Source organism: Curtobacterium phyllosphaerae (assembly GCF_049341865.1).
In the GTDB taxonomy this organism is placed as follows: domain Bacteria; phylum Actinomycetota; class Actinomycetes; order Actinomycetales; family Microbacteriaceae; genus Curtobacterium; species Curtobacterium phyllosphaerae.
Genome location: NZ_JBMPIU010000010.1, coordinates 1 through 50,874, shown reverse-complemented (window position 1 = coordinate 50,874; position 50,874 = coordinate 1). Strand labels below are relative to the sequence as shown.

Here is a 50,874-nt window from a genome sequence, read left to right as displayed (position 1 = left end):
TCACATTCCGAACCCGGAAGCTAAGCCTCACAGCGCCGATGGTACTGCAAGGGGGACCTTGTGGGAGAGTAGGACACTGCCGGACTTCACGTCGAACCGCATGGTTCCAGAAAGCCCCCGAACAGGACGAGAGTCCGGTTCGGGGGCTTTTTGTCGTTCCCGGGTGTCGCCGGGTCGCACGGACGGGGTGCGGAGCTGCCCGTCGGGTGGGGGAGCTGACCGTTGGGGGGAGCTGCCCGTCGGGTGGGGACAATCCGGGGGACAAGTGCCGTCAACTGGGGCCAAGGATGCCCCGATGGGGGGCGTGTTGCCCGGGGCGGCGCATGGTTAGCGTGGAGCCGTTCGGGGTACTGATCCCGACACCGCCGTGCCATGGAAGGCCGGCGCCCACCCAGCTCTGGAGTGCTCGAATGCCGTATCGCCGCCTCGCTGTCGTCGTCGCCGCCACTGCATCCGTGGCAGCGGGAGCGCTCGGACTGTCCGGTGTCTCGTTGGCCGCCACCACCGCCTCCAGTCCGGCGAGCAGTTCCGCCACCGGGGGAGCCGCAAGCGTCCAGGCCGGCCCCGGCGAACTCGCGCTGACCGTCGTGCTGAACCCCTCTGATCGCGCCACCCTGCGCGGCCTGGTCGAACGAGCACCGCAGCTCACCGACGACCAGCGTCAGGACGCCCTGGCAGCGGTGGCCCCATCCATCGCGACGCGGGCGCGCGTCGCCGGCGTCCTCCGCGCCGCGGGGTTCGCCATCACGAACACCTCATCGTGGCAGATCGACCTCATCGGGACCCCTGCGGAGGCGGAGTCGTTCTTCGGCGTCGACCTGGTCGGTGGCGGCGACGACATGCACCCCGCCGCGGCGCCGGTCATCCCGTCGTCCATCGCGAGCTCGGTCACGACCGTCCTGGGTCTCGACCGGCGACCGGTCCTCTCGAGCCGGGTGCTCCCGGCCGGTGGGAAGTCGTCAGCCGACCTCGCGAGTGCGTACGGGGTCGCCGGCACCGGCGGCGACGGCAGCGGGACGACCGTGGCGACGGTGCAGTTCTCCGGCTGGCACCGGAACGACCTGTCGACCTACGCCTCAGCCGCGGGGATCGCGATGCCGTCGGTGACGGAGATCCCCGTGGGTGGCGCATCGGCGACGTCGATCGACGGCAACGGTGACGTCGAGGTCGCCCTCGACCAGGAGCTCGTCCTGGCCGCAGCACCGAAGGCCGCCCAGCGCATCTACTTCGCGACCAACGACGCGCAGGGAATGTACTCCGTGTGGTCGCAAGTCGCGGCGGACGTCAAGCCCGCCGGGATCACCGCGGTCAGCACGTCGTGGGGACTCTGCGAGAGCTCGACGCCGTCATCGGTCCGGAGCGCCGTCCAGGATGCGATCGCCCGAGCGGTCGTCGCCGGCGGAACCGTCTTCGCTGCCTCCGGCGACTACGGCGCCTACGACTGCGCGGACTCGGTGCACCCGGAACGCGCCACGCCGGCGGACGTCTCGTTCCCGGCGTCGTTGCCCTCCGTGGTCGGTGTCGGTGGGACGTCGCTGACCAAGAGCGGATCGGGGTGGTCCGAGACCGCCTGGAGCGACCAGTCCCGGTACCGCGGGAGCGGCGGCGGACTCTCCCAGACCACCCCCCGTCCCTCGTACCAGAACGGGATCGGCATCTCGGGGTCGACCCGGGCGGTGCCGGACATCAGCGCCACCGCGGACCCGACCCAGGGCGTGACGTTCTACACGCAGAGCGCGAAGAGCCCGACGTCGTCCGGTTTCGTCCTCGGCGGTGGCACGAGTGCCGCGGCGCCGATCATGGCGGGCCAGCTCGCGGCGACGCTCTCGAGCTTCGGGTGCGTCTCCGGCGTCGGTGACATCCACGCGACCCTCTACGGGAACCCCAAGGACTTCCGCGACGTGACGTCGGGCAACAACCTGCTGTACAACGCCGGTTCCGGCTACGACCTCGCGACGGGGCTCGGGTCGCCGAACTGGTCGGCGCTCGTCAACGACCTCCGGCCGTCGTGCACGCGGGTCGCGACACGCATCAGCGGCAGTGACCGGTTCACGGTGGCCGCGATGGCGAGCCAGTCGTTCCCGACCTCGACGGACACCGTCTTCGTGGCGAGTGGCACGAACTTCCCCGACGCCCTCGCGGCAGGTCCGGCGGCAGCGGCGCTGAAGGCCCCGCTCCTGCTCGTCACCTCGACCTCGGTGCCGGACGTCACGCGGGCGGCGATCCAGCGGCTCGCGCCGGAACGCATCGTGGTCGTCGGCGGCCCGGTCGCCGTCGGCGACTCCGTCGCGGCGCAGCTCGCCGGCATCGGCGGCGCGACCGTCACGCGCATCGGTGGCGCGGACCGGTACGCGGTGTCCCGCGCCATCGCGCAGCAGGTGTTCCTCGACCCGACGTCACCCCTCTATGCGGGCATCACGCCGACGGGGGTGTACGTGGCGAGCGGACGGGGCTACGCGGACGCGCTGTCCGCGGGTGGCGCAGCGGCGAAGGCCGGCGATCCGCTCCTCATCGTGGACGGGCTCGCCGCGGGCGCGGACGACCAGACGAAGGCGCTCGTCACGTCGATGGGCGGCTCGACCAAGGTGTTCGGTGTCGGCGGGCCGGTGGTGCTCGCCCCGCAGATCCTGAACGACCTCGGCGGGCCGTCGGCGGTCCAGTACGCGGGGACCGACCGGTTCGACACGTCGCACCTGGTGAACGCGGGGGCGTTCACGTCCGCCGGCACGGCCTACCTCTCCGTGGGGACGAACTTCCCGGACGCCCTGAGCGGTTCCCCCCTCGCCGCGAAGTCTGGCGCCCCGCTCTACATCACCCCCGGGACCTGCGTCGCGAAGTCCGTCCGAGCCGACCTCGACACGCTCGGCGTCACGACCGTCACCCTGCTCGGCGGCACGTCCGCGTTGTCGATGGACGTGCAGGGGCTGCGGACCTGCAGCTGACGGTCCGGCCTGGAGGCCCGGGGCACCTCCGTCACGCGGCCTCAGTTCTGCACGGTGCAGGTCGGGGTGTTCCCGTCGGAACTGCTCATCGACTACGCTGCCGCCACACGGTGCCGACCCGCACGGAGCGCACCACCGACGATCGGAGTTGACATGGCTGGCAAGTTCGAACTGTACGCGGACGGCAGGGGCGAGTACCGCTTCCGGCTCAAGGCGGGCAACGGCGAGACCATCGCGGTGTCGGAGGGCTACTCCTCGAAGGCGAGCGCACGGAAGGGGATCGAGTCCGTCCGGAAGAACGCCGGCGACGCCGACCTCGTCGAGATCTGAGCGGGGGGCCGGTTCAGCCGGCCAACAGCGTGAGGAGCCGGGCGGTCTCCGCCTCGATGGCCGCCCGGCCCGCACCGACGTACTTCCGCGGATCCACGACGTCCGGCTGTGCGTCGAGCAGTTCCCGCACCGACCGGGTGAAGAGGCCGTTCAGGTGCGTCGAGATGTTGATCTTCGTCATGCCGCTGCGGACCGCTGCGCGGAGTTCATCGTCGTCGAGCCCCGATGACCCGTGCAGCACCAGCGGCACCGGCACCGTGTCGCGGAGGCGTTCGATGAGGGCGCGGTCGACCGCGCCGTCGCGGGACTGCATCGCGTGCGACGTCCCGACCGCGACGGCCAGGGCGTCGACCCCGGTCGCACCGAAAAACGCGGCCGCCTCCTGCGGGTCGGTGCGGACGCCGGGAGCGTGCACGCCGTCCTTGCCGCCGACCTCGCCGAGCTCCGCCTCGATCGCGATGCCGGCCTCGTGGCAGCGAGTCGCGAGGCGTCGCGTGGCCTCGACGTTCGCGGCGTAGTCGAGGTGCGAGCCGTCGTACATCACGCTGTCCACGCCGAGGGCGATGCCGTCGAGCACCAGCGACTCGTCCTCGATGTGGTCGAGGTGCACGAGGACCTCGACACCGGCGTGCCGGGCGATCTCGAGCGTCGCGAGGGTGATCGGCGCGAGGCTGCCGTGGTACCGGACGCAGTTCTCGCTGATCTGGAGGATCACCGGCAGCGCCGCGAGTTCGGCGCCCCGGACGATCGCCTCGGCGTGTTCGAGCAGGACGACGTTGAACGCGCCGACGGCACGGCCTGCGGTCCGCGCGGTGTCGAGGAGGCCCGGCAGGGCGAGGTCGTTGGTCATGGTGCGTCTCCGAACGGGGTCGAGGGGGTGGCGTGCGAGAGGTCGTCCCGGAACCGGTGGAACGCCGCGAGGTCGATCTCGCCCGCGACGGGACGCAGGACCGCGGCGGCGCCGGCGGCCGCGGCCTGCCGCAGGGCGACGTCGAGCGACACCCGGTCGAGCGGTGCCCCCTCGGGCCGCGGTGCGGCGCGGAGGGCGCTCACGAGTCCGGCGGTGGCGGCGTCACCCGCTCCCGTCGGGTTGCCGTGCACCCCCGGGACGGCTGCGACCCGGACGATCGGGTCGCCGTCGCGGTACGCGACGATGCCCTCGGCGCCACGGGACACGACGACGGTGCCCGCACCGCGGCGGAGCAGGTCGGCCGCTCCCGCCGCCTCGGTCGGCGCACCGGTCGCCTCGAGGAGTTCGTCGCGGTTCGGCTTCACGACGTCCGCGCCGGCGTCGGCCGCGGCGAGCAGTGCAGCGCCGGACACGTCGACGACGGTCGGCACGCCGTGGCTGCGGGCGAGGTCCACCCACCGTCCGACGAGGGCTGGATCCGCCCCGGCGGGGAGCGATCCCGCCACGACGAGTCCGTCGGCACCGGGGAGCACGTCCGCGAGTTCGCCGTCGAACCGGGTCCACTCCGCCGCGGTGAGCACGGGACCGGGTTCGCCGAACATGGTGGGGTGCGCCCGGTCGTCGACGACCGTGACCGTGGTGCGCGTCGGGCCGCCGATCGGGACGGCTCGGTGGGTGATGCCGAGGGCGTCGAGCTCCTCGCCGACCCATCGACCGGCCGACCCGCCGAGTGGTGCGACCGAGATCGCCGGGGCGCCGAGCGCCTCGAGCACGCGGACGACGTTGATGCCCTTGCCACCCGGCCGACGGATGACCTCGAGCACGCGCTGGGTCTCGCCGATGCGCTGTTCGGCGACGCGGTAGGTGACGTCGACGGCGGGGTTCGGCGTGATCACGACGACGGGAGCCATCGGCCGCCCTTCATGACGGTGCCGCTCGGGCACAGGTGGGAGTCGAGGACGACGGCGTCCGCGGGCGACCCGACCGACAGGCCGGTGCGGAGGCCGAGCGCGCGTGCGGCGGTGGCCGAGGATGCGGCGACGAGTTCGTCGGGCATCGCGTCTGTGGCGAGGCGCTGCACGGCGTCGGCGATCGTGATGGTGCTGCCGGCGAGGGACGACCCGTCCGCGAGCATCGCCACGCCGTCGGCGACGACGACGTCCGAGCCCGCGATCTCGTACGCACCGTCCGCGCAGCCCGTCGCCGCCATGGCATCCGACACGAGCGCGAACCGGCCCGGGGCCGCGGCACGCACGAGGTCGACGACGGTCGGGTCGAGGTGGTGGCCGTCGACGATGAGCTCGACGGTGACCCGGGGGTCTGCGAGCACCACCCCGACGGGCCCGGGGTGTCGGTGGTGGAGGGGCGGCATCCCGTTGAAGAGGTGCGTCGCGACCGTCGCGCCGGCGTCGATCGCCCGCATCGTCGTCGTCGTGTCGGCGTCGGTGTGACCGATCGCCACCGTGACCCCCTCGGCCACGAGGTGCTCGACGACGGCGATCGCTCCGGGGAGCTCCGGGGCGATCGTCACCATGCGGACGGCTCCGGGATGCCCGGCCGCGAGCATGCGCCGGACCTCGTCGACGTCCGGCGTGCGGAGGAGCTCGGGCGCATGCGCACCACGGCGCGCGGGTGACAGGTACGGGCCCTCGAGGTGCAGTCCCGCGAGCGTGCCGTCCGCCACCAGCGGTGCGAGCTGTCCGATGGCGGCGAGTGTGGCGGCGAGGGTGCCGGTGGCGATGCTCGCGACGAGGGTCGTCGTGCCGTTGGCGCGGTGGTGTCCGACGGCGCGGCGGGCGTCCTCGGTGGAGCACCGGGCGAAGTCGACGCCGAGTGCGCCGTGCGCGTGGACGTCGACGAAACCGGGGACGAGGGTGCCCGCGACGTGCTGGACGGGCAGCGCCGCGAACTCCGACGGCACCGACCCGGTACCGCGTCGGTCGACCGTCCCGTCCACCACGACGAGCCATGCGCCGGCCCGGTCGTCGGGGGCTGCCGCTGCCCGTCCGTCGACGATGCGGTCCGCGGTGACGACGTGCGCGTCGGTCGGTCCGGTCACGACGACACGTCCGTCGGTGCGTCGCGGGGGCGGAGCAGGAGGTCCGCGGCCATCGCCGCCGCGCCGATCGCTGCGGCACCGTCGCCGTGCACGGCGACCACGACCTCCGGGACGCGGACGCCCGGGAGGCGCTGCTCGAGCCCCGCCGCGAGCGGTCCGGTGAGCAGGTCGTCGGCACCGGCCAGCCCACCGCCGACCACGATGGTGGCGCACCCACCGACCACGGTCGTCCAGGCGAGCGCGTCGGCGAGGACGTCGACGCACTCGTCCCACACCGCGCGTGCCTCGGCGTCGCCGGCACGCACGCGGTCGGCGACGGCTCGTGCGTCGGGCGCACCGGCTCGACGGGCGACGGCGGACGCGGAGGCGATCTCCTCGACGCGGCGACCGGCGTGCGGACCGACGGTGAGGACGACCTGTCCGATCTCGCCGGCCCACGCGTGGGCACCGACGACACGGCGGTCGGTGACGAGCGCCGCGGCGAGTCCGGTGCCCACGGCGACGAACGCCACGGTCCCCCCGTGGTCCGCGGCGGCCCCGGAGCGCGCCTCGGCGAGCGCGCCCGCGCGGACGTCCTGACCGAACGCGATCGGCACGCCGATGCCGACCGCCGCGAGTCGCGCCGCCACGACGTCGCGGACCGGGACGTCGCGCCATCCGAGGTTCACGGCGAGCAGGACGGTGCCGGACGGGTCGTCGACGACGCCCGGGACGACGAATCCGATCGCACCGAGGTCGGTGCCGGAGGCCCTTCCGCGGGCGATCGCGTCGACGGCGATCGTCGCCACGACCTCGGCGAGGACGGACGCGGCGTGGTCGTCCTGCGGTGTCGGTTCGCGCCACGATGCGAGCACGACGCCGTCGGGCCCGACGAGGCGGGCCTTGACGGTCGTGCCGCCCACGTCGATGCCGAGCACGCCGGCGTCAGCACCATCGGTCATGAGGGCGCCGCTCAGGTGAGGATGACCGAGCGGGTGAGCGACCTCGGGTTGTCCGGGTCGAGGCCCCTGCGCTCGGCGAGTGCGACCGCGAACCGGTGCACCACGACGAGTCCGGCGAGCGGGTCGAGGTCGTGGTCGACGAAGACGGCTCCGGTCCGGTCGACCTCGTCTCGCAGCCCCTCGGGCACCGGCCCCAGCGTCCAGACGAGCCGGCCGGGCTGCGCGATCGCGATCGGCCCGTGCCGGTAGTCCATCGCCGGGTAGGACTCGGCCCAGAACTGGGCCGCCTCGCGGGTCTTCAGTGCCGCCTCGGAGGTCAGGCCGATCGCGGCGCCGAGGCCGATGAACGTCACCTGGTCGGCGTCGAGCAGGTCGTCGATCGGGATCGTCAGCGCCCGCTCGGCCTGCACGGCGAGGGCGTCGACGTCGTCGCCGAGGGAGGCTCGGAGGAGCGCCAATGTCGTCGTGGCGAACCGCGTCTGGACCACGGACTGCTCGTCGGCGAACGGCATGGACACCAGGTGGTCGGCCTCGGCGGCCGCCGGGCTCCCCGGGACCGCCGTGATCAGGACCGTCGGCGCGGCGACGCCGCCGAGCAGGTCGACGATCTCGGTCGTGGTGCCGGAGCGGGAGATGGTGACCACGCGGTCGTACTCGCGGCCGCTCGGGTACTCGGACCCGGCGAACGCATCCGTCAGGCCGTGTCCGGCGCGCTCACGTGCGACCGCGTAGCTCATGGCGATGAACCAACTCGTCCCGCACCCGACCACCGCGACGCGCTCGCCGCGCTGCGGGAGGACGTCGGCGAACGCGGGGAGGAGTGCGGCCGCGGCACGCCAGGTGTCGGGCTGGGACGCCAGCTCGGCGGCGACGAAGGGTTCGGACATGGGCGCCTTCCGTGAAGATCGATCCCCGTGATCGATGGTGGGAACTATAGCGATTGTCGGTGATCGATGCGAACGCAAAGCGTCAACATCGATCATCGATTCATGCCGCTCAGACCCTAGGATGGGTCGCGACACCCGGAGATCCGCGGAACGACAGGAGCATCGGCCGCCCATGACCCCGCAACAACGTCTCAACGCGCTGCTCGAACTCGTGAGCGATCGCGGCAACGTGACGATCGCCGAGATCAGCGCGGAGCTCGACATCTCGGCGGCGACCGCCCGGCGTGACCTGACGTCGCTCGCGGAGCAGCGTCTGGTGACCCGGACCCACGGCGGGGCCGCCGCGCTCGGCGCCGGCTACGAGCTCCCGCTGCAGTACAAGATCGCCCGGCAGGCCGACGCCAAGGTCGCGATCGCCCGCGCCACCGTCCAGCTCGTCCGCCCCGGCGACACCGTCGGCGTCAACGGTGGCACGACCACCACCGAGGTCGCCCGCGAGCTCGGCAAGAGCGAGCGGTTCATCCGGACCGACGGCGAGTTCGGCATCACCATCGTCACGAACGCGCTCAACATCGGCTACGAGCTGTCGGTGCGGTCGAACGTCAAGATCGTCGTCACGGGTGGTGTGGCGCGCCGACAGTCCTACGAGCTGGTCGGCGCGCTCGTCTCCAACGCCCTGTCCGAGTTCGCCCTCGACGTCGTGATCCTCGGGGTCGACGGCCTGAGCGGGCAGTACGGAGCGACGACCCTGCACGAGGGCGAGGCCGAGGTCAGCCGGCACTTCGCCTCGGTCGGGCGGCGGGTCATCGTCGTCGCCGACCAGACGAAGCTCGAGCAGAGCACGTTCGCGCGCATCTGCCCGCTGGACCGGATCGACGTCCTGGTCACGGACCAGCCCGTCGGGGAGTCGTTCGCAGCGGAACTCGCCGCTGCCGGCGTCCAGGTCGTCGTCGCGAACTGACCGACCGCCGGGTCCGGACGTTTCCATCGTGTAAAACCCTCGCATCTCGCGCCGTGATCGAAGTTCGCGTCGCTTATTGTGCATTCATGATCGATTGGGCAGGATGTAGGTCAAGATCACGCAAGGGAGCGAGATGAACGACGTCAGCACAGCGACCGCCACGAGCGGGGCACCGCGCACCAGTGACCGGACCCTCCGCATCGCGGTGATCGGGATGGGACAGCGTGCCTACATCGCGCACCACGTCGCGGACTCGGGCGTCGACGCCGCCGTGGTCGCGATCGCCGAACCGACCGAGGCCGGCCGTGCACGCGCGCTCGCCGAGTACCCCGACGCCCTCGTCGTCCCGAGCCACCAGGACCTCGTCGCCCTCGCGGGGACGGGTGACGCCCTCGACGCGGCGATCGTCACCACGCCGGACTGGACCCACGCCGCGATCGCGATCGACCTGCTCCGGGCCGGCATCGCGGTCTACCTGGAGAAGCCGCTCGCGATCACCGTCGAGGACGCCGACGCCGTGCTCGACGTCGCTGCCGAGACCGGCACGCCCCTCTACGTCGGCCACAACTTCCGGTCCGCGGCCGTGGTCCGGCTCATGCACGACGTCATCGCCCGCGGTGAGATCGGCGAGGTGAAGGCGGTCTGGTGCCGGCACTTCGTCGGCAACGGCGGGGACTACTACTTCAAGGACTGGCACGCCGACCGCACCCGTGTGAACTCGCTGCTGCTCCAGAAGGCCAGCCACGACCTCGACGTGATCCACATGCTCGCCGGTGCGTTCACGAGCCGTGTCGTCGGGATGGGGACGCTCGCCGTGTACGGCGACGTCGAGGACCGCCGCGACCGCAGCGCCGCCGGCGAGATGATGGGCGACTGGTTCTCGTTCGACAACTGGCCGCCCCTCGCCGCCGAGGGTCTCAACCCCGTGGTGGACGTCGAGGATGTCTCGATGGTGATGATGACCCTCGAGAACGGCGTCATGGCCAGCTACGAGCAGTGCCACTTCACCCCGGACTACTGGCGGAACTACACGGTCATCGGCACCGAGGGCCGCCTCGAGAACATCGGCGACACCGGTGGCGGGGTCGTCAAGGTGTGGAACCACCGGCGCGGGTGGGACGTCGACGGAGACCGCGAGTACCCGATCGACGGCGTCGAGGACGGGCACGCCGACGCCGACCTGCTCACCATGACCGAGTTCGTCCGGTACATCGCCCTCGGTGAGCGCACCTCGCTCTCGCCGATCGCCGCCCGCCAGGCCGTCGCCGCGGGTGCGCTCGCGACCCGCTCACTCCGGAACGGTTCGGTGCCGATCGACATCCCGCCGCTCCGCGCGGAGACCGTCGCGCACTTCGCCGAGATGACCATTCCCGCAACCGCAACTGCAACCGCACCTGCCGCCGCATCCACCCCCACCCCGACCGACACCGCCCGGTGACGGCCACCCGAAAGGACCGCGTCATGCCCGCTTCCCCCCGCCTGCACACGCCGTCGCGCGCCGCCCGACGGATCGCGGCCGGCATCGCCGGTGCCGCCGTCGGCGCCCTCCTCCTCGCCGGGTGCAGCTCCAGCTCCGGTGCGTCGTCGTCCTCGTCGTCGTACAGCAAGCCGGACAAGGACGTCTCCGCGAACCTGACGTACGCCGTCTGGGACCAGAACCAGGTCAAGGCGATCAAGGCCAACCTCGACGGCTTCAACAAGCTGTACCCGAACATCAAGGTCAACGTCGACGTCACCCCGTACGCGACGTACTTCACGAAGCTCCAGACCGAGGCGTCGTCGAGCACGCTGCCGGACCTGTTCTGGATGAACGGCCCGAACTTCCAGCTCTACGCGGCGAACGGCAAGATCGCGCCGATCACGGGCGAGGTGAAGGCGGGCGCGATCGACCCGTCGAACTACTCGAAGTCGCTCGACCAGCTGTACACGTACGACGGCACCCAGTACGGCGTCCCGAAGGACTTCGACACGATCGGCGTCTGGATGAACAAGGCGCTGTTCGACCAGGCCGGTGTCGCGATGCCCTCGAAGGACTGGACCTGGGACGACTTCCAGAAGACCGGTGCCGAGCTGTCCGAGAAGCTCAAGGCGCAGGGCGCCTACGGCGCCGCCGCCGGCATGGACGGCCAGACCACCTACTACGACACGATCTTCCAGGCCGGCGGCAGCGTGATCAACGCCGACGGGACGAAGTCGGAGTACAACACCCCCGCGGCCCAGCAGGGCATCGAGTTCTGGACGGACCTCATCAAGTCGGGTGCCTCCCCGACCATCAAGCAGCTCACCGACACCACCGCCGACCAGTTCTTCACCTCGGGCAAGCTCGCGATGTACCAGGGCGGCAGCTGGTTCCGCGCGGCGCTCGAGGGCACCGACCTGGAGAAGGACGTCGTCGTGTACCCGCTGCCGAAGGGCAAGGAGCGGGCGACCGTGATCCACGGCGTCTCGAACGTCGTCGCCGCGAACAGCAAGCACATGCAGGCCGCGCAGGCGCTCCAGGTGTACCTCGCCGGCAAGACCGCGCAGCAGCAGCAGGGCGACATGGGCGCGGTGATCCCCGCGTACGAGGGCACGCAGTCCGCCTTCACGAAGTCGATGCCGGACGCGGACCTGCAGGTGTTCCTGGACAGCGTCGCCTACGCCAAGCCGCTGCCCGTGTCGAAGAACACGGCCGCGTGGAACACACTCGAGACGAACCTGCTCCCGTCGGCGTTCGACGGATCCGAGCCGGTCGCCGACGTGACGAAGCAGCTCGCGTCCCAGATGGACGCCGCCCTCGCCAAGAAGTGAGCCCCGCATGACGATCGACACCTCTCGGGAGGCGACCCCCGGTTCCTCCCCGGCCGCGCGCCCGGTCCGGTCCGGACGTGGCGCCGGGCCGGGTCGGGGTGACCCCGGCGCCGCCCCGCCTGCGCGCAGGCGGACGGACGGCTTCTGGCCGTGGCTCTTCGTGCTCCCGCTCCTGATCGGCGTCGGCACCTTCTACATCTGGCCGATCCTGCAGACCTTCTGGTTCTCGTTCACCACCTGGGGGGTGTTCGGCGGGGCGACGTTCACCGGCCTCGCGAACTACGCGCAGCTCCTCACGGACCCGCAGTTCTACCAGTCCCTCGTCAACACGCTCATCTACACCGCGATCGTGCTGCTCGGGATCCCGCTCGCGGTGTGGCTCGCGAGCCTCCTGAACACGCCCGGCCTCCGGTTCGCGCAGTTCTACCGCGTGCTGTTCTTCCTGCCGTACGTCGCGATGCCTGCCGCGATCGCCCTGGTCTGGCGGATCATCTACAACGGTGACTTCGGGATCCTCAACTGGGTCCTCGGCCGGTTCGGCATCACCGGCCCGTACTGGATCTCCACCCCGGGCTTCGCGCTCGTCGCGGTGGCGATCGTCGGGCTCTGGTCCTCCCTGGGCTTCTCGATGATCATCCTCGGCGCAGGTCTCAAGGACATCCCGCCGGAGCTGTACGAGGCGTCGGAGCTCGACGGCGCGAGTCGAACCCGCCAGTTCCGGTCCATCACGGTCCCGATGCTGACCCCGAGCATCTTCTTCGTGGTCATCATCACGACGATCTCGAGCTTCCAGCTGTTCGACCTGCTCTACGCGCTGCTCGGCAGCACGAACCCGGTCATCCCGAAGACGATGTCCCTCGTCTTCTACTTCTACAGCGCGGGGTTCATCAACAACGACAAGGGATTCGCCGCAGCGATCGCGATGGCCATCTTCGTGCTCATCGGCATCGTCACGCTCGTCCAGTTCCGAGTACAGCGACGGTGGGTGCAGGCATGACCGGCATCATCCAGGCCCGGGGCAAGGGCATCGCGGTCGCCACCACGGCGACGCGCCGGACCACCAGGACGGCGTCGACCCGTCGGGGTCGGCGGGGCGGATCCCATGTCTGGATCCACGTGGTCCTCGGCGTCGGTGGGTTCCTCATGGCGTTGCCGTTCCTGTGGCAGATCATCATGTCGCTGTCGACGAACGCGCAGGTGCAGTCCGTCACGCCGACCTTCTGGCCCGGCACACTGCAGTGGGACAACTACGTCCAGGTGTTCCAGCGCCTGCCGTTCCTCAGCCAGCTCTGGACGTCGGTGGTCATCACGATCATCCGGACGGCCGCGCAGATCGTCCTGTGCACGCTCGCCGGGTACGCGTTCGCGCGGATGCGGTTCAAGGGCCGGATGATCCTGCTCGGGATCGTGTTGTCGATCCTGCTCGTGCCGAGCCAGGTGTACCTCATCTCGCAGTACCAGATCGTGCAGGGCCTCGGGTGGCTCGACACCATCATGGGGATCGTCGCGCCCGGCCTCTTCTCGGCCTTCGGGACGTTCCTGATGCGGACGGCGTTCCTCAACATGCCCGTCGAGCTCGAGGAGGCCGCCCGGGTCGACGGCGCGAACCCGTTCCAGACGTTCTGGCGGATCATGCTGCCGCTCGCCCGCCCGTCGATCAGCGTGTTGGCGATCACGACCGTGCTGTTCTCGTGGAACGAGCTGCTCTGGCCGCTCGTCGTGTCGACCCGTGCCGAGGACATGCCGCTCGCGGCCGGCCTGGCGACGCTGTCCGGCGACCGGACGATCGACTACCCGGTGCTCATGGCGGCGAGCCTGATGGCGATGGCGCCGGTGCTCATCATGTTCGTCGTGCTCCAGCGACGCGTGATCGACGGGCTCGCATCGTCCGGGTTGAAGTGACGCCGACGCCGACGCCGGTGTCGGCCGTGCTCGACCGTCTGCAGGCGGTCGAGCCACGGTCGGATGCGGTCCTCCGCCCGCTGGTCGAGGGAGCGCTGGTCGAGCGAGCGCTGGTCCCGGGTGCGCTCGCTGGAGCGGACGCGACCGGCCGGGAGGAACGGCGCCGGTTGGTCGCGTCCCTCACGGCCGCCGTCGGTGCGGGTCCGGAGGCCGGGTCCGCGCTGCAGACGTCCGGTGCGGAGGAGTCCGGTGCGATGGTGGTCGCCGCGCTGGTGGAGGCGATGCCGACGACCGTTGCCTGGCTCGTGGACCGTGGGGTGCCCGAGGCCGACGCATGGCGGTCGATGGCGGACGTGCCACGGAAGATCGCCGCGTACGGCGTGGCCGGGACGGGTGCGGACTGGTTGGCGGCCGTGGCGACGGGGTCCGTCGTGACGGTCGGGCGCCTGCAGTTCGAACGTCCGGGCCAGGCTCCCGGACGTCCGGACGGGGAGCAGGCCTGGGGCGTGCACATCCCGGAGCTCGGGCCGCTCGACCCCAGCCGTTGCGACGAGGCCTTCGCCGCCGCGCCGACGGTCCTCGAACGGCTCTGGGGTGTCCGCGCCGGGTGGTGGAGCTGCGACTCGTGGGTGCTCGACCCGCGGCTGCCGGCGATCCTCGGCGCGGAGTCGAACCTCGTCCGCTTCGCGGCACGGTTCGCGGTCCAGCCGGAGCCGGACCGCGGGGCGTCGACGGGTGCGGCCGGGGAGCGGCCCGCCACGGGGGACGCGTCGATCGCGAAGTTTGTCTTCGGCTCGAGTGTCGACGCCATGCGCACGGCGGTGCCGAACGGGCGGCTGCAGGTCGGGCTCCGTGCGGTCCTCGACGGGGGTGACCACTGGACGGAGCGCGTCGGCGTCGCCGAGGTCCGTCGTTGACCGGGTCTGCCGCCGCGTCTGCCGCCGCGGGTGCGCCGTGCCCGGTCGTGCATCAGTCGGCCGGTGGTTCGCTGGACGCATGACACCCACCACAGACCGCTCGACCGCACTCGTCGTCGGGGCCACCGGCATCGCCGGGGGAGCGATCGTCGACCGTCTCCTCGCGGACGGCTGGTCCGTCACCGCCCTGTCCCGTCGACTCGGTGCGGAGCGCGACGGCCTCCGCCAGGTGTCGGCGGACCTGACGAGTCCGTCATCGGTCGCCGAGGCTCTCGCGGACGAGCACCCGACGCACGTGTTCTTCACCGCGTGGGCCCGACAGGACACCGAGGCGGAGAACATCCGCGTCAACGGCGGCATGGTCCGCGATCTGCTCGCCGCCCTCGCGCACGCGCCCGTCGAGCATGCCGCGCTGATGACCGGGCTGAAGCACTACCTCGGGCCCTTCGAGGCCTACGGGCAGGGGCCGGTGCCGGACACCCCGTTCCACGAGGACGAACCGCGCCTCGACGTCGACAACTTCTACTACGCGCAGGAGGACGAGCTCGTCGCGGCGGCTGCGCGTCAGGGGTTCACGTGGTCCGTGCACCGTTCCCACACCGTCCTCGGGTACGCCGTCGGCAACGCGATGAACATGGGGCTGACGCTCGCGGTCCAGGCGGCGATCTGCAGGCACCGCGGGCAGCCGTTCGTGTTCCCCGGGAGCGAGACGCAGTGGAACGGACTCGTCGACGTGACGGACGCCACCCTGCTCGCGGAGCAGATGATCTGGGCGTCGACGGACCCCGCGGGCGCGGACGAGGCGTTCAACACCGCGAACGGCGACGTCTTCCGGTGGCGCTGGATGTGGCCGCGCATCGCCCGGCAGCTCGGCGTCGAGCCGGAGGGGTTCGACACGGTGCCGCGCCCCCTCGAGGAGCAGATGGTCGACGCGGCCACGGTCTGGGCCGAGATCGTCGCCCAACACGGCCTCGTCGAGCCGGACCTGGCGCGCGTCGCGTCCTGGTGGCACACGGACGCCGACCTCGGCCGCGACATGGAGGTCCTCACCGACATGTCCAAGAGCCGTCTCGCGGGGTTCACCGAGCACCACCGCACGATCGACTCGTTCACGGCCCTGTTCGACCGGTACCGCGCGGAGCGGCTGATCCCCTAGATCGCGACGACCATCTTGCCGGTGTTCGCACCGCGCATGAGGTCGAGGAACGCGTCGACCGTGCCGTTGATGCCGTGCCGGACGGTCTCGTCGAACACCACGTCGCCGTTCGCGAGCCACGGGCCCATCGCAGCCGCGAACTCCGGGAGACGGTCGAGGTACCCGCCCACGGTGAAGCCGCGGAGCGTCAGGGCCCGCGTGATGAGGTTGCCCATGTTGTCCGGGCCCGGTGCGCGACCGGTCTCGTTGTAGGCCGAGATCGCGCCGCAGATCGCGCCGCGGCCACCGTCGTTGAAGACCTCGAGTGCGGCCTCGAGGTGGTCCCCGCCGACGTTGTCGAAGTACACGTCGATGCCCTCGCCGTCGGTCGTGCCGGTCGCGGCGACGAGCTGCTCGCGGATCGGCCCGGCCTTGTAGTCGATGCCGACGTCGTACCCGTACCGGTCGGTCAGGAGCGCCGCCTTCTCGGGGCCGCCCGCGGACCCGATGGTGCGGCTCGCTCCGAGGAGCTTCGCGATCTGCCCGACCGCGGAACCCACGGCCCCGGCGGCCCCGGACACGAACACGACGTCACCGGACCGGAGCGAGGCCATCTCGGTGAGCCCGAGCCAGGCGGTGAAGCCGGTCACTCCGAGGACGCCGAGGTACGCCGACGACGGCACCCCGGGGATGTCCTCGACGACGCGGAACCCGGCGGCCGGACCCTGGGCGACGTCCCGCCATGCCTGCTGGGAGGTCACGAGGGCACCGACGGGGTGGGCGTCCGAGGTCGACGCGACGACCCGGCCGACCGCGGCGCCGGTCATCGTCTCGCCGAGCGCGTACGGCGCGACGTAGCTGCGGGTGTCGTTCATCCGACCGCGCATGTACGGATCGACGGAGATGAACTCGTTCTGCACGCGGACCTCGTCGGGCCCGAGGTCGGGGAGCTCGACCGTGACGGTCCGGAAGTCCTCGTGGGTCGGCCATCCCTCGGGGCGGGCGGCGAGCTGGATCTGGGTGCTGCTGGTGGTGGGCATCGGACCAGCCTAGGAGGGTCGACCTGGGCGGGGCGGCGGTACGCTCGAGCATGCCCTCCCGCGTGTCCTCGATGCGATCCGTCCCCGACGCACTCGACGCCGACGTCGTGTCGGCGATCGACCGGCGGCTCGATGGCGTCGAACGCGACCACGACGTCGTCATCCCGTGGGCGATCGAGAGCGGGAGCCGGGCGTGGGGGTTTCCCTCACCGGACAGCGACTACGACTGCCGCTTCTTCTTCCTGCGCCGACCGTCCGACTACACGGCACTCTGGCCGCCGCGAGACGTGATCGAGACGCCGCTCGACGCGGTGTTCGACGTCAACGGGTGGGATCTCGCGAAGACGCTCCGCCTGCTCGTCGGCGGCAACGCGACCGTCGTCGAGTGGCTCCGGTCGCCGATCGTGTACCGCGGCGATCCGACCTTCCGGGTCGATCTCCTGGCGCTCGCGGACGTGGTCGCCGACCCGGCGAAGATCGGTCGGCACTACCTCCACGTCGCGCATGCGCAACGCCTGCGGGCTGCTCCGGATGCGCCGCTGAAGCGCTTCTTCTACGTCCTCCGACCCGCGGCGGCACTCCGCTGGATGCGCGTCCACGAGGGGTCGGGAGCTCCGCCGATGGACCTCGCGACCCTGCTCCGCGAGGGGGACGCCGACGATCGGACCATCACGGCCGCTGACGAGCTCGTCGCCAGGAAGGCCGTCACGCGTGAGCTCGGGACAGGGGACCGTCCGGCGGTGCTCGAGGACTTCGTCCGCGACGAGCTCACCCTGGCCGAGGCCCGGCTCGAGGGTCTGGAGCCGGCCCCGACGGCAGCGGCACGAGATGCGGCGGAGGCGTTCTTCCGGCGGAGCATCGGTCTCTGAGCAGGCCCCGCGGCCGGGGTCTGCTCCGTCGCGACCGGACACCGGACTGGAGGCTCGGGGCGGGCTCGACCCGCGCCTCCCGGCCGACACGTGGCGGCGCTCGGACGCCGTCAGGCGGTCCAGGCCTCCGGCGCGACGGTCACCGTGGTGCCGGACGCCGCGGACTCCGCGAAGGCGAGCGCGATCGCGGTGTCCTGGAGTCCCTCCCGGAGTGGGTACGGGCCGTCGGCGAGCCCGCGGGCCCAGCGGCCGGTCTCGTGCAGGAGCGTCGCGGTGGCGATCTCGTCGTCCATGAACCGCGCGCCGACCCAGGGGTTCCGCCAGACGACCCGGCCCTCGAACTGGATGTGGTCGAGGTCGGCCCCGTCGAGGTCGAGGTCGACACCGATCTGCCGCCGGACGAGCTCGGAGTCGACCACCGTCCGCGGGTCGACGAGGTGCACTGCCCGGTCGTCGCTGATCTCGCCGAGGCTGCCCCGGACGACGACTCGGCGGTGCCGCAGCGGGTTGTGCCACTGGTTGTCGGTGAAGTCGTGGAGGCCGGTACGTCCGTCGCCGAGGTCGAGGTGCACGCGGAGCTGTCCGATCGGCACCGGCTCGGCGTGGCCGGTCCCGCCGCCGCGGTCCTGCGGGTCGGCGAGCTCGAAGGCGCTCCGGTGCGCGGTCACGGCGACCGGGCCGGCACCCCGCGCCGGGCTCCCGAGCAGCGAGCGGATCAGGGCGACCGCGTGGTAGTCGTGCGTCGACGAGACCTGGACGTCATGCGGCGTGCCGATCACGCCCTGCTCGACGATCGCGCGTCGTGCCGCGTGGCCGGGGTAGGACGGGTACTGCTCGGCGACCTGGACGAGGTCGTCGGCGCCGACCGTGTCCCAGAGCGCTCGGAGTCCGTCGAGGTCCGCGGCCGGGGGCGTCTCGGTGAGGACCGGCACCCCGAGGCGGACGCACTCGCGGATGACCCCCGGCGCGACGGCGCGCGGGACGCTGACGATCACGAAGTCCGGGCGGCCTGCGTCGATGGCCTGCTCGAGGCCGGACACCACCGGGACGTGCTCGCCGACCGTGGTGCGGTCGAATGCGTCGGGGTCCCGGGTCACGACCGAGGCGACGACGTGCGTGTCGGGCAGCGCCCGGGCGATGCGGAGGAAGAACTGCGACCGCCAACCGGTGCCGACCACCGTGTACCGGATCGGTCCGTCGGTGTTCATGCCCGTCCGGGGGCGGGGCTGGTCGTCGTCGTCCATGCGTCCGACGCTAGCCGGGTTCTGGTCGCGCCGGTCAGTCGGCGTCGCGCGGCCAGGTCGGCGGGTGGATCGGCTCGCTCGTCGTCGCGGCCCCGACGGCGTCGAGCGCGGCCGTCGCCCGGTCGTCGAGGTGCACGTCGGCGATCGCCATGTTCTCCTCGAGGTGGCCGATGCTGCCGGTGCCCGGGATGAGCAGGGTGTTCGCGGTGTGGCCGAGGAGCCACGCGAGACCGACCTGCGACGGCGTCACGCCGATGCGCTCCGCGGCCTCGATCACGGACGGGTCGTCGGTGACCTTCGGCATGCGAGGGAACGCTGAGCCGAGCGGGAAGAACGGCACCCAGGCGATGTCCTCCTGCACGCAGAGGTCGAGCATGTCCTCGAACCGGCGGTCGAGCAGGTTGTACGGGTTCTGCACGCAGGCGACGCCGACGGGCAGCGCGTGGCGGAGCGTCTCGACGGTCACGGCGCTCAGGCCGATCGCACCGATGAGACCCTCGTCGCGCATGGCGACCATCTCGGCGAGCTGGTCGTCGACGTCGACGACCTGGTCGCCCTGCGCCGCGAGACCCGGGCCGATCTCGAGACGACGGAGGTTCACCACCGGGATCCTGTCGAGTCCGAGACCGCGGAGGTCCTCGTGGACGGCGGCGCGGAGCTCCTCGGGGCGCTGCGCCGGCTTCAGCGGGAACGCGCCGCCCGGGTCCGGCGTCGCCCCGACCTTCGACACGATCGTGACACCGGCGTCCACGGGGACCGCCCGGCGGATGAGGTCGTTGACGAAGCCGTCGCCGTAGAAGTGGGCGGTGTCGATGTGGTCGATGCCGAGTTCGAGCGCGTGCTGCAGGACGGCGACACCGGCATCGGGGGTGTCGTGGTGCCGCTCGAGCTGCATCGCGCCGAACCCGATGCGGGCGACGGTGTGGCCGGCGAGCGATGCGGAGGTGGTCGTTGTCGACATCGATGACTCCTGTCATGGTGTACTTGTCCGGACGAAACGGAGGCACCTCCGCTTCACCGGTACCGTACACCTGAAACGGAGGGTCCTCCACTTTGTCGCCCCGAGCCGATGCCACACGCAACCGGACGATGCTGCTCGAGACCGCTCGTGACGCATTCGCGGCGGGCGAGGGCGACGTGACCTTCGACGCCATCGCGAAGCGTGCCGGAGTCGGCGTCGGGACGCTCTACCGGAACTTCCCGACCCGGCAGGACCTCGTCGAGGCGGTGTACCGCTCCGAGCTCGACGAGGTGGCCCGGAGCGCGGACACGCTCCTCGGGTCCGGGCCCGCCGACGTGGCGCTCCGGCGGTGGATCGATCGGTACGCCACGTTCTTCGCGGCGAAGCACGGCATGGCCGACGCGTTCCGGCAGGCGGTCTCCGCCGGTGCCGTCGCGCCGGAGGAGACCCGCGGGCGCATCCGCGGCGTGGTCGGGATGTTCCTCGCGGCGGGTGTCGCGGACGGCACGCTCCGGGCTGACGTCCTGGCGGACGACGTCACGAGTGCGATCCTCGGGACGTTCCTCGTGACGGCGGGGTCGACGGACGCCGGGCAGCGCGAGCGGATGCTCGACCTCGTGGTCGACGGGTTGCGCATCCGCTGAACCGGTCGGGCCGGAGCTCTCACGGCACCAGGACGACCTTGCCGCGGATCGTCCCCGACTCGGCGAGCTCCACCGCCGTGGCGATCTCCTCGAGCGGGAACCGTGCAGCGACCGCCGGGGTGATGACACCCTGGGCGAGGAGGTCGAGGACGGCGGACAGGTCCTCGTGCTGGCGTCGTCGGAACATCGTCGGCCGGACGCGCTTGCCACCCCAGAAGTCGTAGAACGAGGCGCGCCGTCCGTTCGGCACGACGTTCCACAGCACGATGCGGCCGATCATCCCGACGAACACCTGCAGGATGCTCTTCGACGAGTCGAGGTCGAGCGCCGTCCCGTAGACGACGAGGGCGCCACCCCGCGCGAGGAGGGTCCACGACCGCCGCGCGCTCTCCTCGCCGAGGTGGTCGAACACGGCGTCGACCCCATCCGGTGCGAGTGCTCGCACGGCGCCGACGAGGTCCGGAGTGGCGTAGTCGACCGGTTCGACGCCGAGTGCCCGGAGCGCGTCGTGGTTGCGCGGGGCCGCCGTGCCGATCACCCGGATGCCGGCGTGGACCGCGAGCTGCACGAGCACCGTCCCGACGCCGCCGCTCGCGCCGTGCACCAGGATCGTCCCGCCGCGCCGGACCCGTGCGCTCCGGTGCAGCATCTGCCAGGCGGTGATGCCGTTGACGATCACCGTCTCCGCGTCGGCCGCGGCGACACCGTCGGGGACCGCCACGAGGTCGTCCGTGTCGACGACGGCGTGCGTCGCCCACCCGCCGGTCTTCGTGGCGACGGCGACCCGCTGCCCGACCCATCGCTGGTCCGCAGGCGAGCCGACCTCGAGCACGGTCCCGACGAGGTCGTACCCGGGGACGAACGGGAACGGGGGCTGGCCCGGGTACCGGCCGCGACGCATCGAGCGCTCCGCGAAGGAGACGCCGGACGCCTCGATGCGGACGAGTGCCTGCCCGGCTGTCGGCGCGGGACGCGTCCCGACCGTGACGTGCAGGTCGGCGGGGGAGCTGAGACCGCGGAGGACGACCTCGCGGGCGGTGGTGTCGGTCATGGGGGTTCCCTTCTGAGGTTGAGTGTTTGGTCACTCACTTCTCGTGACACGCGTGCCGACAGCACGCGGGAGGAGGCCGGCGCAGGACCGCGTCGGCGAGAGGTCAGGGGTGGCGGATGCCCGCGGTGAGGATGCCGACCCAGGGCGCGGCGTCCGTCGGTGCGGCGTCGAGATCGGTCGTCACGATGAGGTGGCAGAGCTGTCCGTACGCGATGAACCGCTGGACGGCTTCGTCGCTGCCGCCGGAACGCTCCTTCGCGAACGAGGTGACGCGTGCCAGTCCGCGCCGGAGCGCGTCCCCGATCTCGGGGACGTCGGCCGCGGACTGCGCGTGCACCTGGAGCATGAGCAGCGAGCGGTCCGCGATGAGCTCGGCGTAGGCCCCACCCATGGCGGAGAGGACGAGGTCGCCGTGCGCGCCGGGGGCCGTGGACGACGCACCGACCTCGAGCGCGTCGACGATCCGGTCGAAGCAGCGGTCGAGGGCGGCGACGAACAGCTCCTCTTTCCGGGGGAACAGCTTGAACACGTACGCAGGGGAGATGCCGGCGGCCGTGGCGACCCGGGTCACCGGGGTCCCGAGGTAGCCGGTCCGCGCGAACTCGACGATCGCGCCGTCGACCGCGGTACGTCGCCGGGCATCGGCGGTGGAGAGGCTGATCGACATGTGAGTGACTGTACACTCACTCTCTGGCCGGACGCAAGCCCCGGTACCCGATCGCCGAGGTCGGCTGCATGCGGGAGGATCGATCCGTGCACATCGTCCTGGACCGCGTCGACGGCGGCAGCGGTGCCGGGACCGTCCTCGTCCGGCGGACGACGGACGCCGGGGAGCCGGACGGCGAGCCGATGCGGACGACCCTGGCGAGCCTCCCCTCCGTCGTCGCGGAACTGGAGGGTCCCGGGGTCCGCTGGGTGTGGGACGACACGAACCGCTGGTACCCCCCGGTGCTCGCCGCGGGCGGACGCGTCGCGCGGTGCTTCGACCTGCGGCTGAACCACCGGATCCTCCGGACCGCACTCGCCGCGGCCCGCTCCGCACTCGCGACCGCGCCGGACGGACCATGGGACGAGACCGCCGCCCCCGCGGCCGCGCCCCGGCCGGACGCGCTGTTCGACGAGTCCCTCTTCGACGACCCCGTCCCGTCCGGTGCGGCGCCGGACGATCGGACGGGAGGCACGGCTGACGACCGCGCGCTCGTCGAGTTCCGCTCCCAGCTCGACGCCGTCGCCGGCTCGGACGACCCCGGGGCGCTCCGGCTCCTGCTCGCCGCCGAGTCCGCGGGGGCGCTCATCGCCGCCGAGATGCGGTTCGCCGGGCTGCCCTGGCGGGCGGACGTGCACGAGGCGCTCCTCGAGGACGCGCTCGGACCCCGCGTGCCGTACGGCGTCCGGCCGCGGCGGCTCGAAGCGCTGGTCGGCGTCCTCCGGACCGAGCTCGACGACCCGCAGCTGAACCCGGACTCGCCGACCGACGTCCTGCGGTCCCTGCGGCGGGCGGGGCTCGTCGTCGAGTCGACGCGGAAGTGGGAGCTCGCCGAGCTCCAGCACCCCGCGATCGAGCCGCTGCTCGAGTACAAGCGGCTGTACCGACTGCTGACCGCGAACGGGTGGACCTGGCTCGACGAGTGGATCGCCGACGGTCGGTTCCACCCGGACTACGTCGTCGGCGGGGTCGTCTCCGGGCGGTGGGCGACGAGCGGTGGTGGCGCGCTGCAGCTGCCGAAGCAGATCCGGTCCGCGGTGATCGCCGACCCCGGGTGGAAGCTCGTCGTCGCCGACGCCGCCCAGCTCGAACCGAGGGTCCTCGCCGCGCTGTCGGGCGACCTCCGGATGGCCGAGGCCGGTCGCGGACGGGACCTGTACGACGGCATCGTGGCTTCCGGGGCGGTCGAGACGCGGCAGCAGGCGAAGGGCGCGATGCTCGGGGCGATGTACGGCGCGACCCAGGGCGAGGGCGGCCGGCTCGTCCCCCGGCTGGCCCGGCAGTACCCCCGCGCGCTCGCCCTCGTCGAGTCCGCGGCGCGGATGGGCGAACGGGGGGAGCTGGTCCGGTCGCGGCTCGGGCGGACCTCGCCGTCGCCGGGCCGGGACTGGCTCGACGCGCAGGCGCTGGCCCACTCGGCGGACGGCTCCCCGGCGCTCGAGCGGGCGGCACGGTCCCGAGGACGGAGCTGGGGGCGGTTCACCCGGAACTTCGTCGTGCAGGCGAGCGCGTCCGAGTGGGCGCTGTCCTGGATGGCCGGGCTCCGGACCCGGCTCGCGGCGCGCTTCCCCGGCCCCGTGACGGACAGCGCGCACCTGGTGTTCTTCCTGCACGACGAGATCATGGTGCACACGCCGGAGGCCGACGCCGACTGGGTGGTGTCGCAGGTCGAGGCCGCCGCCGCGGATGCGGGGCGCCTGCTGTTCGGGTCGTTCCCGGTGGACTTCCCGCTGAGCGTCGCGGTGGTCGACGACTACGGGTCCGCGAAGTAGCCCGTCAGGGCCGTCTGGTTGGGTGGTCCGATGACGGAGCCGAGCGAACCTGCCACACGCGCCCCAGGCCTCCCGTCCGATGCGCGGGACCCCCGGCCGACCGCGGAACGCGACCGGAGGATCGGCACGGTCGACCTGACCGTGTGGCGGACACCCGTCGGGCGTTCCGTGGCGGTCGCGGCACACCGACTCGGCGACCGCTTCGGCGCGTGGCCGGTGCTCGGCCTGACCCTCGCGATCGGCATGGTGCTCGCGAGCGTGTTCGCCTGGCTCGCGTCGGAGGTCTACGAGGCGGTCCTCGAACGCGGTGACGTCGCGGTCCTCGACCGACCGGTGCTCGAGGCCGTGCTGCCGCTCCGCTCGCCGGCGCTCGACGCGGCCGTGACCGGGTGGACGGACGTCGGCGGGACGATCGGGATGCCGATCGTCGCGGTCGTGTTCCTGGTGGTGCTGACCGTCCGCCGCCGGTCATGGACGCCGATCGTGCTGCTCGTCCCGGCCGCTGCGGGGTCGCTCCTGATGACGGTGGCCGGCAAGCAGCTCGTCGGCCGGACCAGGCCGCCGCACGCCGACGCGGTCCCGCCGTACGAGCACTCACCGTCGTTCCCGAGCGGCCACACGCTGAACGCGACGGTCATCGCCGGCACGCTCGTCTACCTGCTGCTGCTCCGGCAGTCGACCGTCGTGGCGCGCGTCCTGACGATCGCGGGCGGGACGGTGTTCATCGTGTCGATCGGCCTGAGCCGGGTGTTCCTCGGGCACCACTGGCTCACCGACGTGCTCGCCGCGTGGGTGCTCGGCCTGGCGTGGCTGTCGCTCGTGGTCACGGCGCACCGCCTGTTCCTGACGGTGGTCCGGCACCGGCACGCGGGCGGGGACGTCGACGGGCAACGACCGGCGACGTCCGGTTGACTCGACCCATGCCTGATGCTCCGCTCGCCTGGGTCGACCACGTCATGTGGTGGCACGTCTACCCGCTCGGGTTCGTCGACGCCCCGATCCGGCCGTCGTCCTCGTCCGAGCGGGCGCTGACCCACCGCCTCGGCCGCGTCGAAGCGTGGCTCGACCACGTGGTCGAACTCGGGTTGAACGGGCTCCAGCTCGGGCCGGTATTCGACTCGGCGACGCACGGGTACGACACGATCGACCACTTCCGCATCGACCCGCGACTCGGCGACCAGACCGACTTCGACCGCCTGCTCCGCGCGGCGCACGACCGGGGGATCCGCGTGATCCTCGACGGCGTGTTCAACCACGTCAGCCGGGAGCACCCGGCGTTCGCGGCGCTCACCGGCGGACCGTCCGCGCCCACCGCCGGACTGTTCCGGGTCCGGTGGGACGACTGGCAGCCCGGGGACCCGATCGACGCGGACGTCTTCGAGGGGCACGAGTCGCTCCCGGCGCTCGACCACTCGTCCCCCGCCGTGGTCGACCTGGTCGTCGAGGTGATGAACACCTGGCTCGACCGCGGGATCGACGGCTGGCGGCTCGACGTCGCGCACGCCGTGCCGGCCGCGTTCTGGGCGGCAGTGCTCCCGCGGGTCCGCGAGCGGCACCCAGGAGCCTGGATCACCGGCGAGGTCATCCACGGCGACGCGGTCGCGATCGTCCGCGAGTCGACGATGGACTCGGTGACGCAGTACGCGCTGTGGCAGGGGATCTGGCACGGGATCGCCGACCGGAACCTCTTCGAGACGGCGCATGCGATCGAACAGCACGACGGTCTCCTCACGACGTTCGTGCCGAGCACGTTCGTCGGCAACCACGACACGACGCGGATCGCCACGGCGGTCGGCGATCCCCGACACCTGCCGCACGCGCTCGCCGTGCTCTTCACGGTCGCCGGGACACCCGGGGTCTACGCGGGGGACGAGTACGGGATGACCGGCGTCAAGGAGGACCGGCTCGGCGGCGACGACGTCGTGCGGCCGGCGTTCCCCGACGCCCCGTCGGCGGTGTCCGACCTCGACGACACGGCCCGGACGGCGTACCGGGCGCACCAGGCGCTCATCGGCGTCCGACGGCAGTTCCCGTGGCTGCACTCCGCGCACACGGACGTGGTCCACCTGACGAACACCGCGATGGTGCTCCGGACCGCGACCGGGTCCGGCGCCGTGCTGACGGCGCTCAACCTCGCGGACGAGCCGGTGTCGGTCCCCGCGGCGGACGCGACGCGCGTCGTGGCGGGCGGCGGCGAACTGCGGGACGGGACCGTGGGCCTCCCGTCCCACGGGTGGGCGGTCCTGGCGGCCTGACGGCGGGCGGCCTGACGGCGTGTGGCCGGACGGCGTGTGCGCGCGGATCAGACCGGGCGCGGGGCGGTCGACTCGCGGACGACGAGCTCCACCGGCACGACGACCGGTTCGCCCGGGGTACCGCCGCCCTCGATCTCGTCGAGCAGCATCGCCGCCGCGAACGAGCCCTTCGCACCGACGTCCTGCCGCACGGTCGTCAGCTTCGGCGTGACGTAGTGCGCCAGGTCGATGTCGTCGAACCCGACCACCGACACGTCGTCCGGCACGCTCCGACCTGCCGCCCGGACACCCTCCATGACGCCGGCGGCCAGGATGTCCGCGGTCGCGAACACCGCGGTCACCGCCGGGTGGTCCACGGCCAGCGCGAGTCCGGCGCGGACGCCGAGCTCCCACGTCGGGTCGGCCTCGACCAGGTCGGCCGGGTCCCACGGCACCCCGGCGTCGGCGTGCGCCTGCAGGAACCCCTCGAACCGCTGCCGGACGAGACCGACGTCCGAGAACGTCGGGCTCGCGAACGCGATCCGGCGGTGCCCGAGCGCCAGGAGGTGGGCCGCTGCGAGTCGGCCGCCTTCGCGGTCGTCGGAGCGGACGCCGGTCGCGCGGGCGTTCGGCGAGTAGCTGTCGAGCGCCAGGATGGGCGTGTCCTCGGTGGGCACGAACCCGTCGACCTCCTCGTCGAGGAACCCGAGGACGACGGCGCCGTCGAGGTTCCACGACCGGAGTGCGACGTCGACCTCGGCGGTCGCGGTCACACCGCGGAACAGCAGGTGGTAGCCGCGGTCGCGCAGGCGTCGCTCGAGGAACCCGAACACGGCGACGTTGTGCGGACTGAGGACGAGGACGTCGTCGTCCGCCGACGGCACCAGCAGGCCGATCAGCCGTGAGGACTTGGCGGCCAGGCTCCGGGCCGACGCGTTCGTGACGTAGCCACGGCGGTCGACGATGGCCTGTACCCGGTCGATGGTCCCGACGGACACCTTGTCGTGGTTGCCGTTGACGACGTTGGAGACCGTCATGAGGCTCACCCCGGCCTCGGCGGCGATGTCCTTGAGGGTCACGGGCATGGATGGTCGTCCTCGGTCGGTGGTGGACGTCGACTGCCGGGGCGGGAGTTGACATCGGGGAGCGGAGCACCATATTGTCACTCCAGCGCCGAGTATAGCGCTAAACCAAACGTCGCCGCGGCGGTGTCGCCCCGGCCCCGGAAGGACCGAACCATGACGCTCAGCCCCGCCCGCGAGACCGCGGACCACCTCGGCCTGGAGGCGCGACCCACCCCCGGCGCGTCGGCCGACGGCCCGCAGGCGTGGTGGCGCACCGCAGCGATCTACCAGGTGTACGTCCGGAGCTTCGCGGACGGCAACGGGGACGGGATCGGTGACCTCGCCGGGGTGCGCGCCCACCTCGGGTACCTCGCCGGCCTCGGCGTCGACGCGATCTGGTTCACCCCCTGGTACCGCTCGCCGCTCGCCGACGGTGGGTACGACGTCGAGGACTACCGGGCCATCCACCCGGACTTCGGCGACATCGCCGAGGCCGAGACGCTCATCGCCGAGGCCGCGGCGCTCGGGATCCGGACCATCGTCGACGTCGTCCCGAACCACGTCTCGAACCAGCACGCCTGGTTCCGCGAGGCGCTCGCGAGCGGACCCGGCAGCGATGCACGCGCCCGGTTCTGGTTCCGCGACGGCCGCGGCCCGAACGGCGACCTGCCCCCCGGGAACTGGCCGTCGAGCTTCTCCGGGAGCACGTGGACGCGGACGACCGACCCGGACGGCACGCCCGGCCAGTGGTACCTGCACCTGTTCACCCCGGAGCAGCCGGACCTGAACTGGGGCCACCCGGACGTCCGCCGCGAGCACGAGGACGTCCTCCGCTTCTGGTTCGACCGCGGGGTCGCCGGGGTCCGGATCGACTCCGCGGCGCTCGTCGCGAAGGACCCGGCACTCCCCGAGATCACCGGGACGTACGCGCCCGGTCAGCACCCGAACCTGGACCGCGACGACCTGCACGACATCTACCGCAGCTGGCGGGCCGTCGCCGACTCCTACACCGAGCGTGCGGCGTCCGACCCCGACGACCACCTCGGGGACCGGGTGCTCGTCGGGGAGATCTGGCTCGCCGACCTCGACCGGTTCGCGCTGTACCTGCGGCCCGACGAGATCCATGCCGCGTTCAACTTCGACTTCATGGCGCGGCCCTGGGGTGCGGACGGGTTCCGGGCCGCCATCGAGGAGACCCTCGCCGTCCACGGACCCGTCGGGGCGCCGGCCACCTGGGTGCTCTCGAACCACGACGTCACCCGGCCGGTCACCCGGTTCGGACGCGCGGACAGCGCCTTCTCGTTCGACACGAAGCGGTTCGGCACCCCGACCGACCTCGTCGTCGGCGCCCGTCGTGCGCGGGCGGCCGCGATGCTCGCCGCGGCACTCCCGGGAGCGCTCTACGTCTACCAGGGCGACGAGCTGGGACTGCCGGAGGTCGAGGACATCCCGCTCGACCGCATCGAGGACCCGATGCACCACCGCTCCGAGGGCGTGGACCCCGGGCGGGACGGGTGCCGCGTGCCCCTGCCCTGGACCACCGACCCGGCGACCGCTGGTTTCAGCCCCGACGGCGCCGCCGCCGAACCGTGGCTCCCGCAGCCGGCGGGGTGGACCGCGTTCTCGGTGGAGGCCGAGGACGCCGACCCCGGGTCGACACTGTCGCTGTACCGCCGGATGCTCGCGATCCGTCGCGAGGACGCCCTCCAGCACGGAGCGTTCTCGTGGGACCGCACCCGGGGCGACGACGTCCTGGCGTTCCGCCGCGGCACGCTCCTCCACCTGACGAACTGCGGCGCGACCGCGGTCCCGCTCCCGCCCGCCGCCGAGGTGCTCCTCGCGAGCGGCGCGCTCCCCGACCACACCCTCCCCGCGGACACGAGCGTCTGGCTCGACGTCCGTTCCTGATCAGCACCACCTCGCAGCACCCGTACCCAGCACCACCCCCAAGCACCCGTTCCACGACAATGAGGACCATGACGATGAAGTCACGCACCAGGATCGCGGCCGCCGCGATCGCCGCCACCGCAGCGATCGGCCTCCTCGCCGGCTGCAGCACCGGATCGACCACCGCGAGCTCCGGAGGCAAGACCAAGATCGTCGTCGCCATCGACGCCGGTCTCGAGAAGCCCGCGAAGGTCGCCTTCCAGAACCAGGTGAAGGAGTTCGAGAAGGCCAACCCGGACATCTCGGTGTCGAGCCGGGAGTACACCTGGACCGGCACCACGTTCGCCGCGGAACTCGCCGGCGGGACGCTCCCCGACGTGTTCACGATCCCGTTCACCGACGGCAAGTCGCTCATCCAGCAGAAGCAGATCGCCGACATCTCCGGACTCGTCGCGAAGCTGCCCTACGCCGATCAGTTCAACCCGAACGTGGTCAAGAACGGCGAGGACGCCGACGGCAAGATCGAGGCGCTCCCGATCGCCGCGTACGGGCAGGCGCTGCACTACAACCGCGACCTGTTCACGCAGGCCGGCCTCGACCCGGACTCCCCACCGACGACGTGGGCCGAGGTCCGGGAGGACGCCAAGCAGATCGCCGACAAGACCGGCAAGGCCGGCTACGCGACCATGACGCAGTCGAACACCGGCGGCTGGATCCTCACGTCCCTCGCCTACGCGATGGGCGGTCGCGCGGAGACCGGGTCCGGCACGAAGACGAAGGCGACCGTCGACACCGCCGCGTACCAGAAGGCCCTGACGCTCATGCAGGACATGCGCTGGAAGGACGACTCGATGGGCGGGAACTTCCTCTACGACTGGAACGCGATCAACCAGGCGTTCGCGTCCGGCCAGATCGGGATGTACGTCTCGGGCGGCGGCAACTACGGTTCGCTCGTCTCGCAGAACCAGATCGACCCGAAGTCGTACGGCGAGACGGTCATCCCCCTCTCCGGCAAGGACGCCGGGGCGCTCGGTGGCGGAACGCTCGCCGCCGTCAGCGCCAAGTCGTCGTCCGACCAGCAGAAGGCCGCCGTCAAGTGGATCGACTTCTACTACATGCAGAAGCTGTTCGACAAGGCGGACGCCCAGCGCGACGCGAAGACCCTGGCCGCGTCCGACCAGCCCGTCGGCGCACCCCAGGTCCCGGTGTTCGACAAGGCGACCTACGAGAAGACCCTCGAGTGGACGAAGCAGTGGATCAACGTCCCGGTCGACCAGATGAAGCCGTACACCGAGCAGCAGTTCGACCAGACGATCATCCCGGAGCCGGCCACGGACACCCAGGAGCTCTACGGCCTGCTCGACCCGGTCCTCCAGGCCGTGCTGACCGACAAGAACGCCGACCCTGCCAGCCTGCTGAAGAACGCCCAGACGCAGATCCAGGCCAAGCTCGACGCGAGCAAGTGAGATGACCACCACCGCAACCGGGTCGCGGAGCCGTGACCGGAAGCGCACGCCCGCGACCTGGTTGCGTCGTGGCGGGCTCTCGACCCTCGTCTTCGCCCTCCCGCTGATCCTCGTCTTCGGACTGTTCTCCTGGTGGCCCATCGTCCGTGCGACGATCATGAGCTTCCAGCAGACGAACCTCGTCACCGCGCCGACGTTCGTCGGGTGGCACAACTTCGTCGACGTGCTGCACGACCCGCTCCTGCCGACCGCGATCGGCAACACGGTGTGGTTCGCGGTGCTCGCGCTCGTGTTCGGGTACCCGCTGCCGCTCGTGATGGCGGTGCTGATGAGCGAGCTCCGGCGGGCGAAGGGCTTCTTCAGCGCCCTCGTCTACCTGCCCGTCGTCGTTCCGCCGGTCGTCGCGGTCCTCCTCTGGAAGTTCTTCTACGACGGGAGTGCGACCGGGGTGTTCAACACGATCCTCGGGTTCGTCGGCATCCCGCCGCAGCCGTGGTTGCAGAACGCCGGCACCGCGATGCCGTCGCTCGTGCTCGAGGCGACGTGGGCCGCGGCGGGTGGCACGGTGATCATCTACCTCGCCGCGCTGCTCTCGGTCCCGCCGGAGCTGTACGACGCCGCCGAGGTCGACGGCGCCCGTGTGTGGCGGAAGATCTGGCACGTCACGCTGCCGCAGCTCCGCGGGGTGCTGTTCGTGACGCTCATCCTGCAGGTGATCGGGACGGCGCAGGTGTTCCTCGAGCCGTACCTGTTCACCGGCGGTGGCCCGAACAACGCGACGACGACGATCCTGCTCATGATCTACGACTACGCGTTCGCCAACTCCACCGGTGGCGACTACGGGTCGGCGACGGCACTCAGCATCATGCTCGCGATCGTGTTGGCCGCGATGAGCATCCTGTACTTCCGCCTCACCAAGAAGTGGAGCGTCTGATGACCACCACCGTCCCCTCCGCGCCGGTGCTCGGCTCCGACGACCCCGCCGGAGCCAGCGTCGCACCCGTCCGCCGCCGCCTGCGCCGTCCGCTCCGCCGTTCCTCCAGTCAGCTGGACAGCACCAGCCGCGGCATCGTCTCGCGGGCCGACCGCGGCCGGGGGGCCGTGCGCGCGTCGCTGTTCTCCCTGAACGGACTCCTGCTGCTCGGGCTCGTCGGGCTCGGTCTCGGGCCGATGCTCTGGCTCGCGAAGTCCGCGGTCACGCCGACGCAGGACACCCTCCGGACGCCGCTCGCCGTGTTCCCGCACGGCGTCGACTGGGCGAACCTGTCGGCCGCCTGGAACGACGTCCACATCAGCCTGTACTTCGGGAACACCGTCATCCTGGCCGTCGGGGCCTGGGCCATGCAGATCCTCGTCGCGACGACCGGCGGCTACGTGCTCTCGATCCTGCGTCCCGCGTACGGCCGGGTGCTCGAGGGGATGGTGTTGTCGACGCTCTTCATCCCGTCGGTCGTGCTGCTCGTGCCGCTGTACCTGACGATCCTGCACCCGCCGGTGATCGGCACCTCGATGATCAACACCTACTGGGCGGTGTGGCTGCCGGCCGGCGCGAACGCGTTCAACATCCTGCTCGTCAAGCGGTTCTTCGACGCCCTCCCGCGCGAGGTGTTCGAAGCCGCCTCGACGGACGGGGCGGGACCGTTCCGGATGTTCTGGTCGATGGTGCTCCCGATGTCGAAGCCGATCCTCGGCGTGGTGTCGGTGTTCGCTGTGATCAACTCGTGGAAGGACTTCCTCTGGCCGCTGCTCGTCCTCCCGAACCCCCAGCTCCAGCCGTTGTCCGTGCGGCTGCCGAGCATCCAGTCGACGACCGAGCTCGACGTGTTCCTGGCGGCGCTCGCGATCTCGACGCTGATCCCCGTCGTGCTGTTCCTCGGGTTCCAGCGGATGTTCCTCAACTCGGCCGGGCTCGGCGGAGCAGTGAAGGGGTAGCCGGCACCGTCCGACCGGGGCGTCACCGACGGAAGACGTCGTCCAGGGTGAACGTCGCGAGGCCGCGCTGCTGCAGGATGTCGTGCAGGCGGGGCAGGGCGCCGATCGTGCCGGCGAAGTTCGCGTGTCCGATCACGATGTGGGCCGGCTGGAACCACTGGTCGCCGAAGCCGACGATCTGGTCCGACGTGATGTCGCCCGAGTCGGACAGCGAGCCGTACCAGAGCAACGGGGTCGTGTAGCCGACCCGTGCGGCTGCGGCGTCCACGCGTGCGTCGTGGTACCCGAACGGCGGCCGGAAGTACGGCCTGGCGTCCACGCCGTACGTGTCCCGGATGAAGTCGTGGTTTCGGGTGAGCTCGTCGACGATCCCCTGGTCCGAGAGCTTGGTGAGCGCCGGGTGGTCCCACGTGTGGTTGCCGAGCTGCACCTGCCCGGAGGCCACCAGCGGACGGAGCAGGTCGGCGTGCTCAGTCCACGACGGCCGGACCCCGTTGACGAAGAACGTCAGGCGTGTGCCGGTCTCGGCGGCGAAACGGGCGTAGGCCTCGACGACGTCGCTCGAGGCGCCGTCGTCGACGGTCCAGGCGATGCCCGGGGTGCCCTGCGGGAGGCCCGTCACGGTGCCCGACGGGAGTGGCTGGCGCTGCAGTGTGACCGGCGTCGCCGGTGCGGACGCGGTCGCCGGACCGTTCGGCGTCGAGCCGAGCTGAGTGGCCGCGTCGGACGGCGTCGTCGAGCCGGACGGCGATGCCGTCGCGGAGCCGGTGCCGGCCGGTGTCGGGGTCGACGCGGATCGGAGCGATGCGGTCCCCCGGGAGTCCTCGGCGCACGCGGCGAGCGCGCCGGCGACGACGGTTCCGCCCACCCCGGCGAGCAGGGCGCGGCGGGTCGGACGAGCGGGAGCAGGGCGGTTCATGACGCACCATCGTGGCGGACCCCGGGGCGGCTGCGCATCAGCATGGAGGACGATCCCGACCGCCCTGTCGGACGGCCGCGGCCGTGCGTGTCGCGGACGTGCGCATCGCGGCCGTGCGTGTCGCGGACGTGCGCATCGCGGCCGTTCGGAGACGGAGTCCATGCCCGGCGGGTACGCATGGTGCCATGCCCAAGGACCAGTACGAATTCGGCGACCCCCGTACCCGCTACCCCGTGATCAGCCCGCCCGTGCAGCAGCAGCCCGAGCCGGGACTCGAGTCCGAGATGACCCCGCAGCCGGACCTCGGCGCCGACTCCTACCGCGGCACCGGTCGTCTCGCCGGGCGGAAGGCACTCATCACCGGAGCGGACTCGGGCATCGGTGCCGCGGTGGCGATCGCCTTCGCGCGGGAGGGTGCCGACGTCGCGCTGTCGTACCTGCCGTCCGAGCAGTCCGACGCCGACCGGATCATCGCGCTGATCGAGGCCGCCGGACAGAAGGCCGTGCCGCTCCCCGGCGACATCTCCGCTCCGGGCGCGGGTCGCGAGCTGGTGGCGAAGGCCGTCGAGGGTCTCGGTGGCCTCGACGCACTCGTGAACGTCGCCGGCAAGCAGCTGTGGCAGCCGGAGCTCGAGGACCTCTCCGACGACCAGTTCGAGCAGACCTTCCGGACGAACGTGTTCGCGGCGTTCCACATCATCAAGGCCGCGGTGCCGCACATGCCCGCCGGTTCGACCATCGTGAACACCGCGTCGGCGGAGGCCTACACCCCGGCACCGGACCGGCTCGACTACGCCTCCACGAAGGGCGCGATCAACAACCTGTCGAAGGGCCTCGCGCAGCAGCTCGTCGAGCGGGGCATCCGGGTGAACGTCGTTGCTCCCGGACCGACCTGGACGGCGCTGCAGCCGAGTGGCGGCGTCGATCCGGAGTCGCTCCCGGAGTTCGGGTCGAGCGAGTCCCCGATGGGTCGTGCGGGGCAGCCGGCCGAACTCGCACCCGCGTACGTGTTCCTGACGTCGCAGGAGTCGTCCTTCGTGGCCGGCGAGACGCTCAACGTGAACGGCGGCATGGTCACGCCCTGAGCGCGGGCCCGTGCGGTGCCGGTGCGGGTGCCGGTGATTTCCCGGGGAAGCGACATTCTGCGGGGCAAGCGACGGCGCTTTTCCCGGGGGATGTCGCTTTCGCGGTGGAATCCGCCCGCGCCCGCCCGCACCCGCGCCCGCCCGCGCCGCGCCCGGCCGCCTCGCCGCCGCCGCCGGTAGCGTGAGGCGACATGAGCGACGGGACACAGCACGACGACCGGATGATCGGCGGACGGTACCGGGTCCTCGGGACGCTCGGGCACGGCGGCATGGCCACCGTGTACCGAGCGCGCGACGAGCAACTCGGCCGCGAGGTGGCGGTCAAGGTGTTCCGGATGGGCCCGGTCGACCAGGGCGAACGGGCCCGCGCCGAGGCGGAGATCCAGGCGCTCGCCTCGCTCCGACATCCATCGCTCGTGACGCTCTACGACGCGGACGTCGCCGACGCGGACGGTGAGTCGTTCCTCGTGATGGAACTGGTGCCGGGCACGGACCTCGCGACGCGGCTCCGATCGGGGGCCCTGCCCGTCGCGGACGTCGCCCGGATCGGAGCGCAGATCGCCGACGCGCTCGCCGCCGTGCACGCCCAGGGCATCGTGCACCGGGACGTCAAGCCCGCGAACGTGCTCGTCGAGGACGCGGATGCCGGCGCCGGCCGGACGACCGTCCGCGCGAAGCTCGCCGACTTCGGCATCGCGCTGCTCCGGGACGCCGCTCGCGCCACGGGGACCGGCACCGTGATGGGGACGGCGGCCTACCTGGCGCCGGAGCAGGTCACGGCGCAGGGGATCGACGGACGGGCGGACGTGTACTCGCTCGGGCTGGTGCTGCTCGAGGCGCTCACCGGTCGGCAGGCGTTCCCCGGCACCGCGATCGAGTCCGCCACGGCCCGGCTCACCCGGCCACCGGCGATCGAGACGTCGTTGCCGGTCGCCTGGCGCACGCTGCTCCACACCATGACCGCGATGGACGCCGACGACCGGCCGACGGCCAGCGAGGCGGCGGACCGGCTGCGGGCGCTCGGTCGTGGTCCGGCGGCAGACCTCGGCGACGCCGGCGCGGCACCCACCCGTGTGCTCGGCGCCGCAGCGGTCCCGCCGGTGGGACCACCCGGGCTCGGCACCGACGACCAGGAGACGACGGTGCTCGGGCGCGTGACACCGCCGGCAGCGGCGCCGGCCGCGGCACAGGCACGACAGGCACAGGCACGACAGGCACAGGCACGACAGGCACAGGCACGCCAGGCACAGGCACGCCAGGTACAGCCGGCCGGTCCCGCGACACCCGCCAGCGGCCCGGACCCGGCAGCGCGGCGGCGTCGGGCATGGATCTGGGCCGTCGTCGGCGCCGTGCTCGTCGTGGCGGCCGTCGTGGTCGGTCTGGTGGTCGCCGACGGCGGCACCGCGCCGGCACCGACCGAGTCGGGCACGCCGTCGTCGTCGACGCCGGCCGACCAGAGCACCCCGGTGCCGTCGCAGGAGGTCCCGAGCCGGGTCCCGTCCGGACCCACGGCGCCGTCCGAGCCCGCGGAGCCGTCGGAGCCGTCGGAGCCCGAGCAGAGCACGGTGCCGAGCAACATCGCCCCGTCGACCGGCCCGGAACCGAGCAACCCCGCGTCGAACCCGGTGGTGGCGCCCACGAACCAGTAGCGCCGACGGTCGTCACACCGGTGCCCGACCCCCAATAGGCTTGGTGCGTGCGAGAACTGCAACGGAGCGGTGGCCCCTCGACGGCCGTGGCCGCGAGGAACGGTGTCGGTTTCAGCTCGGTCGAGGCGTTCCTCGTCGAGACCGGAGCGGAGCGCGGGACGACGACGATCGTCCCGGGGTTCGCCGGGCGGGTGATCGCGCCGGGCGACGCACTGTCGTGGGTGTGGTTCCCGGAACGCACCCTGCCGGACGACCGCACCGAGCCGACCCGCGACGACCTCGGCCACCTCTGGGACGCGACGGCGTTCGGTCTCACCATCGAGTTCGACGACGGCGGTCGTCTGGACGATGCCGTCGACCAGTACGGCGCGGCGGTCGACCCCGCAGCCCAGTTCGCGGCACGGACCGCGTGGGTGGACCAGTGGAACCGGCGCACGGTGTCTCTCGACGCCCACGCCGGCCGCACCGTCGTGAACGTCCTCGCGACGCTCGGCACCGGCGACGGACCGGCGCTCCGCGGATGGCTCGACGACGTGACCGTCGCGCCGGGCCCGACCAGGGCCTCCCGGCCGATCGACGCGGTGGCGACCACACGCGGGACCCAGGCGTCCGCCCGGTTCTCGCGGGGGAACAACGCACCGCTCGTCGCCGTGCCGCACGGTGGCGTGTTCGGACTGCCGATGACCGATGCCTCCGCGGATCGCTGGCCCTACGCCTACCAGGAGCACAACCGCGCCCGCGACAACCGCCCGACGATCCAGGCGTTCGCGACGTCGCACATCCCGTCGCCGTGGATGGGTGACCGGGGTGTGTTCCAGGTGATGCCGTCGCCGCTGGCGGATCCACCACTCGGCCGCGAGGACCGCGCGCTGGCCTTCGACCACGCCGAGGAGCACGACGGACCGCACCGGTACGCGGTCCGGCTGCACGGCGACGACGGGTCCCTGGACGCGACCATGACCGCAGGGGAGTTCGCGCTCGCGTGGCGGTTCGAGGGCGCGCGCTCCGTGGTGCTCGACCACCTGGGAACGGTCTCGGACGTCGACGTCCGCCGCGAGGGCGACTCGATCGTCGTCGAGGCGCTCCTGGACCACCCTTCGCAGACGCCGCCGCACCATGTGCACCTCCGGGTCCAGCACGTGGTCGCCGAGCGGCTCGAGCTGGACGACGGCGAGCTGCGGGGGTCGCTGGCCGTCGCCGCGGACGGGCCGGTCGACGTCCTGCTCGGGATCTCCACCGTGTCGTCCGCGGATGCGGCAGCGAACCTCGAGGCTGCCGGTTCGTTCGACGCGATGCTCGCCGAGGCGGAACGCCTGTGGACGGAGAAGCTCGACACGCTGCATGTGGAGGGGGCGAGCGACGACCAGCTCGCCTCGATCTACTCGGGGCTGTACCGCCTGTTCCTCTACCCGAACCGCGCCGGCGAGACAGCGCTCACCGGGTCGCCGCACCACCGCTCCCCGTACGGCGACGTGCTGGACCACCCGATCCGCTCCGGGCCCGAGGCCGGCGCACCCGAGATCGTCGAGGCCGCCCTGACGACGACGAACGGGTTCTGGGACACCTACCGCACCGCCTGGCCGCTGCTCGGGCTGCTCACGCCGGACACCGCCGGCGAGCTCGCGCAGGGGTTCGTGCAGCACTTCCTCGACGGCGGGTGGACCCCGCGGTGGAGCGCCCCGGGCGCCGAGGACGTCATGACCGGCACGACGAGCGACACCGTCTTCGCCGACCTGCTCAGCAAGGGCGTCGACGGGTTCGACGTGGTGCAGGCCTACCGGAGCGCGCTCCGCAACGCGACGGTGCCGGCACCGGATGCCCGCGTCGGCCGCAAGGGCATCCTGCCCGGCGCGTTCCGAGGGTTCGTGGACGTCGACACCGACGAGGGCATGTCCTGGACGCTCGACGCGGCGATCAACGACTGGGCGACCTCGGTGCTGGCGCGGGCGCTCGCCGACCGGTCGCAGCCCGGGTCGCGCGACGCGGTCCGACTCGACGCCGAGGCCGAGTGGTTCGCGCGACGGTCACTGCAGTACCGCAACGTCTTCCACCGCCTGGAGGCCGGCGAACACGCCGGGCTCGGGTTCTTCATCGGTCGGGAGGCCGACGGCGCACAGCGGGTGTCCGACGCGCAGTTCGACCCGGACCAGTGGGGCGGCGACTACACGGAGACGAACGCGTGGGGCACGATGTTCACCGCGCCGCACGACGGTGCGGGCATCGCGGCGCTGCACGGCGGCGAGGCCGGGCTGCTCGCCGCGCTCGCGGCGTTCCGGGACCGACACGAGACCGGCAGCACGCCGGTGTCCGGCTCGTACGACGGTCCGATCCACGAGATGACCGAGGCGCGGGACATCCGGATGGGCATGCTCGGCCTGTCGAACCAGCCGGCGCACCACATCCCGTTCTTCCCGATGTTCGCCGGACACCACGACGACGCGCACCGGACGGTCCGCGAGGCCGTCGACCGGCTGTTCGTCGGGTCCGACCTGGGGCAGGGCTACCCCGGCGACGAGGACAACGGCGAGATGAGTGCCTGGTACGTGTTCGTCACGATCGGGCTCTACCCGCTCGTGCCGGCGAGCGGCACGTACGTGCTCGTGCCGCCGTCGGTCACGCGCACCGAACTGCGGACCGGTCGGGACGGAGGCGCGACCACGGTCATCGAGATCGCCAACCCGGAAGCGGGCGGTCGGTTCATCGAGTCCGTGACGGTCGACGGCGCGCCCTGGGAGGACGTCTCGATCCCGCACGCGGTGGTCGCCCGGGGAGCGCACATCGTGTTCACGCTCTCGGCCGGACCGACCGGCTGGGCGTCGGACTCGCGTCCGGTCAGCGCCTCGGCGATCCACGGGTTCGCGGACACCCCCGCGGACGTCCTGCCGAGGGGGGTCTCACCGCTCACCGACGACACCGGACTCACCCGGGTCGACCTCGCTGCGGGGGAGTCGGTGGACCTCCCGGTGGACGCGGTCCGGGTCGCGCTCTACACGGTCACGGTCGCGGAGCCGTGCTCGATCGGCTGGTCGATCACGTTCGACGAGCCGGACGGGTCGTTCGTCGTCGCGGACATGCGCGAGGACGAGGTGTTCGAGTGGCCCGGCCAGACACGGGTGTTCCGGATCGAGGGGGAGCTGGCCGACGGCGGGACGATGCGGTTCACCGCGACCACATCGTGCACGCTGACGCAGCTCGAACTCGTCGCTCGGGACAGCGGTCCCGCCGTGTGACGACGGCGCGGCGGCTGATCCCCCGCTGGGTCGCGAACGGGCGGTCGCCGCCGAAGTCGTGCCAGTACCCGAGCGACAGCAGCGGCGGGGCGAGGCCGGAGCGGCCGGCGCGACGGTAGCGCATGGCGTCGGAGCGGTTGGCGTCGGCGACGCAGGTCATGTGCCCGGCATGCCCCGATGTCCGGTCATGGGCTGCCGCGCAGATACGCTGGTCACCGCTGGTACGGCGACAGCTGGGAAGGACATCGAGCATCATGAACGCCTCGCGCGCCGCAGGCCGACGCGCCGCCGCACCACGAATGGTCGATGTCGCACGGCTCGCAGGTGTGTCCCAACAATCCGTGTCCCGGGTGGTCAACCGCAAGCCGAACGTCGACACGGCGCTCCGGGAACGGGTCGAGCAGGCGATCGCGCAGCTGGGGTACCAGCGGAACCCGGCGGCGCGGGCGCTCGCCACGAACCGTTCGATGAACCTCGGGGTCCTCAGTCTCGGGCTGTCGCTGTACGGGCCTTCCGAGGCGCTGTTCGGCATCGCGCAGGAGGCCGATCGGAACGGGTACGAGACGAGCCTCGTGCCCGTCGACCGCGCGGACCGCGCCACGATGGCCGCGGCCGCACGTCGCCTCGTCGCGGGTGCGGTGGACGGCATCGTGCTCCTGACCAGCGTGCAGGCCGCCGTCGATGCGCTCTCGGGCCTGGACCTCGACGTGCCGGTCGTGCTGTTCGGCCCAGGTGCGATCGAGGATGCCAGCATCGTGACCGTCGACGAGGAAGCCGGTGCTCGCGCGGCGACCGAACACCTGCTCGCGCTCGGACACCGGACGGTCCACCATGTCTCCGGCGTCGAGGGGTGGCTCGCCGACGTGGCACGTGTCCGCGGGTGGTCGCGGGTGCTCTCGGAGGCGGGCCGGACCGTCCCCGCACCGATCCCGTCCGACTGGACGACGGCGTCCGGGTACGAGGCGGGGCTCCGCATCGCCGACGACCCGTCGGTCACCGCGGTGTTCGCCTCGAACGACCACGTCGCGCTCGGGATCATGAAGGCGCTGACCGATCGCGGACTCCGCGTCCCGGAGGACGTGAGCGTCGTCGGCTTCGACGATGTGCCGCAGGCGGCCTTCTACGCGCCGGCGCTCACGACGGTCCGCGTGGACTTCGCCGAGGTCGGCCGTGCGTGCGTCCGTCGCATCCTCGCCGCGCTCGACGGGGCGGCGGGTTCCGGCATGCAGCCGTCACGACCGGAGCTGGTCGTGCGGACGAGCACGGCACCCCCTGGCCGACGCCGATAGTGCGGTAACAGGATGGTGCTCGGGAGTGGTCTGTTCCCGAGCAGTCTCCGTTGTCGGGCTGAACTAATATCCACGAACACGACTTGACCAGGGGTTTTCTTGAGATAGACCGAGCAGTCCACCGCTCCTCACCCCGTTCGGAGGTACCTGGAAGGATTTTCCTGACTCCTGTTGACGCCACCTGATAGTGCGCTAACATCACCCATCAGGAACACCGACAAAGGAGTTGACCGTGACTGAGCCGTACACCGTGGTAGCGCTCTCGCCGCTGCAGATCCCGATCATCGAGCCGGAGGACGCGTTGGCGAACACCAAGCGCATCATCGGGTTCATGAGGACCGCCGTCGGTATGGCGGCCACCGAGGGACACCCCGTCAAGCTCGTCGTCATCCCGGAGATGGCGATCCAGGGCATGCACATGGCGTTCAAGGCGGGCGACCGCGACATGGAGAAGAAGTTCGCCAGGACCATCCCCGGACCGGAGACGGACGAGCTCGCCGAGGCAGCCCGGGAACTGCACACCTACATCGCCGGCGAGCTGTACCTCGTCGCCGACGACGACTTCCCGGACCGCTACTTCAACGTGGCGTTCATGCTCGATCCGAACGGCGAGCTCGTGTACCGCCGGGCCAAGGCGACGAGCGACGGGTTCGAGGGCGGCACGCTCGGGACGACGAACCCGCACGACCTGTGGGACGAGTGGATCGTCAAGAAGGGTGGTGGACGCGTGATGGACGCGATCTACCCCGTCGCGAAGACCCCGGACATCGGCAACATCGGGTACGTCATCTGCCACGAGGGCTCCTACCCCGAGATCGCTCGCGGCCTCGCCATGAACGGCGCCGAAGTCATCATCCGCGCGACGCTCATCGAGCCGCAGACGATGAACGGGATGTGGGAGATCCAGAACCGCGCCCACGCGATGTTCAACAACGCGATCGTCGTCGCCCCGAACCTCGGCCCGGAGCGGGGCCCGGACGGCGTCCTCAACGACCTCTTCGGGGGCCGCTCGATGATCGTCGACCACAAGGGCTCGATCATCGTGCAGCAGGAGGGCCTCGCGTCGGGCGACTCGTTCGTCTCGACCGTGATCGACATCGACGCACTCCGACGGGCACGCCAGTCGAACGGTGTGTTCAACGGGTTCAAGGACCTCCGCACCGAGCAGTACGCCGCGATCTACGCCGAGCCGATCTACCCGAAGAACCAGTACCTCGACGCGCCGCCGGCCACCGGGTGGCTCGCGCGGGAGAAGGCGCTCCGCCAACGGAACATCGACCTGCTCGAGTCGCGCGGCGTGTACACGCCCATCGACCAGACGACCGCCGTGCCGGAGCAGGCCCTCGGCGAGGGATCGCCGAACGCGCAGGACGCGCAGCCGGTCTCGGTCTGACCCGACCCGGTGGGCGGCCCGTCAACGGGGCCGCCCACCGCCCCCGTGCGCACCGATGCGCGACAGCAGTACGCGGCGCACGACGTGTTCCGTGATTCACGAAGGAGTGAACAGCATGTCCGTCTCACGATCCCGCGGCCGACGCCGCATCCTCACCAGCGTCATCGCCATCGGTGCCGCCGCGGTCCTGCTCGGCGGATGCGCCCGAGCCGGTGTCGCATCCACCTCGGACGCCGACAAGGCCACCGGCAAAGGCCTCGTCATCGGCTGGACGCAACGGTCCATCGCCGGCAGCGACTGGTACAAGACCCTCGTCGCCGGCGGGCAGGCGGAAGCGAAGAAGCTGGGCGCGAAGCTCGTGCTCCTCGACGCGAACGGCGACACCGTCCAGCAGAACTCGGACGTGCAGACCATCATCGCCAAGGGCGCCGACGTCGTCGTCATGAACGCGAACGACCCCATCGGCGTCGGACCGTCCTTGCTGGCGCTCAAGAAGGACAAGATCCCGGTCGTCGCGGTGAACTCGAACCTCTCTGCGTCGAACGCGAAGAACACGTTCTGCTACATCGCCGAGAACCAGACCGCGACCGGGGCGCTCGCCGGCAAGGTGATCGCCGAGAAGGCCATCGCGAAGTACGGCGACTCCGGCACCTACAAGCTCCTCGCCATCGGTGGGTTCCCCGGCGACGTCATCTCGGAGCTCCGCTACAAGGGCTTCATGAAGGGCTACGACGCCGTCATGAAGGACCACCCGAACGTCAAGACGGTGGCCTTGCCGCTGAAGTACGGATCGTGGAAGCCCGACCAGGCGCTGGCCCCGATCCGCGACGCGGCGACCGCGAACCCCGACATCAAGATCGTCTTCAGCATGTCCGACGTCATGCAGGGCGGCATCGAGTCCGGCCTCAAGCAGGCCGGGATCTGGAACGACGTGCTCGAAGGCTCCTACGACGGGCAGATGTCCACCGTCAGGGAGATGGAGGACGACCCCACCGGCCCCATCCAGGCAGACGCGTCGAACGGACCGTACGAGCAGGGCCAGGCAGCGGTCCGGATGGCGGTCGACGCCTACGCCGGCAAGACCTCCGCATGCCCGAGCGGCACGCAGTACATCGACACCACGGTCGTGACGCCGGACAACGCGAAGCAGTACTACGACCCGTCGCTCACCCACGTCCGCGTCACCACCCAGAAGTGACCCCGTGTCGACGAAGTCGACCACCGCAGCGTCCATGACGCAGAGCGACTTCGTGACGCACAGCAAGGAGAGGGAACCCGTGCCAGGAATCACCAACGGGGTCGGCGCAGCGCTGCGCACCGGCCCGATCCCCACCGCAGACACCGACGACGTCGCCCTGACGTTCTTCACCGACGCCGAGGCGATCACCGTCGAAGCGGTCGGCGAACGCATCATCCCCGCCGACGGCGACGAGCCCGGGGCGACGGACGCGGGCGTCGTCTACTACATCGACCGCGCCGTCGCCGGCTTCAGCACCCGGCTCCAGCGTCCCTACCGGCTCGGCCTCCGGGAGCTCGACCGGTGGTGCGTCGACACCCACGGCGCGCCGTTCCGGAACCTCGACACCCTGACGCAGGACGCGGTCGTCGCCGAGTTCCTCGGCGATCCCGTCGAGCCGTCGCTCGAGGGCCCCGTGACCGAGCCGAACGGCAGGCAGGTCGCCGAGGGCGGCCGGGACACCCTGCTGCTCCGACGGCTGTTCGCGATCCTGCGGGAGCACGTCATCGAGGGCTACTTCTGCGACCCCGCCTACGGCGGGAACCGCGGGACCGTCGGCTGGAAGCTCGTCGGCTTCCCCGGTGCGCAGTGGGGCTACACCGCCGCACAGATGCAGCCCGGGTTCGACGCGGGCTCCATCCCGATCACGACGCTGTCGGACCTGCGGCGGCAACTCGCCGAACTGCCGCCGAACGAGCACTACACCTCCGCCGCGATCGCGCCGGAGGACGTCATCACCATCGACACCGAGGAGCACCGTTCATGACCAGGAAGGTCGACGTCATCGTCGTCGGAGCCGGCGCGTCCGGAGCGCTCATCGCATCGGAACTCGCGCAGGCGGGCAAGAAGGTCGTCTGCATCGACAAGGGCGCGGCCTACACCGACGAGGACTTCAAGCTGAAGTTCGACGAGATCCGGTACTACGCCCGGGGCGCCATCATCCCGAACATGACCGACGACCCGATGACCTGGCGGAACGACGAGGGCGGTGACGCCGCGATCCTGCCGTGGGTCGACGGCCCGCTCGGCACGGTCAACCCGCTGCACCTCCCGCCGTCGCTCGGCACCGGGGGCGGATCCATCCACTGGGGAGGCGCGACCTGGCGGTTCCGTGAGTCCGAGTTCCGGATGCGGTCGACCATCGCGGAGCGGGTGGGCGAGGGCGTGTTGCCCGAGAACCACACACTCGTCGACTGGCCGATCTCGTACCAGGATCTCGAGCCTTACTACGACAAGGCCGAGTGGGAGCTCGGCATCTCGGGCAAGGGCAACAACATCGCCGGGCACGAGGCGGAGAGCCGGAACCCCTGGGAGGCACCGCGCACCCGGGACTACCCGATGCCGCCCCTCCGCCAGGGCCCGGCGGACCAGCAGTTCGCGGACGCGTGCGACCGACTCGGCATGCACCCGTTCCGGACCGCCGCCGCGATCGCGTCGGAGAAGTTCAAGGACCGCGACGGCTGCACGTACTGCGGGTTCTGCCACGGGTACGCGTGTCACACGAACGCCAAGACGTCCACGCACGTCGCGTCGTTGCCGTACGGGCTCGCGAGCGGCAACCTCGAGGTCCTCGACTACTGCCGGGTGTACCGCGTGAACCGCTCTGCGAACGGGCGGTCGGTGATCGGCGTCTCCTACTACGACCAGGAGGGCCGGTCCACGGACATCGAAGCCGACCAGGTCGTCCTCGCCTGCTACGCGCTCGAGAACGCGCGGCTGCTGCTCGCCTCCGGCATCAACCGCAACGGGCAGGTCGGCAAGCACTTCATGACGCACGCCTTCGGGTTCTTCATGGGGCTGACGAAGGAGACGTCCAACCCGTTCATGGGGCCGCTCGTGGCGTCGACCGCGATCGAGGACTTCTCCGGGGAGCTCGTCCACGACCACGACCCGAACGTCGCCTGGGGCGCACCGATCATCAGCTGGCCGGGCGACTACCAGCCGCTCGAGATCGCCCAGGCGATGCCGGCGAACGCACCGCGATGGGGTTCGGGGTTCCGCGAGTGGATGCGCGACAACTACACGCACATCTGGGCGATGTACTCGCAGACTGCGAACATCCCGCGCACCGACACCTACGTCGACCTCGACCCGGTGCGGAAGGACCGCCACGGCGAACCCGTGCTGCGGATGACGCACGGGTGGAGCGACACCGACCAGCGCGGCGTCGAGTTCCTGCTCACCCAGAAACGGCGGATCGCGCAGGAGATGGGGCTCACCACGTGGTGGGAGGAGACGACGAACCCCGATTACCACATCTCGACACACGAGGTCGGGACACACCGGATGGGGGAGGACCCCGCCACGAGCGTCGTGGACATGTACGGGCGCTCGCACGAGTGCGAGAACCTCTACGTCGTCGGCGGCGGGCAGTTCCCGAGCTACCACGGCTACAACCCCACCGAGACGATCTGGGCACTGAACTACATGACGGTCGACCAGATGCTCGGCCGCCCGCTCATGACCTCGGCGGACATCGGCCGGACCGGGGTGCCGATCCATGTCTGACACCGTGCTCGAGGTCCGGGACATCACGAAGGGCTACGCCGGGGTCCAGGCGCTCGCCGGCGTCGGTTTCCGCGTCCGAGCGGGCGAGATCCACGCGCTCGCCGGGCAGAACGGTGCGGGCAAGTCGACGCTCGTGAAGATCCTCTCCGGCGCCGAGACCCCGGACAGCGGCGTCATCGAGGTGGACGGGCAGCCGGTCCGTCTCCGGAAGCCGATCGAGGCCCAGAACGCCGGCATCCACACCATCCACCAGGAGCTCAGCCTCGTGCCGACGCTCACGGTCGCAGAGAACGTGTTCCTCTCCGGCCCACCGACCAGGCGCGGAGTCGTGGCGTGGTCCGTCATGAAGGCGCAGGCCGAGGAGGCCCTCGCCCGTGTCGGCGTGCAGCTCGACGTGAGCCGACTGGTGTCGAGCTACTCGGTGGCCGAACAGCAGGCCGTCGAACTGGCCAAGGCGATCCACCGCGACGCACGGGTGCTGCTCCTCGACGAGCCGACGTCGGCGCTCCCGCAGCCCGAGGTGCGGCGCCTGTTCCAGGCACTCCGACGGCTCGCGGCCCAAGGGGTGGCGATGGTGTTCATCTCCCACCGGATGGACGAGCTGTACGACCTCTGCGACTCGGTGACCGTCCTCCGCGACGGCGAGCTCGTATCGGAGATGTCGACCTCGGACACGCGCCCGAACGACGTCGTCACGGCGATGGTGGGGCGTTCCCTGGCGGGCTCGATGACGAGCGCGGCGCAGACCGGGTCCGGCACGCCGTCGATCGGCAGTGGTCGTCGGGGCGGTGTCCTCCTGGAGGCGCATGGTCTCGGCGACGGCACGCGCGTCGAGGACGTCGACCTCACCCTCCACGAGGGGGAGGTGCTCGGGATCACCGGACTGATCGGCAGCGGCCAGTCGGAGCTCGCCGACATCCTCGCGGGCAACCGTCGGCGCTCGGTCGGCAGCGTCCGCTTCGGTGGCCGGGCCGTCGACTACCGCTCGCCACGGCAAGCGATCCGGGACGGCATCGGGCTCCTGCCGCAGGACCGGAAGGCCCACGGGTTCATCCCGGGCATGTCGGTGACAGGGAACATAACCCTCGCGAGCATGCCGATGTTCAGCCGGGCCGGGATCATCGAGTCCGGCAAGGAGCGGAAGGCTGCGGTCGCCCTCGCGGAACGGCTACGGATGCGGATCTCGGGGGTGAACCAGCCGATGGGCACCCTGTCCGGGGGCACCCAGCAGAAGGCGATCCTCGCCCGGTGGCTGGTGCGGTCCTCGCGACTCCTCATCTGCGACGAGCCGACCCGCGGAGTCGACGTCGGCGCGAAGGAGGACATGTACGAACTCCTCCGGGACTTCGCCCGAGACGGCGGGACGGTCGTCATCGCGAGCTCGGAGATCTCCGAGGCGATGATGTGCGACCGCGTCCTCGTGATGGCGCACGGCCGCGTCGTCGCCGAACTCACCCACGACGAGGTCGGTCCCGAGGGTCGCGCGATCCTCGACCACCTCGAGTGACCACGCACGTCCTGACCCGGGCGCGACGGAGCGCCAGAGAACGAGGAGCACGACCATGATCGGACAGAACGACCTCACGACCGGAACGACGGCGCACATCGACGCCACCGGTTCAGCCCCCGAACGATGGCGGTTCGCACGCCAGGTGCTCCCGAAGAGCTACCTGATCCTCGTGCTCATCGCGATCGTCGTCGCCGGATACTACATCTCGCCGGACTTCATCTCCGGCCGCAACCTGCAGAACGTCATCTCGTCGGCCGCCATCATCGCGGTCCTCGCGATCGGCCAGTTCTTCGTCATCCTCACCGGCGGCATCGACCTCTCGGTCGGCTCGACGCTCGCGATGTCGACGGTGGTCGTCGCCATCGCACTCCGGTCCGGCATGCCGGCGGGGGCCGCGATCGTCTTCACCCTGTTCGCCGCGGCGGTGGTCGGAGCGATCAACGGCGTCCTCATCGTGTGGTTGCGGCTCCCACCGTTCATCGCCACGCTCGCCATGCTCTCGGCGGTCGAGGGCTTCAGCTACATCATCCAGTCGACGAGCCTCATCGCGATCACGAACACCACCTTCATCACGATCTTCTCGTCGGGGACCGTCCTCGGCGTCCCGAACGCGGTGGTCATCTTCGTGCTGCTGGCGGCCCTGGCGGCGTTCGTCGCGAAGTACACCACGTTCGGCCGTCAGCTGTACGCCATCGGCGGCAACCCCGAGGCGGCACGACTGTCCGGGTTGCCCGTGGCGCGCAATCTGCTCGTGACGTACACGCTCTCCGGGCTGCTCGCCGGGCTCGCTGGGCTCATCTCCGCGGGGCAGCTGCTCCAGGGTTCGTCGCTCATCGGCTCGAACTACGAACTCGACGCCATCGCTGCCGTCGTCGTCGGCGGTGCGTCCCTCTTCGGCGGCAAGGGCGACCCGATCAGCGCGATCATCGGAGTGTTCGTGCTCTCGCTCATCGTGAACATCATGAACCTCATCGGCATCTCGTCGGAGCCGCAGCTCGTCATCAAGGGCGCTGTCATCGTGATCGCGGTGTTCCTCTCGAGCGCAGGAGGCGTTCAGCGGATCGGGGCGTTCTTCTCGACCATGCGGCGGCAGCGGGCGGCGGTCGCCCGGTGACGCCCACGGGCGGCGTCGACGGGGGGTCTGGCGCCGCCCCAGGACGCGTACGGATGATCGACGTGGCGCGTCTCGCCGCGGTCTCGCAGCAGACCGTGTCGCGGGTCGTCAACAACAGCGACAACGTGGGCCCGGCGGTCCGCGCCCGTGTCGAGGAGGCGATCGCGCAGCTCGACTACCGACCGAACACGGCAGCTCGGGCGCTCGCCACGAGGCGCTCGATGAACCTCGGCGTGATCAGCTTCGGTCTCGCGCAGTACGGCCCGTCGGTGGCCCTGTTCGGGATCGCGGAGGAGGCGCGGCGGCACGGGTACGCCACCAACCTCGTCACCCTCGCGGACGTCGGGCGTCCGGCCGTCCGCGCGGCGTTCGAGCACCTCGCATCCACCCAGGTCGACGGGGTCGTGGTGCTCGCCCCGGTGCGCGCCGCACTCCTGGCGCTCGAGGACCAGGTCCGGCGGGTGCCCGTCGTGGTGTTCGACCCGGGGAACGGGCACCGAGGTGACTTCGTCGCGACGGACGAGGTGCGGGGGGCGCGTCTCGCCACCCGGCACCTGCTCGATCTCGGCCACGGCACGGTGTGGCACGTGGCCGGTCCGGAGGGGTGGAGCGGCGCGGACGCGCGGGTCCGGGGATGGTCCGAGGAGCTGTCCGAGGCGGGCGCCGCGGTGCCTCCGCCGGTCCGCGGCGACTGGTCGAGCGACTCCGGGTACGAGGCCGGGCTCACGCTCGGGCGCCGACCGGCGGTCACGGCGGTGTTCGTCGCGAACGACCAGATGGCACTCGGCCTGATCAACGGCCTCGGCGCCGTCGGACGACGCGTCCCCGAGGACGTCAGCGTCGTCGGCTTCGACGACATCCCGGAGTCGCGACATTTCCGGCCCCCGCTCACCACCGTCCAGCTCGACTTCGACGAGGTCGGCCGCCTGTGCGTCGATCGGATCCTCGAGCTCATGTCCCACCCCCGCGCCCGGCGCGACGTCGACATGGTCCAACCCACACTGGTCCACCGGGCCAGCACGGCACCGCCGCCTCCGGGCTCGGCGCCGACCACCACGAGAGGAACGAACCCATGAACGTCAACCAGCTCGGCCGCACCGGCCTGTCCGTCAGCGAGGTGTGCGTCGGGACGAGTGCGCTCGGCAGCTTCCCGGCGCAGTACGGCTACGAGGTGGCCGAGGCGGACGCGGTCGCGACGATCCAGCGCGTCTTCGACTCCCCGTTCACGTTCATCGACACGTCGAACGAGTACGGCGGCGGCGCGAGCGAGCGTCGCATCGGCGCGGCGATCGCGGCGAACGGCGGTGTCCCGGACGGGACGCTCGTCGCCACGAAGGTCGACCCGCTCCCCGGGTCCGACGACTTCTCCGGGGAACGGGTCCGCCGATCGGTCGAGGAGAGCCTCGAACGGCTCGGGATCGACTCGCTCCCGCTCGTCTACCTGCACGACCCGGAGAAGATCGGTTTCGATGCGTCGATGGCGGAGGACGGTCCCGTCCCGGCGCTGCTGGCGCTCCGCGACGAGGGTCTCATCGGCTCGATCGGTGTGGCCGGTGGTCCGATCGACCTCGAACTCGCGTTCGTCCGCACGGACCTGTTCGACGTGGTCATCAGCCACAACCGGTTCACCCTGGTCGACCAGACGGCCGGTCCGCTCCTCGACGAGGCTGCGGCGCGCGGTGTCGCGTTCGTCAACGCCGCACCGTTCGGCGGCGGGATGCTCGTTCGCGGCCCAGACGCCGTGTCGACGTACGCGTACCAGCCGGCGTCGAGCGCCGTGATCGACCGCGTCCGGGCGATGGAGGACGCGTGCCGCGAGCACGGTGTCGAGCTCGCGGCCGCGGCGCTACAGTTCTCGACCCGGGATCCGCGCGTCACGTCCACGATCGTCGGCATGTCGTCGCCGGCGCGGATCGACGAGACGTTGGCGCTCGTCGATGCCGAGATCCCCGACGCCCTGTGGGCGGCCCTCCGGCCGCACGTCGCCGCCGTGTGAGGCTGGCCGTCTCCGGCCGCACTTCCGTCGTACGACGCCCCAGCAGCGTCTGGAGCGGGCGAACAGTCTGAGACGAGGTCCCAAGGTGCCGACGAACGCACCCATCTCTCGGGGCGCTCCACCGAGAGATCATCGGCGCCACTGGATCGGGACCGGTTCGGCGGCGAGCCGTCGCAGTTCCCGAACCGGCCTGACCGGGCGTGATCAGTGTGAGAGACGCGGCCTAGGTGTACCTGGCCGTGACGTTGGTGACACTTCGGGGGTTGTGACGCGGCGAGGCCTCCTGGCTTGATGGAGCTG

The 50,874-nt window shown here is 71.4% G+C and carries 42 protein-coding genes and 1 rRNA gene; 31 read left to right on the top strand and 12 right to left on the bottom strand.

The window, feature by feature from the left end:
* The 3 genes from rrf to ACO0E0_RS15110 all read left to right on the top strand — a co-directional run.
* Positions 1–85 (top strand): 5S ribosomal RNA (rrf, locus tag ACO0E0_RS15120); the annotation flags it as partial.
* Between the two features lie 325 nt (positions 86–410).
* On the top strand, positions 411–2,942 hold the full coding sequence (locus tag ACO0E0_RS15115; protein ID WP_422872273.1) for a cell wall-binding repeat-containing protein: 2,532 nt from the start codon (positions 411–413) through the stop codon (positions 2,940–2,942).
* Positions 2,943–3,095: 153 nt separating this feature from the next.
* Positions 3,096–3,272, top strand: a complete 177-nt coding sequence (locus ACO0E0_RS15110) for a YegP family protein (protein WP_422872272.1) — start codon at positions 3,096–3,098, stop codon at positions 3,270–3,272.
* A gap of 13 nt (positions 3,273–3,285) precedes the next feature.
* On the opposite strand, the gene ACO0E0_RS15105 is transcribed toward ACO0E0_RS15110, so the two are convergent.
* The 5 genes from ACO0E0_RS15105 to ACO0E0_RS15085 are packed head-to-tail and all read right to left on the bottom strand — an operon-like array spanning position 3,286 to position 8,069.
* Positions 3,286–4,122, bottom strand: a complete 837-nt coding sequence (locus ACO0E0_RS15105) for a class II fructose-bisphosphate aldolase (protein ID WP_422872271.1) — start codon at positions 4,120–4,122, stop codon at positions 3,286–3,288.
* Complete coding sequence (locus ACO0E0_RS15100; RefSeq protein ID WP_422872270.1) at positions 4,119–5,093, bottom strand: 1-phosphofructokinase family hexose kinase; 975 nt, start codon at positions 5,091–5,093, stop codon at positions 4,119–4,121. The genes ACO0E0_RS15105 and ACO0E0_RS15100 overlap by 4 nt, the downstream gene beginning before the upstream one ends.
* Positions 5,075–6,241: an N-acetylglucosamine-6-phosphate deacetylase gene (locus ACO0E0_RS15095; RefSeq protein ID WP_422872269.1), complete on the bottom strand. Its 1,167-nt coding sequence runs from the start codon at positions 6,239–6,241 to the stop codon at positions 5,075–5,077. The genes ACO0E0_RS15100 and ACO0E0_RS15095 overlap by 19 nt, the downstream gene beginning before the upstream one ends.
* Positions 6,238–7,182, bottom strand: a complete 945-nt coding sequence (locus ACO0E0_RS15090) for an ROK family protein (protein ID WP_422872268.1) — start codon at positions 7,180–7,182, stop codon at positions 6,238–6,240. Before ACO0E0_RS15090 ends, ACO0E0_RS15095 begins: the two co-directional genes overlap by 4 nt.
* A gap of 11 nt (positions 7,183–7,193) precedes the next feature.
* Complete coding sequence (locus ACO0E0_RS15085; RefSeq protein WP_422872267.1) at positions 7,194–8,069, bottom strand: SIS domain-containing protein; 876 nt, start codon at positions 8,067–8,069, stop codon at positions 7,194–7,196.
* A 172-nt stretch (positions 8,070–8,241) separates the two neighbouring features.
* On the opposite strand from ACO0E0_RS15085, the gene ACO0E0_RS15080 reads away from it, so the two are divergent.
* The 7 genes from ACO0E0_RS15080 (at position 8,242) to ACO0E0_RS15050 (ending at position 15,795) form a co-directional block, all read left to right on the top strand.
* Complete coding sequence (locus ACO0E0_RS15080; protein WP_422872266.1) at positions 8,242–9,030, top strand: DeoR/GlpR family DNA-binding transcription regulator; 789 nt, start codon at positions 8,242–8,244, stop codon at positions 9,028–9,030.
* Positions 9,031–9,163: 133 nt separating this feature from the next.
* Entirely contained in the window at positions 9,164–10,468 is a 1,305-nt protein-coding gene (locus ACO0E0_RS15075) for a Gfo/Idh/MocA family protein (protein ID WP_422872265.1), read from the top strand.
* A gap of 23 nt (positions 10,469–10,491) precedes the next feature.
* Complete coding sequence (locus ACO0E0_RS15070; protein WP_422872264.1) at positions 10,492–11,820, top strand: ABC transporter substrate-binding protein; 1,329 nt, start codon at positions 10,492–10,494, stop codon at positions 11,818–11,820.
* 7 nt (positions 11,821–11,827) lie between these two features.
* On the top strand, positions 11,828–12,817 hold the full coding sequence (locus tag ACO0E0_RS15065; RefSeq protein ID WP_422872263.1) for a carbohydrate ABC transporter permease: 990 nt from the start codon (positions 11,828–11,830) through the stop codon (positions 12,815–12,817).
* Positions 12,814–13,722 carry a carbohydrate ABC transporter permease gene (locus tag ACO0E0_RS15060; protein WP_422872262.1) on the top strand — a complete coding sequence of 303 codons (909 nt, stop codon included), beginning with the start codon at positions 12,814–12,816 and terminating at the stop codon, positions 13,720–13,722. Before ACO0E0_RS15065 ends, ACO0E0_RS15060 begins: the two co-directional genes overlap by 4 nt.
* Positions 13,719–14,639, top strand: a complete 921-nt coding sequence (locus ACO0E0_RS15055) for an acyltransferase domain-containing protein (protein WP_422872261.1) — start codon at positions 13,719–13,721, stop codon at positions 14,637–14,639. The genes ACO0E0_RS15060 and ACO0E0_RS15055 overlap by 4 nt, the downstream gene beginning before the upstream one ends.
* A gap of 79 nt (positions 14,640–14,718) precedes the next feature.
* The gene (locus ACO0E0_RS15050) at positions 14,719–15,795 is read left to right on the top strand and encodes an SDR family oxidoreductase (RefSeq protein ID WP_422872260.1); all 1,077 of its coding nucleotides are present in this window, start codon (positions 14,719–14,721) and stop codon (positions 15,793–15,795) included.
* Here the strand turns inward: ACO0E0_RS15050 and ACO0E0_RS15045 are convergent.
* On the bottom strand, positions 15,792–16,814 hold the full coding sequence (locus tag ACO0E0_RS15045; protein WP_422872259.1) for an NADP-dependent oxidoreductase: 1,023 nt from the start codon (positions 16,812–16,814) through the stop codon (positions 15,792–15,794). The two genes, ACO0E0_RS15050 and ACO0E0_RS15045, sit on opposite strands and share 4 nt — an antisense overlap.
* A gap of 50 nt (positions 16,815–16,864) precedes the next feature.
* Between ACO0E0_RS15045 and ACO0E0_RS15040 the strand changes: the two genes are divergently transcribed.
* The gene (locus ACO0E0_RS15040) at positions 16,865–17,683 is read left to right on the top strand and encodes a nucleotidyltransferase domain-containing protein (protein ID WP_422872258.1); all 819 of its coding nucleotides are present in this window, start codon (positions 16,865–16,867) and stop codon (positions 17,681–17,683) included.
* Between the two features lie 110 nt (positions 17,684–17,793).
* Here the strand turns inward: ACO0E0_RS15040 and ACO0E0_RS15035 are convergent, their stop codons facing one another.
* Both ACO0E0_RS15035 and ACO0E0_RS15030 read right to left on the bottom strand, forming a co-directional pair.
* Positions 17,794–18,927: a Gfo/Idh/MocA family protein gene (locus tag ACO0E0_RS15035; protein ID WP_422872257.1), complete on the bottom strand. Its 1,134-nt coding sequence runs from the start codon at positions 18,925–18,927 to the stop codon at positions 17,794–17,796.
* Between the two features lie 34 nt (positions 18,928–18,961).
* Positions 18,962–19,888, bottom strand: coding sequence for an aldo/keto reductase (locus ACO0E0_RS15030; RefSeq protein WP_422872256.1), 927 nt, complete (start codon positions 19,886–19,888; stop codon positions 18,962–18,964).
* 128 nt (positions 19,889–20,016) lie between these two features.
* On the opposite strand from ACO0E0_RS15030, the gene ACO0E0_RS15025 reads away from it, so the two are divergent.
* Entirely contained in the window at positions 20,017–20,532 is a 516-nt protein-coding gene (locus ACO0E0_RS15025; RefSeq protein WP_422872255.1) for a TetR/AcrR family transcriptional regulator, read from the top strand.
* A gap of 19 nt (positions 20,533–20,551) precedes the next feature.
* Here the strand turns inward: ACO0E0_RS15025 and ACO0E0_RS15020 are convergent, their stop codons facing one another.
* Together ACO0E0_RS15020 and ACO0E0_RS15015 are read right to left on the bottom strand one after the other, a co-directional pair.
* On the bottom strand, positions 20,552–21,583 hold the full coding sequence (locus tag ACO0E0_RS15020; protein WP_422872254.1) for a medium chain dehydrogenase/reductase family protein: 1,032 nt from the start codon (positions 21,581–21,583) through the stop codon (positions 20,552–20,554).
* Positions 21,584–21,686: 103 nt separating this feature from the next.
* On the bottom strand, positions 21,687–22,250 hold the full coding sequence (locus tag ACO0E0_RS15015; RefSeq protein WP_422872253.1) for a TetR/AcrR family transcriptional regulator: 564 nt from the start codon (positions 22,248–22,250) through the stop codon (positions 21,687–21,689).
* Between the two features lie 86 nt (positions 22,251–22,336).
* Here ACO0E0_RS15015 and ACO0E0_RS15010 point away from each other — a divergent pair, with 86 nt between their 5' ends.
* From ACO0E0_RS15010 to ACO0E0_RS15000, 3 genes are read left to right on the top strand one after another with little or no spacing between them, the layout of a single operon-like run.
* A complete protein-coding gene (locus ACO0E0_RS15010; protein WP_422872252.1) occupies positions 22,337–24,061 on the top strand; it encodes a bifunctional 3'-5' exonuclease/DNA polymerase in 1,725 nt (574 codons plus the stop codon).
* Positions 24,062–24,091: 30 nt separating this feature from the next.
* Positions 24,092–24,973, top strand: coding sequence for a phosphatase PAP2 family protein (locus tag ACO0E0_RS15005; RefSeq protein WP_422872251.1), 882 nt, complete (start codon positions 24,092–24,094; stop codon positions 24,971–24,973).
* Positions 24,974–24,981: 8 nt separating this feature from the next.
* Positions 24,982–26,316 (top strand): alpha-amylase family protein, encoded by a 1,335-nt coding sequence (locus tag ACO0E0_RS15000; protein ID WP_422872250.1) that lies wholly within the window; start codon positions 24,982–24,984, stop codon positions 26,314–26,316.
* Between the two features lie 47 nt (positions 26,317–26,363).
* Here ACO0E0_RS15000 and ACO0E0_RS14995 read toward each other — a convergent pair whose 3' ends face one another.
* A complete protein-coding gene (locus ACO0E0_RS14995) occupies positions 26,364–27,380 on the bottom strand; it encodes a LacI family DNA-binding transcriptional regulator (RefSeq protein ID WP_422872249.1) in 1,017 nt (338 codons plus the stop codon).
* A 153-nt stretch (positions 27,381–27,533) separates the two neighbouring features.
* Between ACO0E0_RS14995 and ACO0E0_RS14990 the strand changes: the two genes are divergently transcribed.
* From ACO0E0_RS14990 to ACO0E0_RS14975, 4 genes are all read left to right on the top strand, one after another.
* The gene (locus ACO0E0_RS14990; RefSeq protein WP_422872248.1) at positions 27,534–29,267 is read left to right on the top strand and encodes a glycoside hydrolase family 13 protein; all 1,734 of its coding nucleotides are present in this window, start codon (positions 27,534–27,536) and stop codon (positions 29,265–29,267) included.
* Positions 29,268–29,335: 68 nt separating this feature from the next.
* Positions 29,336–30,712: an ABC transporter substrate-binding protein gene (locus ACO0E0_RS14985; protein WP_422872247.1), complete on the top strand. Its 1,377-nt coding sequence runs from the start codon at positions 29,336–29,338 to the stop codon at positions 30,710–30,712.
* Position 30,713: 1 nt separating this feature from the next.
* A complete protein-coding gene (locus ACO0E0_RS14980; RefSeq protein ID WP_422872246.1) occupies positions 30,714–31,646 on the top strand; it encodes a carbohydrate ABC transporter permease in 933 nt (310 codons plus the stop codon).
* A complete protein-coding gene (locus ACO0E0_RS14975; RefSeq protein WP_422872245.1) occupies positions 31,646–32,644 on the top strand; it encodes a carbohydrate ABC transporter permease in 999 nt (332 codons plus the stop codon). The genes ACO0E0_RS14980 and ACO0E0_RS14975 overlap by 1 nt, the downstream gene beginning before the upstream one ends.
* A 22-nt stretch (positions 32,645–32,666) precedes the next feature.
* On the opposite strand, the gene ACO0E0_RS14970 is transcribed toward ACO0E0_RS14975, so the two are convergent.
* Positions 32,667–33,563: a polysaccharide deacetylase family protein gene (locus ACO0E0_RS14970; RefSeq protein ID WP_422872244.1), complete on the bottom strand. Its 897-nt coding sequence runs from the start codon at positions 33,561–33,563 to the stop codon at positions 32,667–32,669.
* A gap of 185 nt (positions 33,564–33,748) precedes the next feature.
* Here ACO0E0_RS14970 and ACO0E0_RS14965 point away from each other — a divergent pair, with 185 nt between their 5' ends.
* The 12 genes from ACO0E0_RS14965 (at position 33,749) to ACO0E0_RS14910 (ending at position 50,574) form a co-directional block, all read left to right on the top strand.
* Complete coding sequence (locus ACO0E0_RS14965) at positions 33,749–34,648, top strand: SDR family oxidoreductase (protein ID WP_422872243.1); 900 nt, start codon at positions 33,749–33,751, stop codon at positions 34,646–34,648.
* Positions 34,649–34,839: 191 nt separating this feature from the next.
* Complete coding sequence (locus tag ACO0E0_RS14960) at positions 34,840–36,297, top strand: serine/threonine-protein kinase (RefSeq protein ID WP_422872242.1); 1,458 nt, start codon at positions 34,840–34,842, stop codon at positions 36,295–36,297.
* Between the two features lie 47 nt (positions 36,298–36,344).
* Positions 36,345–39,527 (top strand): GH92 family glycosyl hydrolase, encoded by a 3,183-nt coding sequence (locus ACO0E0_RS14955; RefSeq protein ID WP_422872241.1) that lies wholly within the window; start codon positions 36,345–36,347, stop codon positions 39,525–39,527.
* 254 nt (positions 39,528–39,781) lie between these two features.
* The gene (locus ACO0E0_RS14950; protein WP_422872240.1) at positions 39,782–40,816 is read left to right on the top strand and encodes a LacI family DNA-binding transcriptional regulator; all 1,035 of its coding nucleotides are present in this window, start codon (positions 39,782–39,784) and stop codon (positions 40,814–40,816) included.
* A 232-nt stretch (positions 40,817–41,048) separates the two neighbouring features.
* Entirely contained in the window at positions 41,049–42,209 is a 1,161-nt protein-coding gene (locus tag ACO0E0_RS14945) for a nitrilase-related carbon-nitrogen hydrolase (RefSeq protein WP_422872239.1), read from the top strand.
* Positions 42,210–42,324: 115 nt separating this feature from the next.
* On the top strand, positions 42,325–43,407 hold the full coding sequence (locus ACO0E0_RS14940; RefSeq protein WP_422872238.1) for a sugar ABC transporter substrate-binding protein: 1,083 nt from the start codon (positions 42,325–42,327) through the stop codon (positions 43,405–43,407).
* 79 nt (positions 43,408–43,486) lie between these two features.
* Complete coding sequence (locus ACO0E0_RS14935; protein WP_422872237.1) at positions 43,487–44,212, top strand: gluconate 2-dehydrogenase subunit 3 family protein; 726 nt, start codon at positions 43,487–43,489, stop codon at positions 44,210–44,212.
* Positions 44,209–45,954, top strand: a complete 1,746-nt coding sequence (locus ACO0E0_RS14930; RefSeq protein ID WP_422872236.1) for a GMC family oxidoreductase — start codon at positions 44,209–44,211, stop codon at positions 45,952–45,954. Before ACO0E0_RS14935 ends, ACO0E0_RS14930 begins: the two co-directional genes overlap by 4 nt.
* Positions 45,947–47,461, top strand: coding sequence for a sugar ABC transporter ATP-binding protein (locus ACO0E0_RS14925; RefSeq protein ID WP_422872235.1), 1,515 nt, complete (start codon positions 45,947–45,949; stop codon positions 47,459–47,461). Before ACO0E0_RS14930 ends, ACO0E0_RS14925 begins: the two co-directional genes overlap by 8 nt.
* Positions 47,462–47,516: 55 nt before the next feature.
* Positions 47,517–48,578 (top strand): ABC transporter permease, encoded by a 1,062-nt coding sequence (locus ACO0E0_RS14920; RefSeq protein WP_422872234.1) that lies wholly within the window; start codon positions 47,517–47,519, stop codon positions 48,576–48,578.
* A 53-nt stretch (positions 48,579–48,631) separates the two neighbouring features.
* The gene (locus tag ACO0E0_RS14915; protein ID WP_422872233.1) at positions 48,632–49,654 is read left to right on the top strand and encodes a LacI family DNA-binding transcriptional regulator; all 1,023 of its coding nucleotides are present in this window, start codon (positions 48,632–48,634) and stop codon (positions 49,652–49,654) included.
* A complete protein-coding gene (locus tag ACO0E0_RS14910; protein WP_422872232.1) occupies positions 49,651–50,574 on the top strand; it encodes an aldo/keto reductase in 924 nt (307 codons plus the stop codon). Before ACO0E0_RS14915 ends, ACO0E0_RS14910 begins: the two co-directional genes overlap by 4 nt.
* Positions 50,575–50,874: the final 300 nt, after the last annotated feature.

Coding starts and splice junctions, on each gene's coding strand:
- ACO0E0_RS15115 (WP_422872273.1), top strand. CDS start 411: ATGCCGTATCGCCGCCTCGCTGTCGTCGTCGCCGCCACTGCATCCGTG.
- ACO0E0_RS15110 (WP_422872272.1), top strand. CDS start 3,096: ATGGCTGGCAAGTTCGAACTGTACGCGGACGGCAGGGGCGAGTACCGC.
- ACO0E0_RS15105 (WP_422872271.1), bottom strand. CDS start 4,122: ATGACCAACGACCTCGCCCTGCCGGGCCTCCTCGACACCGCGCGGACC.
- ACO0E0_RS15100 (WP_422872270.1), bottom strand. CDS start 5,093: ATGGCTCCCGTCGTCGTGATCACGCCGAACCCCGCCGTCGACGTCACC.
- ACO0E0_RS15090 (WP_422872268.1), bottom strand. CDS start 7,182: ATGACCGATGGTGCTGACGCCGGCGTGCTCGGCATCGACGTGGGCGGC.
- ACO0E0_RS15085 (WP_422872267.1), bottom strand. CDS start 8,069: ATGTCCGAACCCTTCGTCGCCGCCGAGCTGGCGTCCCAGCCCGACACC.
- ACO0E0_RS15080 (WP_422872266.1), top strand. CDS start 8,242: ATGACCCCGCAACAACGTCTCAACGCGCTGCTCGAACTCGTGAGCGAT.
- ACO0E0_RS15075 (WP_422872265.1), top strand. CDS start 9,164: ATGAACGACGTCAGCACAGCGACCGCCACGAGCGGGGCACCGCGCACC.
- ACO0E0_RS15070 (WP_422872264.1), top strand. CDS start 10,492: ATGCCCGCTTCCCCCCGCCTGCACACGCCGTCGCGCGCCGCCCGACGG.
- ACO0E0_RS15065 (WP_422872263.1), top strand. CDS start 11,828: ATGACGATCGACACCTCTCGGGAGGCGACCCCCGGTTCCTCCCCGGCC.
- ACO0E0_RS15060 (WP_422872262.1), top strand. CDS start 12,814: ATGACCGGCATCATCCAGGCCCGGGGCAAGGGCATCGCGGTCGCCACC.
- ACO0E0_RS15050 (WP_422872260.1), top strand. CDS start 14,719: ATGACACCCACCACAGACCGCTCGACCGCACTCGTCGTCGGGGCCACC.
- ACO0E0_RS15045 (WP_422872259.1), bottom strand. CDS start 16,814: ATGCCCACCACCAGCAGCACCCAGATCCAGCTCGCCGCCCGCCCCGAG.
- ACO0E0_RS15040 (WP_422872258.1), top strand. CDS start 16,865: ATGCCCTCCCGCGTGTCCTCGATGCGATCCGTCCCCGACGCACTCGAC.
- ACO0E0_RS15035 (WP_422872257.1), bottom strand. CDS start 18,927: ATGGACGACGACGACCAGCCCCGCCCCCGGACGGGCATGAACACCGAC.
- ACO0E0_RS15030 (WP_422872256.1), bottom strand. CDS start 19,888: ATGTCGACAACGACCACCTCCGCATCGCTCGCCGGCCACACCGTCGCC.
- ACO0E0_RS15025 (WP_422872255.1), top strand. CDS start 20,017: ATGCTGCTCGAGACCGCTCGTGACGCATTCGCGGCGGGCGAGGGCGAC.
- ACO0E0_RS15020 (WP_422872254.1), bottom strand. CDS start 21,583: ATGACCGACACCACCGCCCGCGAGGTCGTCCTCCGCGGTCTCAGCTCC.
- ACO0E0_RS15015 (WP_422872253.1), bottom strand. CDS start 22,250: ATGTCGATCAGCCTCTCCACCGCCGATGCCCGGCGACGTACCGCGGTC.
- ACO0E0_RS15005 (WP_422872251.1), top strand. CDS start 24,092: ATGACGGAGCCGAGCGAACCTGCCACACGCGCCCCAGGCCTCCCGTCC.
- ACO0E0_RS15000 (WP_422872250.1), top strand. CDS start 24,982: ATGCCTGATGCTCCGCTCGCCTGGGTCGACCACGTCATGTGGTGGCAC.
- ACO0E0_RS14995 (WP_422872249.1), bottom strand. CDS start 27,380: ATGCCCGTGACCCTCAAGGACATCGCCGCCGAGGCCGGGGTGAGCCTC.
- ACO0E0_RS14990 (WP_422872248.1), top strand. CDS start 27,534: ATGACGCTCAGCCCCGCCCGCGAGACCGCGGACCACCTCGGCCTGGAG.
- ACO0E0_RS14985 (WP_422872247.1), top strand. CDS start 29,336: ATGACGATGAAGTCACGCACCAGGATCGCGGCCGCCGCGATCGCCGCC.
- ACO0E0_RS14980 (WP_422872246.1), top strand. CDS start 30,714: ATGACCACCACCGCAACCGGGTCGCGGAGCCGTGACCGGAAGCGCACG.
- ACO0E0_RS14975 (WP_422872245.1), top strand. CDS start 31,646: ATGACCACCACCGTCCCCTCCGCGCCGGTGCTCGGCTCCGACGACCCC.
- ACO0E0_RS14970 (WP_422872244.1), bottom strand. CDS start 33,563: ATGAACCGCCCTGCTCCCGCTCGTCCGACCCGCCGCGCCCTGCTCGCC.
- ACO0E0_RS14965 (WP_422872243.1), top strand. CDS start 33,749: ATGCCCAAGGACCAGTACGAATTCGGCGACCCCCGTACCCGCTACCCC.
- ACO0E0_RS14960 (WP_422872242.1), top strand. CDS start 34,840: ATGAGCGACGGGACACAGCACGACGACCGGATGATCGGCGGACGGTAC.
- ACO0E0_RS14950 (WP_422872240.1), top strand. CDS start 39,782: ATGAACGCCTCGCGCGCCGCAGGCCGACGCGCCGCCGCACCACGAATG.
- ACO0E0_RS14940 (WP_422872238.1), top strand. CDS start 42,325: ATGTCCGTCTCACGATCCCGCGGCCGACGCCGCATCCTCACCAGCGTC.
- ACO0E0_RS14930 (WP_422872236.1), top strand. CDS start 44,209: ATGACCAGGAAGGTCGACGTCATCGTCGTCGGAGCCGGCGCGTCCGGA.
- ACO0E0_RS14925 (WP_422872235.1), top strand. CDS start 45,947: ATGTCTGACACCGTGCTCGAGGTCCGGGACATCACGAAGGGCTACGCC.
- ACO0E0_RS14920 (WP_422872234.1), top strand. CDS start 47,517: ATGATCGGACAGAACGACCTCACGACCGGAACGACGGCGCACATCGAC.
- ACO0E0_RS14915 (WP_422872233.1), top strand. CDS start 48,632: ATGATCGACGTGGCGCGTCTCGCCGCGGTCTCGCAGCAGACCGTGTCG.
- ACO0E0_RS14910 (WP_422872232.1), top strand. CDS start 49,651: ATGAACGTCAACCAGCTCGGCCGCACCGGCCTGTCCGTCAGCGAGGTG.